General features: G+C 60.4%; 51 protein-coding genes, 1 other RNA gene, 2 pseudogenes and 1 riboswitch (1 of these 55 running past the window's edge). Of the genes and pseudogenes, 16 read left to right on the top strand and 38 right to left on the bottom strand.

Annotated elements, in window-relative coordinates:
• From PMI26_RS20995 to PMI26_RS21005, 4 genes are all read left to right on the top strand, one after another.
• On the top strand, positions 1–438 hold the 3' portion of the coding sequence (locus PMI26_RS20995; RefSeq protein ID WP_007972618.1) for a heavy metal response regulator transcription factor. The gene continues 240 nt to the left of window position 1, outside the view; the window shows 438 of its 678 coding nt (coding positions 241–678); the start codon falls outside the window, past its left edge; it ends in the stop codon at positions 436–438.
• Positions 428–1792 (top strand): heavy metal sensor histidine kinase, encoded by a 1365-nt coding sequence (locus tag PMI26_RS21000; protein WP_007972616.1) that lies wholly within the window; start codon positions 428–430, stop codon positions 1790–1792. The genes PMI26_RS20995 and PMI26_RS21000 overlap by 11 nt, the downstream gene beginning before the upstream one ends.
• 249 nt (positions 1793–2041) lie before the next feature.
• Positions 2042–2266, top strand: a complete 225-nt coding sequence (locus PMI26_RS0129455; protein ID WP_033047644.1) for a hypothetical protein — start codon at positions 2042–2044, stop codon at positions 2264–2266.
• 247 nt (positions 2267–2513) lie between these two features.
• Positions 2514–4016: a sensor domain-containing diguanylate cyclase gene (locus tag PMI26_RS21005; RefSeq protein ID WP_007972613.1), complete on the top strand. Its 1503-nt coding sequence runs from the start codon at positions 2514–2516 to the stop codon at positions 4014–4016.
• A gap of 173 nt (positions 4017–4189) precedes the next feature.
• Here PMI26_RS21005 and lpxC read toward each other — a convergent pair whose 3' ends face one another.
• The 18 genes from lpxC to rsmI all read right to left on the bottom strand — a co-directional run bounded on the left by lpxC (position 4190) and on the right by rsmI (position 23806).
• The gene (gene lpxC, locus PMI26_RS21010; protein ID WP_007939852.1) at positions 4190–5101 is read right to left on the bottom strand and encodes a UDP-3-O-acyl-N-acetylglucosamine deacetylase; all 912 of its coding nucleotides are present in this window, start codon (positions 5099–5101) and stop codon (positions 4190–4192) included.
• A gap of 112 nt (positions 5102–5213) precedes the next feature.
• Complete coding sequence (gene ftsZ, locus PMI26_RS21015; protein WP_007972612.1) at positions 5214–6407, bottom strand: cell division protein FtsZ; 1194 nt, start codon at positions 6405–6407, stop codon at positions 5214–5216.
• Positions 6408–6480: 73 nt separating this feature from the next.
• Complete coding sequence (gene ftsA, locus PMI26_RS21020; RefSeq protein WP_007972611.1) at positions 6481–7740, bottom strand: cell division protein FtsA; 1260 nt, start codon at positions 7738–7740, stop codon at positions 6481–6483.
• A gap of 15 nt (positions 7741–7755) precedes the next feature.
• Positions 7756–8625, bottom strand: a complete 870-nt coding sequence (locus PMI26_RS21025) for a cell division protein FtsQ/DivIB (RefSeq protein ID WP_007972610.1) — start codon at positions 8623–8625, stop codon at positions 7756–7758.
• 4 nt (positions 8626–8629) lie between these two features.
• The gene (locus PMI26_RS21030; protein WP_007972609.1) at positions 8630–9613 is read right to left on the bottom strand and encodes a D-alanine--D-alanine ligase; all 984 of its coding nucleotides are present in this window, start codon (positions 9611–9613) and stop codon (positions 8630–8632) included.
• Positions 9610–11070 carry a UDP-N-acetylmuramate--L-alanine ligase gene (gene murC, locus PMI26_RS21035; protein WP_007972608.1) on the bottom strand — a complete coding sequence of 487 codons (1461 nt, stop codon included), beginning with the start codon at positions 11068–11070 and terminating at the stop codon, positions 9610–9612. The genes PMI26_RS21030 and murC overlap by 4 nt, the downstream gene beginning before the upstream one ends.
• Entirely contained in the window at positions 11063–12133 is a 1071-nt protein-coding gene (gene murG, locus PMI26_RS21040) for an undecaprenyldiphospho-muramoylpentapeptide beta-N-acetylglucosaminyltransferase (RefSeq protein WP_007972606.1), read from the bottom strand. Before murG ends, murC begins: the two co-directional genes overlap by 8 nt.
• Positions 12123–13340 (bottom strand): putative lipid II flippase FtsW, encoded by a 1218-nt coding sequence (ftsW, locus tag PMI26_RS21045; protein WP_007972603.1) that lies wholly within the window; start codon positions 13338–13340, stop codon positions 12123–12125. The genes murG and ftsW overlap by 11 nt, the downstream gene beginning before the upstream one ends.
• On the bottom strand, positions 13337–14683 hold the full coding sequence (murD, locus tag PMI26_RS21050) for a UDP-N-acetylmuramoyl-L-alanine--D-glutamate ligase (RefSeq protein ID WP_007972601.1): 1347 nt from the start codon (positions 14681–14683) through the stop codon (positions 13337–13339). The genes ftsW and murD overlap by 4 nt, the downstream gene beginning before the upstream one ends.
• A 6-nt stretch (positions 14684–14689) precedes the next feature.
• Entirely contained in the window at positions 14690–15772 is a 1083-nt protein-coding gene (gene mraY / locus PMI26_RS21055) for a phospho-N-acetylmuramoyl-pentapeptide-transferase (RefSeq protein ID WP_007972599.1), read from the bottom strand.
• Positions 15772–17139, bottom strand: coding sequence for a UDP-N-acetylmuramoyl-tripeptide--D-alanyl-D-alanine ligase (locus PMI26_RS21060; RefSeq protein ID WP_007972597.1), 1368 nt, complete (start codon positions 17137–17139; stop codon positions 15772–15774). Before PMI26_RS21060 ends, mraY begins: the two co-directional genes overlap by 1 nt.
• Entirely contained in the window at positions 17132–18595 is a 1464-nt protein-coding gene (locus PMI26_RS21065; protein ID WP_007972595.1) for a UDP-N-acetylmuramoyl-L-alanyl-D-glutamate--2,6-diaminopimelate ligase, read from the bottom strand. Before PMI26_RS21065 ends, PMI26_RS21060 begins: the two co-directional genes overlap by 8 nt.
• Entirely contained in the window at positions 18595–20334 is a 1740-nt protein-coding gene (locus PMI26_RS21070; RefSeq protein WP_177323526.1) for a peptidoglycan D,D-transpeptidase FtsI family protein, read from the bottom strand. The genes PMI26_RS21065 and PMI26_RS21070 overlap by 1 nt, the downstream gene beginning before the upstream one ends.
• Positions 20334–20627: a cell division protein FtsL gene (gene ftsL / locus PMI26_RS21075; protein WP_033047641.1), complete on the bottom strand. Its 294-nt coding sequence runs from the start codon at positions 20625–20627 to the stop codon at positions 20334–20336. The genes PMI26_RS21070 and ftsL overlap by 1 nt, the downstream gene beginning before the upstream one ends.
• Positions 20624–21571 carry a 16S rRNA (cytosine(1402)-N(4))-methyltransferase RsmH gene (gene rsmH / locus PMI26_RS21080; RefSeq protein ID WP_007972589.1) on the bottom strand — a complete coding sequence of 316 codons (948 nt, stop codon included), beginning with the start codon at positions 21569–21571 and terminating at the stop codon, positions 20624–20626. The genes ftsL and rsmH overlap by 4 nt, the downstream gene beginning before the upstream one ends.
• Positions 21568–22023 (bottom strand): division/cell wall cluster transcriptional repressor MraZ, encoded by a 456-nt coding sequence (gene mraZ / locus PMI26_RS21085; protein ID WP_007917012.1) that lies wholly within the window; start codon positions 22021–22023, stop codon positions 21568–21570. Before mraZ ends, rsmH begins: the two co-directional genes overlap by 4 nt.
• A 448-nt stretch (positions 22024–22471) precedes the next feature.
• An RNA gene (gene rnpB, locus PMI26_RS30080) (RNase P RNA component class A) lies at positions 22472–22825 on the bottom strand.
• Between the two features lie 75 nt (positions 22826–22900).
• On the bottom strand, positions 22901–23806 hold the full coding sequence (rsmI, locus tag PMI26_RS21090) for a 16S rRNA (cytidine(1402)-2'-O)-methyltransferase (RefSeq protein ID WP_162130270.1): 906 nt from the start codon (positions 23804–23806) through the stop codon (positions 22901–22903).
• A 177-nt stretch (positions 23807–23983) separates the two neighbouring features.
• Between rsmI and PMI26_RS21095 the strand changes: the two genes are divergently transcribed.
• The 4 genes from PMI26_RS21095 to PMI26_RS21110 all read left to right on the top strand — a co-directional run bounded on the left by PMI26_RS21095 (position 23984) and on the right by PMI26_RS21110 (position 27430).
• A complete protein-coding gene (locus tag PMI26_RS21095; RefSeq protein WP_007972586.1) occupies positions 23984–25795 on the top strand; it encodes a penicillin-binding protein activator in 1812 nt (603 codons plus the stop codon).
• Positions 25795–26157, top strand: coding sequence for a YraN family protein (locus PMI26_RS21100; protein ID WP_007972585.1), 363 nt, complete (start codon positions 25795–25797; stop codon positions 26155–26157). The genes PMI26_RS21095 and PMI26_RS21100 overlap by 1 nt, the downstream gene beginning before the upstream one ends.
• A 104-nt stretch (positions 26158–26261) precedes the next feature.
• Complete coding sequence (locus PMI26_RS21105; RefSeq protein ID WP_007972584.1) at positions 26262–26855, top strand: phosphoheptose isomerase; 594 nt, start codon at positions 26262–26264, stop codon at positions 26853–26855.
• A complete protein-coding gene (locus tag PMI26_RS21110) occupies positions 26852–27430 on the top strand; it encodes a BON domain-containing protein (protein WP_007972583.1) in 579 nt (192 codons plus the stop codon). Before PMI26_RS21105 ends, PMI26_RS21110 begins: the two co-directional genes overlap by 4 nt.
• Before the next feature lie 164 nt (positions 27431–27594).
• Here PMI26_RS21110 and PMI26_RS21115 read toward each other — a convergent pair whose 3' ends face one another.
• From PMI26_RS21115 to rplM, 7 genes are all read right to left on the bottom strand, one after another.
• Positions 27595–28008, bottom strand: coding sequence for a ClpXP protease specificity-enhancing factor (locus tag PMI26_RS21115; RefSeq protein ID WP_007972582.1), 414 nt, complete (start codon positions 28006–28008; stop codon positions 27595–27597).
• Positions 28009–28024: 16 nt separating this feature from the next.
• Positions 28025–28642, bottom strand: a complete 618-nt coding sequence (locus tag PMI26_RS21120) for a glutathione S-transferase N-terminal domain-containing protein (protein ID WP_007972581.1) — start codon at positions 28640–28642, stop codon at positions 28025–28027.
• Between the two features lie 149 nt (positions 28643–28791).
• Positions 28792–29574: a cytochrome c1 gene (locus PMI26_RS21125; protein WP_007972579.1), complete on the bottom strand. Its 783-nt coding sequence runs from the start codon at positions 29572–29574 to the stop codon at positions 28792–28794.
• Positions 29574–30785 (bottom strand): cytochrome b, encoded by a 1212-nt coding sequence (locus PMI26_RS21130; protein WP_007972577.1) that lies wholly within the window; start codon positions 30783–30785, stop codon positions 29574–29576. Before PMI26_RS21130 ends, PMI26_RS21125 begins: the two co-directional genes overlap by 1 nt.
• The gene (petA, locus tag PMI26_RS21135) at positions 30785–31378 is read right to left on the bottom strand and encodes a ubiquinol-cytochrome c reductase iron-sulfur subunit (protein ID WP_007972576.1); all 594 of its coding nucleotides are present in this window, start codon (positions 31376–31378) and stop codon (positions 30785–30787) included. The genes PMI26_RS21130 and petA overlap by 1 nt, the downstream gene beginning before the upstream one ends.
• Before the next feature lie 268 nt (positions 31379–31646).
• Positions 31647–32039 (bottom strand): 30S ribosomal protein S9, encoded by a 393-nt coding sequence (gene rpsI / locus PMI26_RS21140; RefSeq protein WP_003228056.1) that lies wholly within the window; start codon positions 32037–32039, stop codon positions 31647–31649.
• A gap of 14 nt (positions 32040–32053) precedes the next feature.
• The gene (gene rplM / locus PMI26_RS21145; protein WP_003228062.1) at positions 32054–32482 is read right to left on the bottom strand and encodes a 50S ribosomal protein L13; all 429 of its coding nucleotides are present in this window, start codon (positions 32480–32482) and stop codon (positions 32054–32056) included.
• Positions 32483–32728: 246 nt separating this feature from the next.
• Between rplM and PMI26_RS21150 the strand changes: the two genes are divergently transcribed.
• The gene (locus PMI26_RS21150; protein ID WP_007972574.1) at positions 32729–33769 is read left to right on the top strand and encodes an NADP(H)-dependent aldo-keto reductase; all 1041 of its coding nucleotides are present in this window, start codon (positions 32729–32731) and stop codon (positions 33767–33769) included.
• 99 nt (positions 33770–33868) lie between these two features.
• On the opposite strand, the gene PMI26_RS21155 is transcribed toward PMI26_RS21150, so the two are convergent.
• Positions 33869–35005: an acyl-CoA dehydrogenase family protein gene (locus PMI26_RS21155; RefSeq protein ID WP_007972572.1), complete on the bottom strand. Its 1137-nt coding sequence runs from the start codon at positions 35003–35005 to the stop codon at positions 33869–33871.
• Positions 35006–35226: 221 nt separating this feature from the next.
• Between PMI26_RS21155 and PMI26_RS21160 the strand changes: the two genes are divergently transcribed.
• A complete protein-coding gene (locus tag PMI26_RS21160) occupies positions 35227–36147 on the top strand; it encodes a GlxA family transcriptional regulator (RefSeq protein WP_177323525.1) in 921 nt (306 codons plus the stop codon).
• Between the two features lie 167 nt (positions 36148–36314).
• Here PMI26_RS21160 and zapE read toward each other — a convergent pair whose 3' ends face one another.
• From zapE to PMI26_RS21175, 3 genes are all read right to left on the bottom strand, one after another.
• The gene (gene zapE, locus PMI26_RS21165) at positions 36315–37409 is read right to left on the bottom strand and encodes a cell division protein ZapE (protein ID WP_033047639.1); all 1095 of its coding nucleotides are present in this window, start codon (positions 37407–37409) and stop codon (positions 36315–36317) included.
• A 90-nt stretch (positions 37410–37499) separates the two neighbouring features.
• Complete coding sequence (locus tag PMI26_RS21170) at positions 37500–38855, bottom strand: tryptophan--tRNA ligase (protein WP_007972564.1); 1356 nt, start codon at positions 38853–38855, stop codon at positions 37500–37502.
• 24 nt (positions 38856–38879) lie between these two features.
• A complete protein-coding gene (locus tag PMI26_RS21175) occupies positions 38880–39509 on the bottom strand; it encodes an alpha/beta hydrolase (RefSeq protein ID WP_033047638.1) in 630 nt (209 codons plus the stop codon).
• 144 nt (positions 39510–39653) lie between these two features.
• On the opposite strand from PMI26_RS21175, the gene PMI26_RS21180 reads away from it, so the two are divergent.
• On the top strand, positions 39654–40088 hold the full coding sequence (locus PMI26_RS21180) for a YhcB family protein (protein ID WP_007972560.1): 435 nt from the start codon (positions 39654–39656) through the stop codon (positions 40086–40088).
• A 268-nt stretch (positions 40089–40356) separates the two neighbouring features.
• Here the strand turns inward: PMI26_RS21180 and PMI26_RS21185 are convergent, their stop codons facing one another.
• The 7 genes from PMI26_RS21185 to PMI26_RS21215 form a co-directional block, all read right to left on the bottom strand.
• A complete protein-coding gene (locus tag PMI26_RS21185; RefSeq protein ID WP_007972558.1) occupies positions 40357–41097 on the bottom strand; it encodes an OmpA family lipoprotein in 741 nt (246 codons plus the stop codon).
• A 102-nt stretch (positions 41098–41199) separates the two neighbouring features.
• On the bottom strand, positions 41200–41841 hold the full coding sequence (locus tag PMI26_RS21190) for an MBL fold metallo-hydrolase (protein ID WP_007972557.1): 642 nt from the start codon (positions 41839–41841) through the stop codon (positions 41200–41202).
• An 87-nt stretch (positions 41842–41928) separates the two neighbouring features.
• Complete coding sequence (locus tag PMI26_RS21195; protein ID WP_007972556.1) at positions 41929–44667, bottom strand: LuxR C-terminal-related transcriptional regulator; 2739 nt, start codon at positions 44665–44667, stop codon at positions 41929–41931.
• Between the two features lie 175 nt (positions 44668–44842).
• Positions 44843–46207: a DUF1329 domain-containing protein gene (locus PMI26_RS21200; protein ID WP_007972554.1), complete on the bottom strand. Its 1365-nt coding sequence runs from the start codon at positions 46205–46207 to the stop codon at positions 44843–44845.
• A 28-nt stretch (positions 46208–46235) separates the two neighbouring features.
• A complete protein-coding gene (locus PMI26_RS21205; protein ID WP_007972552.1) occupies positions 46236–48137 on the bottom strand; it encodes a DUF1302 domain-containing protein in 1902 nt (633 codons plus the stop codon).
• Positions 48138–48476: 339 nt separating this feature from the next.
• Positions 48477–50159: a fatty acid--CoA ligase gene (locus PMI26_RS21210; protein WP_007972550.1), complete on the bottom strand. Its 1683-nt coding sequence runs from the start codon at positions 50157–50159 to the stop codon at positions 48477–48479.
• 257 nt (positions 50160–50416) lie between these two features.
• Entirely contained in the window at positions 50417–51046 is a 630-nt protein-coding gene (locus PMI26_RS21215; protein WP_007972540.1) for a LysE family translocator, read from the bottom strand.
• Positions 51047–51138: 92 nt separating this feature from the next.
• Between PMI26_RS21215 and PMI26_RS21220 the strand changes: the two genes are divergently transcribed.
• The 3 genes from PMI26_RS21220 (at position 51139) to PMI26_RS21230 (ending at position 53984) form a co-directional block, all read left to right on the top strand.
• A complete protein-coding gene (locus tag PMI26_RS21220) occupies positions 51139–52104 on the top strand; it encodes a 2-hydroxyacid dehydrogenase (protein WP_007972539.1) in 966 nt (321 codons plus the stop codon).
• A gap of 32 nt (positions 52105–52136) precedes the next feature.
• On the top strand, positions 52137–53135 hold the full coding sequence (locus PMI26_RS21225) for a class I SAM-dependent methyltransferase (protein ID WP_007972538.1): 999 nt from the start codon (positions 52137–52139) through the stop codon (positions 53133–53135).
• A gap of 50 nt (positions 53136–53185) precedes the next feature.
• A riboswitch (yybP-ykoY riboswitch) is annotated at positions 53186–53310 on the top strand.
• An 89-nt stretch (positions 53311–53399) separates the two neighbouring features.
• Positions 53400–53984, top strand: a complete 585-nt coding sequence (locus PMI26_RS21230) for a TMEM165/GDT1 family protein (RefSeq protein WP_007972537.1) — start codon at positions 53400–53402, stop codon at positions 53982–53984.
• Between the two features lie 151 nt (positions 53985–54135).
• Here the strand turns inward: PMI26_RS21230 and PMI26_RS21235 are convergent, their stop codons facing one another.
• The gene (locus PMI26_RS21235; protein WP_007972535.1) at positions 54136–54954 is read right to left on the bottom strand and encodes a M48 family metallopeptidase; all 819 of its coding nucleotides are present in this window, start codon (positions 54952–54954) and stop codon (positions 54136–54138) included.
• Between the two features lie 272 nt (positions 54955–55226).
• Here PMI26_RS21235 and PMI26_RS32280 point away from each other — a divergent pair.
• Together PMI26_RS32280 and PMI26_RS32275 are read left to right on the top strand one after the other, a co-directional pair.
• Positions 55227–56513: pseudogene (locus tag PMI26_RS32280) on the top strand (HAMP domain-containing protein); the annotation flags it as partial.
• 12 nt (positions 56514–56525) lie between these two features.
• On the top strand, positions 56526–57368 hold the full coding sequence (locus tag PMI26_RS32275; RefSeq protein WP_443200837.1) for a methyl-accepting chemotaxis protein: 843 nt from the start codon (positions 56526–56528) through the stop codon (positions 57366–57368).
• A 114-nt stretch (positions 57369–57482) separates the two neighbouring features.
• Here PMI26_RS32275 and PMI26_RS21245 read toward each other — a convergent pair.
• A pseudogene (locus PMI26_RS21245) lies at positions 57483–57671 on the bottom strand (SOS response-associated peptidase); the annotation flags it as partial.

Genomic DNA, 57671 nt, shown 5'->3' with positions numbered 1-57671 from the left:
GAACGTGTGGAAGATCGCATCAGGGGCCTGCGTGACGGCGCCGATGATTACCTGGGCAAACCGTTTTCCTTCCTTGAACTGGTGGCACGCCTGCAAGCGTTGACCCGGCGCAGCGGTGGCCATGAACCGGTGCAAGTGAGCATCGCCGACCTGTGGATAGATTTGATCAGCCGTAAGGCGACCCGGGGTGGCACACGGCTGGACCTGACCGCCAAGGAGTTCTCGCTGCTCAGCGTATTGGCCCGGCGCCAGGGTGAAATCCTCTCGAAAACCGCCATTGCCGAGATGGTCTGGGACATCAATTTCGACAGCGACGCCAACGTCGTCGAAGTCGCGATCAAACGCCTGCGGGCCAAGCTCGACGGCCCCTTCGAAGAGAAACTGCTGCACACCATTCGCGGCATGGGTTATGTGCTGGAGAGCCGTGGTGTCCAGTAACAGCATCGCCTTGCGCCTGAGCGGGATGTTCACGCTGGTGGCGCTGCTGGTGTTCCTGTTGATCGGCTGGGCCTTGTACCAGCAGGTCGACAAAGGCCTGGGCCTGTTGCCCGAAGCCGAGCTGGACGCGCGCTACAGCGTGCTCGAATCCACGGTCGGCCGTTACGGCACGCCTGAGCATTGGGTGAAGATCAACAACAAGCTCAACCTGCTGAGCGAAGAAGACAAGCGCATCAGCTTCTGGATCATCAGCGGCGATCCGCACTACGAATACGGCAACCTGACCCCACAGGTCCGCGCCTTTGCCCAAGGGCCGCTGGGCACGCGGGACATGCAACTGGCGGATCACCCCTATCCGCTGAAAGTGCTGGTCAGCGAGTTCCCGGCCAAGGACCAGCGCCCACCGCTGCGCTTCATGATCGCCATCGACACCGAGACGTTTTTCCATACCCAGCATCAACTGCTGATCGCGCTGATCAGCCTGGCGATTGTCGGCGTGCTGCTGGCCTCGGCACTGGGTTATTGGGTGGCGCGGATCGGCCTCAAGCCGCTGATCAAACTGTCCCAGGAAGCCCGGCGCCTGGCTCCGCCGTTGCGCTCGGGACGCTTGCGATTGTCACCGTTGCCGCCGGAACTCGATCAGTTCGTCAGCTCGTTCAACTCGACTCTGGAACGGGTCGAGCAGGCCTACTCACGCCTTGAATCGTTCAATGCCGACGTCGCCCATGAACTGCGCTCGCCACTGACCAACCTGATCGGCCAGACCCAGGTCGCCTTGACCCGCGGACGCTCCGCCGAGCATTACTTCGAAGTGCTGCAATCGAATCTCGAAGAGCTTGAGCGACTGCGTTCGATCATCAACGACATGCTGTTCCTGGCCAGTGCCGATCAGGGCAGCAAGGCAACCAGACTGACGTCCACGTCGCTGGCCGATGAGGTGGCCACGACCCTGGAATACCTGGACTTCATTCTCGAGGACGCCCAGGTCCAGGTAGAGGTCAGTGGTGACGCGCAAGTGAGCATCGAGATCGCCCATCTGCGCCGGGCGTTGATCAATCTGCTGAACAACGCGGTGCAGCACACCGCGCCCGGTCAGGTGATTGAAGTGCACATTGAAACCGCAGAACATCAGGTCAGCATCGGCGTCGCCAACCCCGGCTCTCCGATTGCCCGTGAACACCTGCCACGACTGTTCGAGCGTTTCTACCGGGTCGATGCCTCGCGCAGCAACAGCGGCCACAACCATGGCCTTGGGCTGGCCATCGTCAAGGCGATTGCGTTGATGCATGGCGGCGATGTGTTCGTGCGCAGTGACCATGGGATGAATACGTTCGGGATTCATCTTCCTGTCTGACCCCCTCTTCCTTTGTGGGAGCGAGCTTGCTCGCGATGCAAGCGACTCGGTGCAACTTCTGAACCGAGATGATGCTATCGCGAGCAAGCTCGCTCCCACATTGGTTCCGGGTTGAACACAAGTGTGCGACCAACCAACTGTTGCCATAACAGCAACAGTCCTTTCATGAATCCGCTCTTTTTCCCCTCGCCCAAGATCCTTATCTTTGCCCGCACCAAACAGCACTTGCCAAGCAAGAAGGTTTTAAAGATGTCCAACAGTATGGGTATTGCCAGCGCTTTCGTTTTGTCCTCTTTGTTCCTGTCGCCATTGGCGATGGCGGAAGAATCGCAGACTTTCGTCGCACATAACGCCGCACGCGCTGCAGCGTTCCAAGAGCAGCAGATCGAGATGACGGCCAAGGCTGCGCAAGACGCCCAAGCCCCGCAAGCCTCGACCACTCAGGCCCTGCCACAGGTCGAGAAGGACAGCTGATCCGCACCGTTCACTGCCGTTTCCCTCGACACTTTTCCTCGGCTCTTCCCTTTGAAAAGTTGTCTGCAAAGCCGCTGCTTTCAGCGGCTTTTTTTATCGCGGCGAGTCAACTTTCATTGCAATTTTCGCAACGACAAGCCCTGATGCCCACGCCATTGATCAATCGCTAGAGCAACAGGCACGATTCACCCGGCTGCTACGTTAATGCAACTACGCTTACAGCGTCCCTTTAGCAGACGTCAGCCCTATGACCGCAAGCCGCACCCCACATTTTCAAGGCCCGTCCGGGCGACCCGAGATCATGGTGATCTTCGGCAGCACCCTGACGGTCATCTCGATCCTGTGCATCGTCACTTTTCTGCTGATCCGCGAACACGCCAACGCCCAGCAGACCGCCACACGCAGCGCGACCACCATTGCGCAACTGATCGATGCCGATGTCCTGCGTACGGTCGAGCTCTATGACCTGACCTTGCAGGGCCTGATCGCCGCCGCCCAACGGGACGACCTGAAACAGGTTTCGCCGCAGATTCGTCATCTGGCGCTGTTCGACCGCTCCACCACCGCGCGCTACAAGGGCGACATCCTCCTGCTGGACAAGCACGGCGACGTGCTGGCCGACTCATCGTTGATCGAACCGAAACCGGGTAACTTCGCTGACCGCGATTATTTCCTGGCCCATGTCTTCAATCGTGACACCGGCATGTTTATCAGCCGACCGTTCAAGCCTCGCTGTGACTGCGATGACAGCGACCAATGGCGCATCAGTTTCAGCCGGCGCATTTCCTCGCCCACGGGTGAGTTTCTGGGGGTCGCGGTCGCCTCGATGCGCATGAGCTACTTCGACCAGTTGTTCAACAGCCTCGACATCGGCACCGGCAGCACGCTGGGCATCATCGACAATGACGGGATCCTCCTGGCGCAGAAGCCGTACCGGGAACCCAACTCCATCGGCAAAAGCTTCTCCAGCCGCCCCAACGTCATACGCATGCTGCAGGAGCGCAATGGCACCTTCGAAAGCGTGTCGAGCGTCGACCATCAACGGCGCTTGTACACCTTTACCCGGGTTGGCAACCTGCCGCTGACTGTCATCGTGGCCCTTTCTCTGGATGAGGTGTTCGCCACCTGGAACCGTACGGCCTATGTGATCAGCGGTGCTACCGGGGTTTTGTGCATCGGATTGCTGTGGTTGACCTGGCTGCTCTGCCGCGAGTTGCGCCTGCGCCAGATCGCCGAGCAGGAATTGTCGCAACTGGCGGCCACCGATGCCTTGACCGGCGTGGCCAACCGCCGATCCCTTGATCAGACCCTGCGCCATGAATGGTTTCGCGCTCAGCGCAGTGGCAAGTCGTTGTCGTTGCTGATGATCGATGCCGATCACTTCAAGGCCTTCAATGACCGGCACGGACATCAGGCCGGCGACGAAGCGTTACGGGCATTGGCCGAAGTCATCAGCGCCAATGTCCACCGCCCCACAGACCTGGTGGCGCGCTACGGGGGCGAAGAGTTTTCGGTGGTCCTGGCTGAAACAGGCAATGACGGTGCACGGCAGATTGCCGAACATATTCGTGAGGCTGTGCAAAAACTGCCACTGGTCGACGCCGGTGAGCAACCGATGAGCGTGAGCATCGGTATTGCCACCTGGACGGCGGCCAGCGAAATCACTTTGGAACAGTTGCTGTTCAGCGCGGACAAGGCGCTGTATCAGGCCAAGGAGAGGGGGCGTAACCGGGTTGTTTGTGCCGAATAGGATTTTCATTGGATGGGAGGACGCCATCGCGAGCAAGCTCGCTCCCACAGGGGAATGCAATCAACTGTGGGAGCGAGCTTGCTCGCGATGAGGCCAGCCCAGGCACTACAAACTTCGGGCATAAAAAAAGGCCACCCGAAGGCAGCCTTTAAAAAACTAGAGAGGTTTTTTGCTCACACGGCCGCAACCGGGCGCATGTAAGAGATCGGTGCAGTGCTGGCGTCTTCGAACGTCACGACTTCCCAGGCATCTGTCTGCTCAATCAACTTGCGCAGCAGCTGGTTGTTCAGTGCGTGGCCGGACTTGAAGCCCTTGAACTCACCAATCAGGCTATTGCCCAGCAGGTAGAGGTCACCAATTGCATCGAGAATCTTGTGCTTCACGAATTCGTCTTCATAACGAAGGCCGTCTTCGTTCAGTACGCCATCGGCGTCGACCACAATAGCGTTTTCAACACTGCCGCCGAGTGCGAGGTTGTGCTTGCGCAGGTACTCGATGTCACTCATGAATCCAAAGGTACGGGCGCGGCTGACTTCTTTTACGAACGAAGTGCTGGAAAAATCCACGCTTGCACTTTGGGTGCGGTCACGGAAAACCGGGTGATCGAAATCGATCTCGAAGCTCACTTTGAACCCTTCGAAAGGGACGAAAGTAGCGCGCTTGTCGCCATCTTCCACTGTCACTTCACGCAGGATGCGGATGAACTTCTTGGCGGCGTCCTGTTCTTCCAGGCCAGCCGATTGAATCAGGAATACGAAAGGTCCGGCGCTACCATCCATGATCGGGACTTCGGACGCGGAGAGCTCGACGTAGGCGTTATCGATGCCCAGGCCTGCCATGGCCGAGAGCAAGTGCTCTACCGTGTCCACTTTGACGTCACCGTTAACGAGCGTGGTCGACATAGTGGTTTCACCGACGTTTTCCGCGCGGGCAGGAATCTGCACCACGGGATCGAGGTCGGCGCGACAAAACACAATGCCGGTGTCGACAGGCGCTGGCTTGAGGGTCAGATAGACCTTCTCCCCGGAGTGCAGGCCGACACCTGTGGCACGGATAATATTCTTCAGGGTGCGTTGTTTAATCATGGCATGGGCCGCTTCAGCGCAAATTGCGAACTGGTATCAACAAAGGCTGGCGATGATAGCAGACCACGCCTTTGCTGAACACCAATCACCTTCATAGCCCTGATACATTTCATCAATCGGCCTGACGACGCAGGAAAGCCGGGATGTCCAGGTAGTCCAGGTCATCTTGCGGATTCATCTTCGCGGCAGTCGCAGCACCGGCCTGGGCCTGGTTGCGCATGACGGTCGGACGGTCCAGGTCACGGTAGTTCACCGCTGGAGCTTCCTGACGAACAGGGGCCTGTTGTTGTGGCTGTGCAGCCATCGAAGTGTGAACGGTATTGTCGATGACCTTCACAGGCTTCTCGATTTTAGCGCCCAGGCCGGTTGCAACGACAGTCACGTGCAGCTCGTCGCGCATGTCCGGATCGATAACGGTACCGACCTTGACCATCGCGTGTTCGGAAGCGAATGCCTCGATGATGCTACCCACGTCGGAGTATTCGCCCAGGGACAGATCCGGACCGGCGGTGATGTTTACCAGGATGCCGCGAGCGCCTTGCAGGTTCACGTCTTCCAGCAGCGGGTTGCGAATGGCCGCTTCGGTGGCCTCGCGTGCACGGTTCGGACCGCTGGCGCAGCCAGTGCCCATCATCGCCATGCCCATTTCGCTCATCACGGTACGCACGTCGGCGAAGTCGACGTTGATCATGCCCGGACGCTTGATGATGTCGGAGATACCGCGAACGGCACCGGCCAGTACATCGTCAGCCTTGGCGAAAGCCGACAGCAGGCTGGCGTCTTTACCGAGGATGGTCAGCAGCTTCTCGTTGGGAATGGTGATCAACGAGTCGACGCTTTCGGAGAGCATGCGGATGCCCTCGTCGGCGATCTGCATACGCTTGCGGCCTTCGAACGGGAACGGACGGGTCACCACCGCAACGGTGAGGATGCCCATTTCCTTGGCCACTTCGGCGATGATCGGCGCAGCACCGGTACCGGTACCGCCGCCCATGCCAGTGGTGATGAACACCATGTTGGTGCCCTGCAGGACTTCGGCAATGCGCTCACGGTCTTCCAGAGCGGCTTGACGGCCGACTTCAGGGTTGGCGCCAGCGCCCAGGCCCTTGGTCACGCCGGTGCCCAGTTGCAGGATGGTACGCGCGCCGATGTTTTTCAGCGCTTGAGCATCGGTGTTGGCGCAGATGAACTCGACGCCTTCGATGTTGCTCTTGACCATGTGGTTGACAGCGTTGCCGCCGCCACCGCCGACACCGATAACTTTGATTACCGGGCTTGCGGGGATGTTGTCTACGAGTTCGAACATTTTCCCTCTCCTTTACATTCTCTAGTTTTTTCGCCTACTGCGTGCTTCGGTGTAACGGTGTTGCGGTAATTCTTCAGAAATTGCCCTGGACCCACTTCTTCAGGCGGTCCAGCAGCGGAGCCTGTGGCTCTTCGTTGCTGTAGCTGTCGCGGCTGCCGATGCCCGAGAACGAGATGCCGTCGGACTGCTTCTGCAGGCCGTACATCAACAGGCCGACGCCGGTGGAATAGATCGGGTTGCGGACCACGTCATCCAGACCTTTCACGCCATGCGGCACGCCCAGGCGTACCGGCATGTGGAAGATTTCCTCGGCCAGTTCAGTGGCACCTTCCATCTTCGCGGTACCGCCGGTCAGCACGATGCCGGCCGGGATCAGGTCTTCGTAGCCGCTGCGGCGCAGTTCGGCCTGGATCAGCGTGAACAGTTCGTCGTAGCGCGGCTCGACCACTTCGGCCAGGGCCTGGCGGGACAATTCGCGTGGCGGACGGTCGCCAACGCTTGGCACCTTGATGGTTTCACCGGCACCGGCCAGTTTGGCCAGGGCGCAGGCGTAGCGAATCTTGATTTCTTCGGCGTACTGGGTCGGAGTGCGCAACGCCATGGCGATGTCGTTGGTCACCTGGTCACCGGCAATCGGGATGACGGCGGTGTGACGGATCGCACCCTCGGTGAAGATCGCGATATCAGTGGTACCGCCACCGATGTCCACCAGGCACACGCCCAGCTCTTTCTCGTCATCGGTCAGTACCGAATACGCGGAAGCCAGTTGCTCGAGAATGATGTCGTCGATTTCCAGGCCGCAGCGACGCACGCATTTTTCAATGTTCTGTGCGGCATTGACGGCGCAGGTGACCACGTGGACCTTGGCTTCCAGACGCACGCCGGACATGCCCAGCGGCTCGCGGACGCCTTCCTGGTTATCGATCACGTAGTCTTGCGGCAAGGTGTGCAGCACGCGCTGGTCAGCCGGGATCGCCACGGCCTGGGCAGCGTCGAGCACGCGCTCGAGGTCGGCCGAGCTGACTTCGCGATCACGAATCGCCACGATGCCGTGGGAGTTCAGGCTGCGGATGTGATTGCCGGCCACGCCGACGAATGCCGAATGAATGCGGCAACCGGCCATCAGCTGCGCTTCTTCGATGGCGCGCTGGATCGATTGCACGGTGGATTCGATATTCACCACCACGCCTTTTTTCAGGCCACGGGACGGATGGGTACCGATCCCGACGATTTCCAGCGTGCCGTCGTCCGCGACCTCGCCTACCAGCGCCACCACCTTGGAGGTGCCGATATCGAGACCGACGATCATTTTGCCGCTTTGCACGTTTGCCATGGGTCCTGCCTCTTCTTAATTCTTCGCGACAGCGGGTTGGGCTGCCGTGGGCGCTACAGGTTCCCGCCAGCCAACAGCGAGGCCGTTGGCGTAGCGCAGATCGATGCGCGCAATGTTCGTAATCTGTTCTTTGAGCGTCTTGTCATAGATGGCGATGAAGCGGCGCATCTTTTCCACCAGGTTGCCGCGTCCGAGCAGCAGTTCGATCCCCGGGCCGGCACTGCCGGGTCCGGTGGTCAGGAACCAGCTGCCGCGTTCACGCAACTCCAGGCGTGCAATCGAGAAGCCCAGAGGCCGGAGCATCTGACTCAACACCTGGTACTGCTGCATCACCTGCTGCTGGGCCCGCTGTGGGCCGAACAGTTGAGGCAAGTGTTCGTAGTTCGCCAGCTCGCGCGGGGTGAAGGCCTGGCCCTGGTTGTTCAACAGCGACTCGTCGCCCCAACGGGCCACCGGCAGTTGTTCTTCCAGGCGGATCACCACTTGATCCGGCCACACCCTGCGCACTTCGGCGTGGGCAATCCATGGCATCGTTTCAAGCTCGGTGCGCATGCTCGCCAGGTCGATGGTGAAGAAGCTCGACGCCACGTACGGGGCGATCCGCTGCTGCACCGCTTGCTGGCTGATGTAACTCAGGTCGCCCTGCACGTTGATTTTGGTGATCGGCCGGTCGGCATACGGCAACAAGCGTGTCGCGCCTTCATAAGTACCGAACCCCAAGGCCACCAGCAGCACCGGCCAGAACAACGCTTTGAGAAAACCGAAGTTGGCTTTCGGCAGGCGCGCGGACATCGGCTCTTTGGCCACCATTCGGCTGGCACCCCGCGGTACCGGCTTGCGGCCGGTCGGTGCGGTGGGCTGATGTCTGAGCTGAGCGCCTTGCATGGCCTTAACCTCTCGTCGACTCTTGGTGACCGGCAGCATTGCCGGCAACGCTCTCGGCCAGAATGGCCAGGACCAGTTGCTGGAAATCCAGACCGGCGGCACGGGCCGCCATCGGCACCAGGCTGTGATCGGTCATGCCCGGTGCGGTGTTGACTTCCAGGAACCAGAACTGCCCTTCGGCGTCCTGCATCACGTCTGCCCTGCCCCAACCGGCGATACCCAGCGCTTCACAGGCTTTCGCCGTGAGTTCCATGAGTTCCTGTTCCTTGACGCTGTCCAGACCGCACGGAATGCGGTACTGGGTATCGTTGGCGATGTACTTGGCGTCGTAGTCGTAGAAGCTGTGCGTCGTGCCCAGGGCAATCGGAGGCAACACCTGGTCACGCAGGGTGGCGATGGTGAACTCCGGACCGTGAATCCATTGCTCGACCAACACTTGCGAATCGTAGGTACTGGCCGCTTTCCATGCGTCGATCAATTCGGACGCGGAACTCACTTTGGCCATACCGATACTTGAACCTTCATGGGCCGGTTTGACGATCAAAGGGAAGCCCAGTTCCGTCGCTGCCGAAATACAATCGGCCTCGCTGCAAAGGACTGCGTGACGTGGCGTCGGAATGCCCAGGCTGTGCCAGACCTGCTTGGTGCGCAGTTTGTCCATCGCCAGGGCCGACGCCAGGATGCCGCTGCCGGTGTACGGAATGCCCAGGCATTCGAGCAGGCCCTGCATGCTGCCGTCTTCACCGCCACGACCGTGAAGGATGATGAAGGCGCGGTCGATCTTTTCGCTCTGCAGACGCTGCAGCAGGTCATCGCCCACGTCGAGGCCGAACGCGTCGACACCGGCGCTAAGCAGCGCGTCGAGAACCGCGTTGCCCGACTTCAGGGACACCTCGCGCTCGGCACTCTTGCCGCCGAACAGCACGGCGACGCGGCCGAAGTCTTTCGGCGCGATCGTGGAGAACAGGTTGGCGTAGGCAGCAGTCATTTCAACTTCCCCTTCTCCGGTGCGGCAACGGCACCGGCGAACAACTCGCTTTTCAACAGTTTTGGTGCGAGACCGCCGATATCACCGGCGCCCTGGCACAGCAGGATGTCGCCGGCACGCAGCAGCGGCTTGACCACTGGCGCGAGGTCGACACCACGCTCGATGTAGATCGGGTCGAGCTGGCCACGCTGACGGATGCTGTTGCACAGTTTGCGGCTGTCGGCTCCCGGAATCGGCTCTTCGCCGGCCGGATAGACTTCCATCAGCAGCAGCACGTTGGCGTCGGCCAGTACATTGACGAAATCGTCGTACAGGTCACGGGTGCGGCTGTAGCGGTGCGGCTGGTAGACCATCACCAGGCGGCGCTCCGGCCAGCCACCGCGTACGGCCTTGATCACGGCCGCGACTTCGGTCGGGTGGTGACCGTAGTCGTCGACCAGCATCACGTTGCCGTCGTCCACCGGCAGTTCGCCGTAGACCTGGAACCGTCGGCCGACACCCTGGAAGCCGGACAGGCCCTGGACGATGGCTTCATCGCTGACGCCTTCGTCGGTGGCGATGCAGATGGTCGCCAGTGCATTCAATACGTTGTGGTTGCCCGGCATGTTCACCGACACATCCAGCGGCTCGCGGTCAGGGCGCAGCACGGTGAAGAAGGTCTGCATGCCTTGCTGGCGCACGTTGATGGCGCGCACGTCGCAGTCTTCGCCGAAGCCGTAGGTCACGGTCGGACGCTTGACCTGCGGGAGGATTTCACGCACCACCGGATCGTCCAGGCACACCACCGCGAGACCGTAGAACGGCAGGTTGTGCAGGAATTCGACGAAGGTTTTCTTCAGCTTGTTGAAGTCACCGTCGTAGGTCGCCATGTGATCGGCGTCGATGTTGGTGACCACAGCCACCAGCGGCTGCAAGTGCAGGAAGCTGGCATCGCTTTCGTCGGCCTCGGCGATCAGGTAGCGGCTGGTGCCAAGCTGGGCATTGGTGCCCGCGGCATTCAGGCGGCCACCGATCACGAACGTCGGGTCCAGGCCACCGGCCGCGAACACCGAGGCGATCAGGCTGGTGGTGGTGGTTTTGCCGTGGGTACCGGCAACGGCGATACCGTGGCGATAACGCATCAGCTCAGCCAGCATTTCGGCACGCGGCACCACTGGGATACGGCGTTCCAGCGCGGTAGCGACTTCCGGGTTGGACGTGTTCACGGCACTCGACACCACCAGTACGTCGGCAGCGGCGGCGTTCTCGGCGCGGTGGCCGATGAAGATCTGCGCGCCAAAGGACTCCAGACGCTCAGTCACCGGCGAAGCCTTCAGGTCGGAACCGGATACGGCATACCCCAGGTTCAGCAACACTTCGGCGATCCCGCACATGCCCACACCGCCGATTCCGACGAAGTGGATGCGACGGATGCGGCGCATTTCCGGTTGTGGCATGGCTTTCTGACTCTCAACCATGGGCCACCTCCAGGCAGCTATCGACGACGTTACGGGTGGCATCGGGTTTGGCGAGGCGGCGTGCCGCGGTAGCCATTTCGTTGAGTCGTTGTGGTTGCATCAGGACCTCTGTCAGGCGAGCGGCAAGATCCGCTGCACCAGTCGTTCTTTGTGGCATCAGGAAGGCTGCGCCTTCACGGGCCAAATATTCGGCGTTGCGGGTCTGGTGATCGTCGATGGCATGGGGCAAAGGCACCAGCATCGAGGGCAGACCGGCGGCGGCCAGTTCACTGATGGTCAGCGCGCCTGCGCGACAGACCACCAGGTCGGCCCAGCTGTAGGCTTGGGCCATGTCTTTGATGAAGGGCTGCACCTGCGCCTCGACGTCAGCCGCGCGATAGCGCTCTGCAGTCACTTCATCATGGTTTTTGCCGGCCTGATGGAACACTTCCGGACGCAAGTCGGCAGCGACTTGCGACAGGGCTTCAGGCAGCAACTTGTTCAACGGCTCTGCGCCAAGGCTTCCGCCCAGGATCAGCAAACGCGCCTTGCGACCGGCCAGGGCAGGTCGCGATGTATCGAGGAACAGCTCGGTGCGCACCGGGTTACCGGTGGTCCGGCGGCTGTCCGACAGGGTAAAGGTGTCGGGGAACGCTTCACAGACTCGGGCGGCCAACGGCACCAGCAACCGATTGGCGGTACCGGCTACGGCGTTCTGCTCGTGAACGATCACCGGCACACCGACCAGTTTGGCTGCGACCCCGCCAGGGCCGGTCACAAAGCCACCAAAGCCCACGACGCAGACTGGTTGCAGACGACGAATGATCGCCCGTGCCTGCCAGACCGACTTGAACAACATGAACGGTGCCTTGAGCAGGGACAATTTGCCCTTGCCCCGCAGACCGCTGGCGTTGATCCGGTGCAATTCGATGCCGGCTGCCGGCACCAGATCGTTCTCGATGCCACGCGGGGTACCAAGCCAGTGCACGGTATAGCCGCGCGCCTGGAATTCGCGGGCACAGGCCAGCGCCGGGAACACGTGGCCACCGGTGCCGCCAGCCATGATCATCACGTTAGCGCCCATGGTGCGGCTCCTCGGCGAAGTCGCTCTCATGGAACTCCATCTCCTCGCTGCCCAGGTGGGTACGACTCTCCCACTCGATGCGCAGCAACAAGCCGAGGCAGGCGCAGCAGATCACCAACGAACTGCCGCCGTAACTGAGGAACGGCAGGGTCAGACCCTTGGTCGGCAACAGGCCGACGTTCACGCCGATGTTGATCAGGAACTGGCCGATCCACAGGAACGACAGACCGTAGGCAACATAGGCGGCGAAGAACTGCTTGGCCTTCTCGGCCCACAATCCGATGTACATACCGCGAATACACACGAAGACGAACAGTGCCACGGTGCACAACGAGCCCACTGCGCCCAGCTCTTCGGCCAGGACCGAGAACACGAAGTCAGTGTGGGCTTCCGGCAGGTAGAACTGTTTCTGCACGCTGTTGCCCAGGCCAACGCCCAGCCATTCGCCGCGACCGAAAGCGATCAATGCCTGGGACAACTGATAACCGGCACCGAACTGGTCGGCCCACGGATCGGCGAAGTTGGTCAGACGCGCCATTCGATAGGGCTGCATTTGAATCAACAGCACCACCGCGCCGACAGCCAGCACCACCATCAGGGAAAAACGGAACAGCCCCACGCCGCCAAGGAACAGCATCGCCGCCGCGGCCCCCATCATCACGACGGTGGCACCGAAGTCCGGCTCCATCAGCAGCAGGCCTGCCATCGGCAGCAGCACGATGAACGGCTTGAAGAAGCCCATCCAGCTTTCACGCACTTCTTTCTGGCGACGCACCAGATATCCGGCGAGGTAGATCACCACGAACACCTTGGCGATCTCGGAAGGCTGGACGTTGAAGAAACTGAAACCGATCCAGCGCATCGAGCCGTTAACCTCGCGGCCGATCCCTGGAATGATCACCATCACCAGCAAGCCGAACGCCCCCAGCAGCATCAGCCAACCCAGGCGTTGCCAAGTGGCAATCGGGATCATCATGGTAACAATGCAGGCACCCAGGCCCAGCACCACGTAAATAAGGTGGCGGATCATGTAATACAGCGCGCTGCCCGACTGCACGGCCGCCACTTCGGTCGATGCCGAGGCAATCATGATCAGCCCCAGGCCGAGCAGCGTCAGGCAACCGGCGAGCATCGGGAAGTCGAGGTCGATACCGCGCCCGGTGATGAGCGGCGATGGATACGGCTTGATGATGCCTTTGAGGCTCATGCCAGATCCTCCACGGCTTGGACGAACTGGTGACCACGGTCTTCGTAGTTCTTGAACATGTCGAAGCTGGCGCAGGCTGGCGACAGCAGCACCACGTCGCCCGGCTGGGCGGCGGCGCGGCATTGTTCGACGGCTTCGACCAGGGAAGCGACACGGATCAGCGGAACGGCGTCGCCAATGGCCTCGCCGATCTTGTCGGAGTCGCGGCCCATCAACACCACGGCGCGGCAGTTGGCCGCCACCGGATCGCGCAGGTCCTTGAACTCGGCGCCCTTGCCGTCACCGCCGGCGATCAGCACGACCTTGCCGTCGATGTCCGCACCCAGGCCTTCGATGGCGGCCAGTGCAGCACCGACGTTGGTAGCCTTGGAGTCGTTGTAGTAGCCCACGCCATCGAGGTCGCGGACCCATTGGCAGCGATGCTCGAGACCGGCGAAGGTGCGCAGGCTCGACAGCATGGCGTCGAACGGCAAGCCGACCGCATGGCCCAAGGCCAGGGCCGCCAGGGCGTTGGACTGGTTGTGGGCACCACGAATCTTCAATTCGCGCACCGGCATCAGGTTCTGGAATTCGAAGGCCAGGTATTTCTCGCCGTCTTCTTCACGGATGCCGAAGGCTTTGAAATCCGGTTTGCTCAGGCCGAAGGTCCAGCACGGCTGGCCCTCGCCCATCAACGGACGGCTCAGGGCATCCTGGCGATTGACCACGAACTGTCTGGCACCACGGAAGATCCGGTGTTTGGCCAGGTGATAGGCCGGCAGACCGCTGTAACGGTCCATGTGGTCTTCGCTGACGTTGAGCACGGTCGCCACTTCGGCGTTGAGTTGATCGGTGGTTTCCAGCTGGAAACTCGACAACTCCATCACGTACAGCTCGACGTCGTCGTGCAGCAGATCCAGCGCCGGTGTGCCGAGGTTACCGCCGACGGCCACTCGCTTGCCCGCCGCCGCCGCCATTTCGCCGACCAGGGTGGTGACGGTGCTTTTCGCGTTGGAACCGCTGATGGCCACGATCGGCGCCTTCGCGTTACGCGCGAACAGCTCGATGTCACCGGACAATTTCACGCCACGTGCGGCGGCGGCCTGCAGGGCCGGGGTCGCCAGCGCCAGACCGGGGCTCACGTAGAGTTCGTCGGCGCGGCACAGGAATTCGACGTCCAGCTCGCCACAACGCACTTCCACGTGCGGATAGTCACGCTTGAGCGTGGCCAGTTCCGGTGGATATTCCCGCGTATCGGCCACGGCAAACGCCACGCCCCGGTTCGCCAGGAAGCGAACCAGGGACATGCCGCTCTTGCCGAGGCCGACAACGATGCGGAAGTGGTCAGAAGCGATCAGAGACACGAGTTTCTACCTCAGCTTCAGGGTGGCAAGGCCGATCAGCACGAGAATCACGGTGATGATCCAGAAACGAACGATCACACGTGGCTCGGGCCAACCCTTGAGTTCAAAGTGGTGGTGAATCGGCGCCATGCGGAATACGCGGCGACCGGTCAGCTTAAAGGAGGCAACCTGAATGACCACTGACAGGGTTTCCATCACGAACACGCCGCCCATGATGAACAGGACGATTTCCTGACGGACGATCACTGCGATGGTGCCCAAGGCCGCGCCCAGTGCCAGTGCGCCGACGTCGCCCATGAAGACTTGTGCCGGATAGGTGTTGAACCACAGGAAGCCCAGGCCGGCGCCGATCAGTGCGCCGCAGAACACGATCAGTTCGCCCGCGCCCGGTACATAAGGAATCAGCAGGTATTCGGCGAATTTCACGTTACCCGACAGGTAGCAGAAGATGCCCAGGCCGCCGCCCACCATCACAGTCGGCATGATCGCCAGGCCGTCGAGACCGTCGGTCAGGTTGACCGCGTTGCTCGAACCGACAATCACGAAATAGGTCAGCACGATGAAACCGGCACCCAGCGCAATGCTGTAGTCCTTGAGCATCGGCAGGATCAGTGTGGTTTCCACCGGCGTGGAGGCGGTCATATAAAGAAAGATCGCGGCGCCCAGGCCGAACACCGATTGCCAGAAATACTTCCAGCGGCTTGGCAAGCCACGGGAGTTTTTCTCGATCACCTTGCGGTAGTCGTCGACCCAGCCGATGGCGCCGAACAGCAGGGTCACCAGCAACACGACCCAGACGTAACGGTTGCTCAGGTCAGCCCACAGCAGGGTGCTGACACCGATGGACGACAGGATCAGCGCGCCGCCCATGGTCGGTGTGCCCGACTTGGACAGGTGCGACTGCGGGCCGTCGTTGCGAACGGACTGGCCGATCTGACGGTTCTGCAAAGTGCGGATCATCCACGGGCCGTAGCACAGGGACAAGACCAGCGCGGTCAGTACACCGAGAATCCCGCGCAGGGTCAGGTACTGGAAGACCGCGAAGCCTTTGTAGAACTGTTGCAGATACTCCGCTAGCAGCAGCAGCATTAATGTTTCTCCAGGCTGGACCCGCACAAGGCGGCGACGACGTTTTCCATCGCAGCGCTGCGCGACCCCTTGATCAAAATGGTGGTGTTTGTGTCTTGCTCGGAGCCCAGGGCATTGATCAGTTCAGCCTGCGTGCTGAAGTGAAAAGCCTCTGGACCGAATGCGTTCACGGCGTGAGCCATCATTGGCCCGACGGCGTACAGCGCAGAAACCTTGCCGCGGGCGTATTCGCCCACGTCGCGGTGCCCCTGCTCCGCCCATTCGCCCAACTCGCCGATATCCCCGAGCACCAGGACGGTGCGACCGGAAAAGCCGGCCAGTATATCAACGGCAGCGCACATGGAGGTGGGGTTGGCGTTGTAAGTGTCATCGATCACGCGCATGCCATTGCTGGCCAATTGCGCGACGGTACGACCCTTGACCGGTTGCACCGCGCCGAGACCGGTGGCGATACCGAACAGCGACACACCCAGGGCATGGGCGGCAGCGGCGGCGGCCATGGCATTGGCGACGTTATGGGTGCCGAGCAGGTTCAGTTGAACGCGCTCTACACCTTCAGGGCTGTGCAGATTGAATGCCGGGCAGCCACGGGCATCGGTGGTCAGATCACTGGCGTAGAAATCGGCGCTGGTGTTGCTCAACGCAAACGTCAGCACTTTGCGATCACCGGCACGCGTCTTCCAGATACCGAATGCCTTGTCGTCGAGATTGAGCACTGCGACACCATCGGCCTCCAGCCCTTCGATGATCTCGCCCTTGGCTTCGACGATTTTTTCCAGGCCACCGAACTCGCCGACGTGGGCGGTCCCGGCATTGTTGAGAATGGCCACGTGCGGTTTGGTCAGGCCAACGGTGTAAGCAATTTCGCCAAGGCGCGAAGCACCGAGTTCGATCACTGCCGCCGTATGCTCCGGCGCCAGTTCGAGCAGGGTCAGCGGCACGCCGAGATCGTTGTTCAGGTTGCCACGGGTCGCCAGTACCGGGCCACGGGTGCGCAGGATGCTCGCAAGCATTTCCTTGACCGTGGTCTTGCCGCTCGAACCGGTGACTGCCGCGACCGGATGGGTGTAGGCGGCGCGATTGAGCGCACCCAACTGCCCGAGGGCCTGGCGAGTATCGCTGACCAGCAACTGCGGCAATGTGCTGTCGGCGACTTCGCGTTCGACCAGCGCGGCCACGGCGCCCTTGGCAGCGACTTCATTCAGATAATCATGACCATCGAAGCGCGGACCGGTCAGGGCAATAAACAGCTGACCCGGCTTGATGGCGCGGCTGTCGATGCTGACGCCGTCGAAACTGGCATCGGTCGACACCAGGCGAGCATTCAGCGCGCCGGTCAGTTCGCTCAGTTGCAAGGCCTTAAGCATGGGCCACCTCCCATGCAGTCAAGGCATGATCGGCCTCGACCAGATCGGAAAAGGCATGACGCTCGCCATTGATTTCCTGATAGTCCTCGTGACCTTTACCGGCCAGGACAATCACGTCATCCACCGAGGCACTGGCGATCAAACGGGCAATCGCCTGACCGCGACCGGCAACGAACTCCACTTTATCCACAGCCGTGAAACCGGCGCGGATGTCATCGAAAATCACCGATGGATCTTCAGTGCGCGGGTTGTCGTCGGTCACCAGCACGCCATCGGCCAGGCGCTCGACCACTTCGGCCATCAACGGACGCTTGCCGCGATCGCGGTCACCGCCACAGCCGAACAGGCAGAGCAATCGGCCCTTGGCGTGTGGACGCAGGGCCGTCAGGACTTTTTCCAGGGCATCCGGGGTGTGGGCGTAATCGACCACCACCAGCGGTTGAGTGCCGCCGCCGAGGCGCTGCATGCGACCGGCCGGGCCTTCGAGTTTCGGCAGCACCTTGAGAATTTCGTCCAGTGCGTAATCCAGGCCAAGCAAGGCGCCAACCGCGGCGAGCACGTTGCTCAGGTTGAAACGGCCGAGCAAGGTACTGCGCAGATGGTGTTCACCCTGCGGCGTGACCAGCGTGGCGCGCACGCCTTCGTCGTCGAACTGCGCTTCACGGCAATAGAGGTAGGCACTGCTGTCGAGCAGGCTGTAGGTGATCAACCGCGATTCACGTTTTTCAGCAGCCAGTTGCCGACCAAAGTCGTCGTCGAGGTTAACCACCCGGCATTTCAGATCGTTCCAGGCGAACAGCCTGGCCTTGGCTTCGCCGTAGGCCTGCATGGTGCCGTGGTAATCCAGGTGATCGCGAGACAGGTTGGTCATCACCGCCACGTCGAAGGCCAGTGCCGTCACGCGGCCCTGGTCCAGACCATGGGAAGAGACTTCCATCGCCACGGCTTTGGCACCGGCCTTTTTCAGGTCGCCCAGCGTTGCTTGCATGGCAATCGGGTTCGGCGTGGTGTGCAGGCCGCTTTCCAGTGCGCCGTAGAAACCGCAACCCAGGGTGCCGACGATGCCGCAGTGCTGGCCAAGCAGATCCAGCGCCTGGGCAACCAGTTGAGTGACACTGGTCTTGCCGTTGGTGCCGGTCACGCCGATCAGGTTCAGATGATGGCTTGGCTCGCCATAAAAACGTCCGGCGATGTCCGACAGCTGAGCGGCCAGCCCTTTGACCGGAATCAAGGGAACCTCGGTGATGGGTAGCACAGTGGCGCCTTCCACCTCATAGGCCACTGCCGCCGCACCGCGTTGCAAGGCGTCGGCAATGTGCGCACGCCCATCGAACTTCCCGCCAGGCACGGCGAGGAACAGATCGCCCGCGCGCACGTTGCGGCTGTCCAGGGCGAGCTCGCGAATCAGTAGATCGTGGCCGGCGTGAGGGAAAATCTTGTTCAGGCTCAGAGACATCAGCCGCGCCCTCCATTGGCTTTCAGCGGAACGACCGGTGTTGCGTTCGCTTGTTGAGTAGGTGGCAGGTTGTCCGGCGTGATGTTCATCAGGCGCAGAGTGCCCGACATCACGCGGCTGAACACCGGCGCGGATACCAGGCCGCCGAAGTAACCGGCTTTGGTCGGTTCATCGATGACCACCACTATGGCGTAGCGTGGATCGCTCATCGGGCCGAAACCGGCGAACAGCGAACGGTAGGAGTTCTCGGCATAACCCTTGGTGCCGACCGAAGTTTTACGCGCAGTACCCGACTTGCCGCCCACGTGATACGCCGGCACCTGCGCGCGGAACACACCGCGCGGGGCCTCGATCACTTGCTGCAGCATGCCTTGCATGGTTTTCGCCACGGCCTCCGGCAGCACCTGGGTGGTTTGCGGTGCCTTGTCGGTCTTGATCAGGGTCAGCGGCGCGAGGCGGCCGTTGTTGGCCAGGGCCGAGAAGGCGTGAACCAACTGGATCGCGGTCACGGAAATACCGTAGCCATAGGACAGCGTGGCGGTTTCCGCCTTGCGCCATTCGCGGTAGTTCGGCAGGTTGCCGACGCGCTCGCCCGGGAAGCCCAGACCGGTGTCCTGGCCGAGGCCGACTTTCTGCGCCAGACGGAAAATGGTTTCGCCGCCGATATCGAACGCGACCTTGCTCATCCCCACGTTACTGGAGTTGATCAGGATGCCGGTCAGGTCGAGCACCGGGCCTTCGGTCTTGGATACGTCCTTGATGGTGTACTTGCCAATCTGCAAGGAGCCCGGATACACCTCGACGGTGTCGCTCGGTTTCCAGCGACCGGTTTCGATGGCGGCGCTCATCGAGATCGCTTTCATGGTCGAACCCGGCTCGAACACGTCGATCATCGCGCGGTTACGCATCATCGCCGGTTGCAGGTTGCGACGGTTGTTCGGGTTGTAGGTCGGCTGGTTGACCATCGCGAGAATCTCGCCGGTCTTCACGTCCATGATCACCAGGCTGCCGGCCTTGGCGCCGTTCTCGATGATCGCGTTGCGCAATTCGCGGTTGGCCAGGTATTGCAGGCGCAGGTCAATGGACAACGCCAAGGGCTTGCCGGCCTTGGCGTTTTTGGTGACCTGGACATCCTTGATCAGCCGGCCGCGCCGGTCCTTGATCACCTGACGCTTGCCGGGGACCCCGGCCAGCCATTCGTCGTAGGCCAGTTCGACGCCTTCACGACCGTGATCGTCGATGTCGGTAAACCCGACCATATGGGCGGTGACTTCGCCGGCAGGATAAAAGCGCCGGAACTCTTCGATGCCATAGACACCCGGCACTTTCAGATCGAGTACAGCCTGGCCCTGCTCCGGGGTCAGCCCGCGCACCAGATAAATGAATTCCTTGTTGGCCTGGGCTTCGAGTCGTTCGGCCAGGGCTTTCGGGTCCTGCCCCAAGGCAGCCGCCAGCGCCGGCCACTTTTCTTTGGCCGTTTGCATTTCCTTGGCATTGGCCCATAGGGTGGTGACCGGAGTACTCACGGCCAAAGGCTCGCCGTTACGGTCGGTGATCAGACCACGGTGAGCCGGAATCGGAATATGACGAACACTGCGGGCATCGCCCTGACCTTTAAGGAAGGCACGGTCGACCACTTGCAAATCGATGATGCGCCAGGCAATCGCAGCTACCATGATGCCGAGCAAGCCCAGCACCACACGGAACCGCCAAGGAAAGAGTGCACCTTCGAGTTTCATCATGGCGCCACCATCTTCACGTCAGCGGCACCGGGGATGTGCATTTTCAATTGTTCGGTGGCCAGCACTTCGATACGGCTGTGGGCGGTCCAGGTGCTCTGCTCCAGAATCAACCGCCCCCACTCCGCCTGCGCCTTGTCGCGCACGCTCAATTCGCTGTACAGCGAATTCAATAGCTGACGATTCCAGTGCGCGCTGTAAGACACGCCGATGGCCGAAACGAGCACGCCGACAAACAGCAGCAGCATGAAAAAGCTTCCGCCGGGCAATGGCTTGGCGAAAAGCTTGCTCACCGCAGCTTCTCCGCCACACGCATGACAGCGCTTCGCGAACGTGGGTTGGCTTTGAGTTCGGCGTCGGAGGCCGTCTGCGCTTTGCCATGGACTTTGATTTTCGGTTCGAAGGCGACATGCCGAACCGGCAGGTTGCGCGGCAGGTTGTCGGCTTCGCCTTTCACCAGCTTGCGCATGAACAGTTTGACGATACGGTCTTCCAGCGAATGGAAGCTGATCACCACCAGGCGACCGCCCACTTCCAGGCACTCCAGCGCGGCTTCGAGACCGGTTTCCAGATCACCCAGTTCGTTGTTGACGTGAATGCGCAGGCCCTGGAACGCGCGGGTGGCGGGGTTCTTGCCCTTTTCCCATGCCGGGTTGGCGACCTTCAGGACTTCTGCCAGGTCACCGGTGCGTTCGAATGGCTTGATGTCGCGGCGCTCGGCCACGGCACGGGCCATGCGGCCGGAGAAACGCTCTTCGCCGTATTCCTTGAATACTCGGGCGATCTCTTCCACGGGCGCGGTGTTGACGAATTCGGCAGCGCTGATGCCACGGGACGGATCCATGCGCATGTCCAGCGGGCCGTCGTTGAGGAAGCTGAAACCGCGCTCAGGATCGTCGAGCTGTGGCGAAGACACGCCCAGATCCAGCAGAACGCCGCTGACCTTGCCGGCCAGACCGCGCTCGGCGACTTCCGAACCGAGCTCGGCAAAGCTGCGCTGCACAACGACAAAGCGGCCGTCTTCGGCCGCTAGCGTCTGCCCGGTGGCAATCGCTTGTGGATCTTTGTCGAATCCGAGCAGGCGACCATCGGGACCGAGCTGGCTGAGGATCAACCGGCTGTGTCCGCCGCGCCCGAACGTACCGTCCAGATAGCAGCCATCAGGACGTACGGCGAGAGCCTCGACGGCTTCGTCAAGCAGTACGGTGATGTGGTTAAAGCCGCTATCAATAGTCACAGGATCAAATCACGCAGTTCATCAGGCATCGCGCCCGGTTGTTGAATAGCAGCCAGGTCAGCGGCAGAAACCGCGTTCCAGGCATCCTCGTCCCACAATTGGAACTTGTTCAGTTGGCCTACCAACATCGCGCGCTTATCCAACTTGGCATATTCACGAAGACGCGGTGGAACCAGAAAACGACCACTGCCATCGAGCTCGAGATCGACGGCATTACCAATCAGTAAACGTTGCAGGCGGCGGTTCTCTTCGCGAAGCGAAGGCAGTGCGCGCAGTTTGGTTTCAATAATTTCCCACTCATCGAGGGGGTAAACACACAAACAAGGATCAACGGCATCAATTGTTACGATCAATTGACCGGAACTACGCGAATCGAGCTCGTCACGGTACCGGCTCGGCATGGCGAGACGGCCCTTTGCATCGAGACTGATAGCGTTGGCTCCGCGAAACACGTCAGCGTTTCTCCAAATTCTAGCGTTTTGAGCTCAAAAAACCCACTTCATGCCACTTTCCGCCACTTGCGCACACTATAGGAATGCGCCCACCACACCGTCAAGGCGCGGATTAAAGGAAAACCCTTACAGAACTGAGATTTAGGAGCATTAACGGAGGGGCAACGAGAATCCGGCACATGAAACTGCCCGATAACTTGAATCAGCACAGGAGGCTGCGTTCGGAAGTTAATGTAATTTATTAAGAGTAAGATTTTTTTGGTATTACAAAAGAGGTTCTGCGGATGAATGTGCAAGGAGGGAAACCGGTGCTGCGTGGAGTTTATGCGATCCCTACAAGCGCGGGCTAATCGATATCACAAAACCGCTTCTCCCGACGTTTGTGCAAGGAGGGAAATTGCTATCACTATCCCCCTTGCTCAATGATTTAAGCAGAGGGGAGAAAAAGGTGGAGAGTCGATCTGTAAGCCGGGTTCTGTCTTGAACAGTCATTCGTCTACGATGGCCATCACTGGACATCTTTAGCAACCTACCCGGTCCCAGCGCGGGCCACGCCTTGGGACCCTATTTGGTCTTGCTCCAAGTGGGGTTTACCTAGCCACGAACTGTTGCCAGACGTGCGGTGCGCTCTTACCGCACCTTTTCACCCTTACCGGCGCCGAAGCGCTTAGGCGGTTATTTTCTGTGGCACTTTCCGTAGGCTCACGCCTCCCAGGCATTACCTGGCACTTCGCCCTATGGAGCCCGGACTTTCCTCCCCCCCCTAATTTTCATAGAGGGCAGCGACTGTCCGATCGACTCTCCGCCGCGAAGGTTACCGGCAGAGCGCCCGAAGAACAAGCGTTAAGCGCCGGTGCGCACGCCTGCGCGTCGGGTTTTACTCGCCCTTCTGCTGATCCAGCGCGATCTGATACAGCACATTCTTTCGTTCGCCGGTGATTTGCGCCGCCAAAGCCGCCGCACGCTTGAGCGGCATCTCTTCGAGCAACAGGTTGAGGATGCGCATCGCCTCACTGCTGACAGCACCCTCCTCCTCGGGGGCAGACCAGCCCGCCACCAACACGACGCACTCGCCGCGCTGCTGATTGCTGTCCGACTCGACGAACTCGCGCAGCTCGGCCAGAGGCAGCCCCTTGAGGGTTTCAAAGGTCTTGGTCAGCTCACGGGCAAGCAGTGCCGGGCGCTCGGGGCCGAACACCAGCTCCATGTCTTGCAGGCATTCGAGGATGCGATGCGGGGCCTCATAGAAGATCAATGTGCGAGGTTCTTCCTTTACCTGTTCGAGGCGCGCTCGCCGCCCCACCGCCTTGGCCGGCAAAAAACCCTCGAAAATGAAACGATCGGATGGCAGCCCCGCCGCCGACAATGCTGCAATCAAGGCGCAGGCACCCGGAACGGGCACCACGTTGATACCTGCCGCGCGAGCCTGTCTTACCAGGTGATAACCCGGATCGGAAATCAGTGGCGTCCCGGCGTCAGAGATCAATGCCACGTTGTCACCGGCCAGCAGACGCGTGATAAAGCGACTACCTTCATCCCGCTCGTTGTGTTCATGACAGGCGGCCAGTGGCGTCGAAATGCCGAAGTGTTGCATCAAGCGCTGGGAATGACGGGTGTCTTCCGCGGCGATCAAGGCCACTTCACGCAGAATCTTCAGCGCCCGCGCACTGATGTCATCCAGGTTGCCGATGGGCGTCGCCACCACATAAAGCGAGCCAGCAGCGGAATTCAAAGCACCTGGAGCAGTCAAAGCGCACACCTCATGATCGGTAAAAGTCGCCATTGTAGCGCGTAGCGAGACTCACGATACCCGCAAGCAAACGAGGTATCGGTGACCGTTTGTGCGCTGGCGCAACATTTACACCAGCTAAATTGATCGATTCACGCCAGTAACATCGCGCCCCGGCCAGTGCTTGGGTACAATTCCACGCTAATTTGATCGAGTATCAGGAACGCTTACATGATCGCTTGCCTGCGGCTGTTATCTGCCCTCTGCCTCGCTGCCTTGCTGGCGGCTTGCGCCAGCTCGCCCTCGTCCAGCCTTGGCGAACTACCACGGACACCGGACGCCAGTATCGAGCAACTGCTTGAGAAGGCCGCCCAAAGCAAATCACCGGAAGATGCCGCCCTGCTGCGCTTGAGCGCTGCCGACCTGGCCTATCGCCAGGGCAATGCCGGCCAGTCCGCGCAAATCCTGCAACAGGTCCCGGTCGAGCAGCTCAAGCCAGGGCCACAGATTTTCGCCAACACCCTGGCGGCCGAACTGGCCATGACCCGCAATCAGCCCAAGGCTGCACTGACTGCCCTGAGCCACCCAAGCATGCAATACCTGAGCGAGCTGCCCGTCGAGCAACAGGTCCGCACCGGCACAGTTCACGCCCGCGCCCTGGAAGCCGATGGCCAGACCCTTGCCGCCGCTCGCGAGCGCATTTTCATTGCCCCGATGCTTAAAGGTGAAGCCGCGAGCAAAAACCACGAAGCGATCTGGACCCTGATCGCTTCGCTGCCGACCGAGCAGTTGCAGCCGAGCGCCAGCGACGATCTCGGCGGCTGGATGGCCCTGGCCCTGGCCGTGAAATCCGCCGGCACCCTGGAGCAGCAACAGGCCGCCATCGACAACTGGCGCGCGCAGAACCCGAAACACCCGGCCGCCCTTCAATTGCCGCAGCCACTGACCCAACTCAAGGAACTGGCCAGCCAGCCCTTGAGCAAGATTGCCCTGCTGCTGCCTCAGGATGGCCAGTTGGCCTCGGTTGGCAAAGCATTGCGCGACGGTTTCATGGCTGCCCACTACCAGGCACAACAGGCCGGACAGAAACCACCCGCCATCGAGTTTTATGACAGCTCGCGCCTGACATCCATGGACGAGTTCTACCGCAAGGCCCAGGCCGATGGCGTGCAACTGGTCGTCGGCCCGCTGGAGAAACCACTGGTCAAACAGTTGAGCACTCGCCCGCAACTCCCGATCACCACCCTGGCGCTGAACTACAGCGAAGGCGATCAAGGCCCGGCGCAGTTGTTCCAGTTCGGCCTTGCGGCTGAAGACGAAGCCCGTGAAGTGTCGCGCCGCGCTCGTGCCGACGGCCTGCATCGCGCAGCCATCATGGTGCCGAAGGGCGAATGGGGCGATCGCGTGCTCAAGGCGTTCAGCCAGGATTGGCAGGCCAATGGCGGCACCATCGTCGCCACCGAACGCGTCGACCAACCGGTCCAGCTGGCCCAGCAGATTGCCGACATGTTCCAGCTGCGCCAGAGCGAAGGTCGCGCCAAGAGCCTGCAAAGCACTGTTGGCTCGCAAGTAGCAGCCCAGCCGTCGCGTCGCCAGGACATCGAGTTCATCTTCCTCGCCGCAACGCCGCAACAGGCCCAACAGATCAAACCGACCCTGAACTTCCAGTACGCAGGCGATGTACCGGTCTACGCCACCTCTCACGTGTTCAGCGCCAGCGGCGACGTCAACCAGTACAACGACATGAACGGCATTCGTTTCTGTGAAACACCCTGGCTGCTGGATGCCAACGATCCACTGCGCCGCCAGGTCACCGCCCAGTGGCCACAAGCCGCCGGTAGCCTGGGGCGTCTGTACGCCATGGGCGTGGACGCCTATCGACTGGCGCCGCGCCTGGGCCAGCTGAAGTCTCTGCCGGACAGCCGCATCGACGGTGAGTCGGGCAGCCTCGGCATGACTCAGAGCCAGCGGGTCGTGCGCCAGTTGCCATGGGCCCAGTTCGCCAATGGCCAGATCCAGCGCCTGCCGGACACCGCCCGCTGATGCCTGACAGGTCACGCCGGCAAAGCGGTATGGATGCCGAGCGCCACGCGCTCGAGCATCTTCAACAACAGGGTCTGCGCCTGCTGGCGCAGAACTGGTTGTGCAAACGCGGCGAGCTTGATCTGGTCATGCTAGATGGCGATACAGTAGTATTCGTTGAAGTCCGCTACCGAAAAGACACTCAATGGGGTGGCGCGCTCGATAGCATCGATGAGCGCAAACGGCAAAAGCTGATTTTCGCCGCGCAATATTTTCTTCAGCGCGAGTCGCGCTGGGCCAATTCCCCTTGCCGCTTCGACGTGATTGCCATCGACAGCCACCTCGATCAGCTGAACTGGCTACAGAATGCCTTCGACGGCTGATCACCGGCATCACGAACCGGACACTATCACCCAACACTTTTGCTCTTTGCTTTGCGGGCTGCACATTCACGTGCCGAACAGCCGCGCTAATTAAGGTCACACAGATGGACATGCAATCCCGAATTCGCCAGCTTTTTCAGGCCAGTATCGACACCAAGCAACAGGCGATGGAAGTTCTTGCACCGCACATCGAGCAAGCCAGCCAGGTCATGGTCAACGCCCTGCTCAACGAAGGTAAAATGCTTTCCTGTGGCAACGGCGGCTCAGCCGGCGACGCCCAGCACTTTTCGTCCGAGCTGCTCAATCGCTTTGAGCGCGAGCGCCCGAGCCTGCCGGCCATCGCCTTGACGACCGACAGCTCGACGATCACCTCGATCGCCAACGACTACAGCTATAACGAAATCTTCTCCAAGCAGATCCGCGCACTGGGCCAACCGGGCGATGTGTTGCTGGCTATCTCCACCAGCGGCAACTCGGCCAACATAATTCAAGCGATCCAGGCCGCACATGATCGCGAAATGATTGTCGTAGCATTGACGGGACGTGACGGCGGCGGAATGGCGTCGCTGCTGTTGCCCGAGGACGTGGAGATTCGCGTACCGGCCAACGTCACCGCTCGTATTCAAGAAGTCCACCTGCTGGCGATCCATTGCCTTTGCGACTTGATCGACAGCCAATTGTTCGGGAGTGAAGAATGACCCCTAATCGCCTTGGCCTACTGGCCTTGACTCTGTGCCTCGGCATCAGCGGTTGCACCTCGGTGGTGACCGCCAGCCGTGAAGCCCCCATTGAAGATGACCGCGGCACTCGCACACTGGGCAGCAAGATCGACGACTCCCTGATCGACACCAAGGTTGGCGTGAACATCGCCAAGGCCGACCCGGCCCTGGACAAGGACTCGCACATCGTCGTCACCAGCTACAACGGCGTCGTGCTGCTCGCCGGGCAAACGCCACGCGCAGACCTCAAGGCCAAGGCCGAACAGGCTGCCGCCGCGGTCCAGCGCGTGAAGCAGGTGCACAACGAGCTGCAAGTCATGGCCCCCTCCTCGCTGCTGGCGCGCCAGAATGACACCTGGCTGACCACCAAGATCAAGACCCAGATGCTCGCTGACGCGAACATCCCTGGCTCGCGCATCAAGGTCGTCACTGAAAACGGCATCGTCTACTTGCTGGGCCTGCTGACCAAACAGGAAGCTGCGCAGGCGACCAACCTGGTGCAAGGCGTTTCCGGCGTGCAGAAGATTGTGAAGCTGTTCGAGTACATCGACTGATCCACATCTTGTTGAGCTAGCTTGCTCGCGAAAAACGTCCGGTGAATGCGCTCATTCAGACAGCCCGCGTCATCGTTCACGCCCATCGCGAGCAGGCTCGCTCCTACATCGTTTGAAGGTGGTGAAATAAAAAAAAGGGTGATCCTTGCGGATCACCCTTTTTTTTATTTCACCACCTTCAAACTGGGGCGACCGCTTGGACGCGGTGGCTCGCTGTCCGGTGGCGGAAGGTCGTCATCCGGCTCGATGTCGTCGTCCTCGCCCATCGGCGATTCCAGGTCGAACACCATGCCCTGCCCGTTCTCCCGGGCGTAGATACCCAGGATCGATGCGATAGGCACGTACAAGGTGTGCGGCACGCCACCGAAGCGCCCCTCGAAACTGACCGCCTCGTTATCCATGTGCAAGTGGCGCACGGCTTGTGGCGATACGTTCAGGACGATCTGCCCGTCACTGGCAAAGCCTTGAGGCACCTGCACCGACGGATACTCGGAATTGACCAGCATATGCGGGGTGCAATCGTTGTCCACAATCCACTCATAGAGCGCGCGGACCAGATAAGGTCGACTGGAGTTCATAGCGGCTCCTTAAGCCTTAGCGCATGTCGCGTTCGACACCAGACAGACTCGCCTGGAAAGCCTCACGCGCAAACTGGCGCTCCATATAATCAAGCAGCGGCTTGGCCGGCCGCGGCAGTTCTATACCCAGAATCGGCAATCGCCAGAGTATTGGCAATAGGCAGCAGTCCACCAGGCTTTGTTCCTCGCTGAGGAAAAACGGCTTGTCGGCAAACAGTGGCGACACACCCGTCAGGCTTTCGCGCAACTCTTTGCGAGCCACGGCACGGGCCGCCTCCTTGGTCCGCGAATCCAGAATCAGGTCCACCAGACCACACCAGTCTCGCTGAATGCGGTGTATCAGCAGGCGACTGTTGGCACGCGCCACGGGATAAACCGGCAGTAGCGGCGGGTGCGGGTAACGCTCATCCAGATATTCCATCACCACAGTCGACTCCCACAACGCCAGGTCGCGATCGACCAGGGTGGGCAAGCTGCCGTAAGGGTTCACTTCAATCAGTTTAGGTGGCTGGCGTCCAGCTTCCACGTAAATGATCTCGGCGCTGACACCCTTCTCTGCCAGTACGATGCGCACTCGGTGGGAATAGTGGTCGGCGGGGTCGGAGTAACAGGCCAACCGATTGGTCACGCCCATGGCGATCCTCCTCGCTTGTAGAAATTATCGAAAGCGGAAAAACGAGCGCGCCCAGAGGGCGCCTCCCGTAACGACTGGATCACCAGTTCGCTACCTATTCAGAGGCGCCCTTGGGCGCGCGCGATTAACAGCAATAGCTTGAAGCTTTATCAGTGCACGTCTTTCCAGTATTCGCGCTTGAGCAGGTAAGCGAATACGAAGAAGAACGCCAGGTACAACAATACGTACGTACCGATGCGCTGATGCTGCAGCTTAACCGGGTTAGCCGAGTAAGCCAGGAAGGTTACCAGATTCTTGACCTTCTCATCGAACTGCTCTTCAGTCAGAGCACCGCTTTTCGGCACAATGGTCAACTGATCGCACGCTTCATGAGTCAACGGCGTGCCGGTCAGCGGATCGTATTGCTTCTTGCCGCCTTCGACGATCGGAACCTGTTTGCATCCCACGACCTGGCGACCTTGCAGGCCGGCCAGGACGTTAGGCATGCCCACGTTCGGGAAGACCTTGTTGTTCACACCCCATGGGCGCGCAGGATCTTCGTAGAACGACTTCAGGTAACTGTAGAGCCAGTCGGTGCCGCGAACACGGGCAACCAGGGTCAGGTCCGGAGGTGCGGCACCAAACCAGGCCTTGGCATCCGCAGGCTGCATGCCGATGCTCATGTGGTCGCCGATCTTGGCACCCGTGAAGACCAGCTTCTCCAGCATCAACTCATGGGGAATGCCCAGGTCGTCGGCAACACGCTCATAGCGCTGGAACTTGGCACTGTGGCAACCCATGCAGTAGTTGGCGAACGTACGTGCGCCGTCCTGCATGGCTGCCTTATCGGAAACGTCAATGTCGACTTTTTCCAGCTCAGGGCCACCGTGTTCGGCTGCGAAAGCAAAAACCGGCAGCGCAGCAAGCATCAATACAGCAAATAGTTTTTTCATCAGCCAGTCACCCTTTCCGGAACCGGTTTGGTCTTCTCGAGCCTGGTGTAGAACGGCATCAGAATGAAGTAGGCGAAGTACAGGAAGGTACATACCTGCGACAGCAACGTACGCTCAGGGGTTGGGGCCAGAACGCCCAGCACGCCCAGGATCACGAACGAGATGCAGAACACCCAGAGCCAGATCTTGCTCAGCCAGCCTTTGTAGCGCATCGACTTGACCGGGCTGCGGTCCAGCCACGGCAGGACGAACAGCACGGCAATGGCCGCGCCCATGGCTATGACACCAAAGAGCTTGTCTGGAACCGCACGCAAAATGGCGTAGAACGGGGTGAAGTACCAGACCGGAGCGATGTGCTCTGGGGTCTTGAAGGCGTTCGCCACTTCAAAGTTCGGCTTCTCGAGGAAGTAGCCACCCATTTCCGGGAAGAAGAACACGATCGAGCAGAAGATGAACAGGAACACCACCACGCCGACGATATCTTTCACGGTGTAGTACGGATGGAAGGCGATGCCGTCCAGCGGTATGCCGTTTTCGTCCTTGTGCTTCTTGATGTCCACGCCGTCCGGGTTGTTCGAACCGACTTCGTGCAACGCCAGGATGTGCAGCACCACCAGACCGAGGATGACGATCGGCAGGGCAACCACATGCAAGGCGAAGAAGCGGTTCAGGGTAATGCCGGAAATCAGGTAGTCACCACGAATCCACTGGGTCAGGTCGTTGCCGATGACCGGGATCGCACCGAACAGCGAGATGATCACCTGGGCACCCCAGTAGGACATCTGACCCCACGGCAGCAGGTAACCCATGAAGGCTTCGGCCATCAGCGCCAGGTAGATCAGCATGCCGAAGACCCACACCAGTTCGCGCGGCTTCTGGTACGAACCGTAGAGCAGGCCACGGAACATGTGCAGATAGACCACGATGAAGAACGCCGAAGCGCCGGTGGAGTGCAGCAGACGCAGGATCGAACCGTACTCGACGTCGCGCATGATGTACTCGACGGAAGCGAACGCTTCTTCCGCCGACGGGGTGTAGCTCATGGTCAGCCAGACACCGGTAACGATCTGGTTGACCAGAACGAGCAATGCCAGGGAGCCAAAGAAGTAGAAGAAGTTGAAGTTTTTCGGAGCGTAATACTTGCTGAGATGGTCTTCCCACATCTTGGTCGCGGGAAAGCGCGCATCAACCCAATCCATGAACTTGCTCATCACGCTTTCTCCGTATCGACGCCAATGACAATGATCTCATCGGTCTCATAGGAATGCGGGGGAACTGGCAGGTTCAAAGGCGCAGGTTGCGACTTGTAGACACGGCCAGCCAGATCGTAATGGGAGCCGTGGCAAGGGCAGAAATATCCACCTACCCATTTCGGACCAAGATCCGCAGGTGCCACTTCCGGACGGAAAGTAGGCGAACAACCCAAGTGCGTGCAAATGCCGATCAGCAGCAGAACTTCTGGCTTGATCGAACGTGTTTCCGGGTTGACATAGGCCGGTTGCGTCGATTGCTTGGAATCAGGATCGGCGAGATCGCCTTCGATCTTTTTCAGATTCCCCAGGATTTCCGGCGTACGGCGGACGATGAACACCGGCTGACCGCGCCACTCAGCAATCATCTGCTGACCTGGCTCGATTTTGCTGACATTCACTTTCACCGGTGCACCAGCGGCTTTCGCCTTGGCACTGGGAAACCATGACCCCACGAACGGGACCGCAGCCCCCACCGCTCCTGCAGCACCCACCACGGATGTGGCTGCCACCAAGAAGCGACGCCGGCCTGTATTCACGCCGTCATTGCTCATTCAGTCCTCTCCCATCAGCTTTGTGGCCTGTTAAATCAGGCATCTACTAAGTAAAACTATGTACTTATAAAAATTTTGCCGAATGGTAATGAAAAGCCCCAATTCTGACAAGGTAATTACCGGAGCCCACCACCCTCAAGCCTTGGAGTATAGGGCGTCTACGGATGTGGCAAGTTGTCACAGCGCAATTCTTTGATAAATCGCAGGCATAAAAAAACGCCCAGCTCCGTGAGGAGACTGGGCGTTCTTTTTTGAACGTGAAAGCGAATTAACGCTTCGAGTACTGCGGACGCTTACGCGCTTTACGCAGACCGACTTTCTTACGTTCAACTTCACGAGCATCGCGGGTTACGAAGCCGGCTTTACGCAGGGCGCTGCGCAGAGTCTCGTCGTAGTCCATCAGAGCGCGGGTGATGCCGTGGCGGATTGCGCCAGCTTGACCACTCACACCACCGCCGATCACGGTGACGTAGATGTCGAACTTCTCGACAGTCTCAGTCAATTCCAGCGGCTGACGAACTACCATGCGGGCAGTTTCGCGGCCGAAGAAATTATCCAGCGAACGGTTGTTGATGGAGATGTTACCAGTACCCGGACGCAGGAAAACGCGTGCGGTTGCGGTCTTGCGACGGCCAGTGCCGTAATTTTGAGTCGCCGACATAATGAACTATTCCGTTAAATCTTCAGTTCTTGGGGCTGCTGAGCAGTATGAGGGTGTGCAGCGCCCGCATAGACTTTCAGCTTACGGTACATGTCGCGACCCAGCGGGTTCTTAGGCAGCATGCCTTTGACCGCGGTCTCGATCACGCGCTCAGGGGCCTTGGCGATCAGCTTTTCAAAGTTGATCGACTTGATGCCGCCCGGGAAACCGGAGTGGGAGTAGTACATTTTGTCAGTGGTTTTAGCACCGGTAACACGGATCTGCTCAGCGTTGATTACGACGATGTAGTCGCCGGTGTCAACGTGAGGAGTGTACTCAGGCTTGTGCTTGCCACGCAGACGGCTCGCGATTTCGGTGGCCAGACGACCCAGGGTCTGACCAGCAGCGTCGACGACAAACCAGTCGCGCTTTACTGTTTCCGGTTTAGCAGTAAAAGTTTTCATTCTTTATAGCCTCAGGGGCCGCCCTGTAAATTAGACGGCGGATCTTACTGAATAGTGCGTACTTTGACAAGTCAAAGGCAGCCGGATACAGACGCTTTCGGGGGCTCGGGTCGGCGCGTCCGTTCAACGGCAAGATTCTTCGGCGGCGGCGCATCACTTCCACTGCAGAAAGAGGTGCGCAATTATGCAGATTGCGAAAAATAATTCAACCTGCTTTTATGATTGTTTTGCCCAAGGAGCACCCCGATGGACTATCGCCAGCTAGGCCGAACCAATCTGAACGTGAGTGCCCTCTGCCTCGGAACCATGACCTGGGGCGAGCAAAACAGCGAGGCAGACGCCTTCGCCCAGATTGAACGAGCCAAGAGCGCCGGGATCAACTTCATCGATACCGCCGAGATGTACCCGGTGCCGCCCAAGGCCGAAACCTACGCCACCACCGAACGCTACATCGGCAATTACTTCAAGAGCCGCGGCGATCGCGCCGACTGGATCCTGGCCAGCAAGATCGCCGGCCCCGGCAATACCATCGATTACATCCGCGACAAGAACCTTCGGCACAATCGGCAGCACATCACCGAAGCCGTGGACGCCAGCCTCAAGCGCCTGCAAACCGACTACATCGACCTGTACCAGCTGCACTGGCCGGAGCGCAGCACCAACTTCTTCGGGCAACTGGGCTACAAGCACCAGACCGAAGCCAACCTGACCCCGCTGGAGGACACCCTTGAAGCGCTGGACGAACAGGTCCGCGCCGGCAAGATCCGCCACATCGGCCTGTCCAACGAGACGCCGTGGGGCACCATGCGCTTCCTGGCCCTGGCCGAAGCCCGGGGCTGGCCGCGCGCCGTATCGATCCAGAACCCGTACAACCTGCTCAATCGCAGCTTCGAAGTCGGCCTGGCGGAAATCGCCATCCGCGAGCAGTGCGGCCTGCTCGCCTATTCGCCGCTGGCGTTCGGCTTCCTGTCAGGCAAGTACGAAGGTGGCGCCCGCCCACCGAAAGCTCGCCTGAGCCTCTACAGCCGCTTCAGCCGCTATTTCAACCCACAGTCGGAAGCGGCCTGCAGCCGGTACGTGGCCCTGGCTCGCGAACACGGCCTGGACCCGGCGCAAATGGCCCTGGCGTTCGTGACGCAGCAGCCGTTCGTGACCAGCAACATCATTGGCGCGACCACCATGGAGCAACTGGAAAGCAACATAGCCAGTTTCGACTTGAAGCTGTCGGAGGAAGTGCTGGAAGGGATCGAGGCGATTCACAAGGATCATCCGAACCCTGCGCCATAATTGAAAAAGATCGCAGCCTGCGGCAGCTCCTACATGGGATTGGCGTAAACCCTGTAGGAGCTGCCGCAGGCTGCGATCTTTTCAGCCATCAAAAATAAATCAAAGCGACCGCGCAATGATCTCCTTCATGATCTCGTTCGTCCCGGCATAGATCCGCTGCACGCGCGCATCCGCCCATGCCCGCGCGATCGGGTATTCCCACATGAACCCGTAGCCACCGTGCAACTGCACACACTCATCCAGCACCTTGCACTGCAGGTCGGTGCCCCAATACTTGGCCATCGCCGCCGTCGGCACGTCGAGCTTGCCTTGCAGGTGCAGTTCCAGACAGCGGTCGACGAAGACACGACCGATCTGGATTTCCGTGGCCATCTCCGCCAGTTTGAACCGGGTATTCTGAAAATCCGCGATCGACTTGCCGAACGCCTTGCGCTCGCGGGTGTAGTCCAGCGTCCATTGCAGCGCCGCTTCGGCTGAGGCCAGCCCGCCAATGGCCACCGTGAGGCGCTCCTGAGGCAACTCCTGCATCAGGTAGGCAAAGCCCATCCCGGCCTGGCCCAGCAGGTTTTCCTTGGGCACACGCACGTCCTGGAAGAACAGCTCCGAGGTGTCCTGGGCTTTCATCCCGACCTTCTCCAGGCGCTTGCCCTTGTCGAAGCCCGGCGTATCGGCTTCCACCAGAAACAGGCTGGTGCCTTTCGCGCCGGCCTTCGGATCGGTCTTGGCGACGACGATCACCAGATCGGCCAGGTAGCCGTTGGTGATGAAAGTCTTGGAGCCGTTGATCACGTACTCGTCACCATCAAGCACGGCCGTGGTTTTCACGCCCTGCAGATCGGAACCGGCGCCCGGTTCGGTCATGGCGATCGCGGTCACCATCTCGCCGGACACCAGTTTCGGCAGGTACTTCTGCTTCAGCGCCTCACTGCCGTAATGCAGGATGTAAGGCGCCACGATGTCCGAGTGCAGGGAGAAACCGATGCCGGTCAGGCCAAGCCGCCCCACCTCTTCGATCACCACCGCACTGTAGAGAAAGTCCGCCCCCAGGCCGCCGTACTCTTCCGGCAGGTGGGAGCAGAGCATCCCCGCCTCCCCTGCCTTGTTCCACAGTTTGCGGTCGATATAGCCTTGTTTTTCCCATTGCCCATGGAAGGGCACCGCCTCCTTTTCGAGAAACGTCCGCACGCTGTCGCGGAAAAGCTCGTGCTCGGAACTGAACAAGGTTCTGGGGATCATGCGGCACCTTTACTTTGTTTTTAGAAGGAGTTGACCTTCAGAGACTATGCCTCGCTTCCGATACAGGACACTGGACACATCCGACAAAAAATAAGACGATCCAGCCGTCTGGTGACCACTTCCCCCTATAAAAATAAAGTTGAATTATGTCTAACCAAGCCTCCACGCCCCTGCGGCGCGTCAGCATCCTGGCCATCGACCGGGTTTTCGCTTCCACCCTCATGCAAGCCAAGGATTTCTTCCACCTCGCCAGCCTGCGCTACGGCAAACAGCTGGGCCAGGGCCTGACACCGGCGTTCGAAACCCGCCTGGTCAGCCCCGATGGCAAACCGGTCAGCACCTTCAGCGATGTGATGATTCCGGTGGACGGCGGGCTGGAAAACGCCGACATCATCATTCTCCCCGCGTTCTGGGACGATTTTGAAAGCCTCTGCAAACGCTACCCGCAAGTCCTGCCCTGGTTGCGCCAACAGCATGCGCGCGGCGCCGTGTTGTGCGGCGAGGCCACCGGTGTGTTCTGGCTGGCCGAAGCCGGGCTGCTCAACGGCAAGGAAGCGACCACCTACTGGCGCTTCTTCAATGCCTTCGCCGAACGCTTCCCACAGGTCCAGCTCAATCAGGACAAACACCTTACCGACGCCGATAACCTGTACTGCGCCGGCGGCACCACCTCGGCGTGCGACCTGTACATTTACCTGATCGAGCGCTTCTGTGGCGCCAATGTGTCCCAGGCCGTAGCGCGGGACATTCTGTATGAGGTGCAGCGCAGCTACTCGCCGGGACGCATCGGTTTTGGAGGCCAGAAGCTGCACCAGGACGTGATCATCCTGCAGATCCAGCACTGGCTCGAAGAACACTTCGCCGACAAGTTCCGCTTCGAAGACGTCGCCCGCGAACACGGCATGAGCATCCGCAACTTCATGCGCCGCTTCCAGACCGCCACCGGCGACAAGCCACTGCATTACCTGCAACGCCTGCGCATCGAAACCGCCAAGGGCTTGTTGTCCGGCAGCCGCAAGAGCATCAAGACCATCAGTTATGAGGTGGGCTATGACGATGCGAGCTTCTTTGCGCGGCTGTTCCGCCAGCACACGGAGCTGTCGCCGAACCAGTATCGGCAGCAGTTTCAGCAGGCTGCCTGAGCCTCAAGGCATTCGCAAAACACTGTAGGAGCTGCCGAAGGCTGCGATCTTTTGATCTTGAAAAATCAAAATCAAAAGATCGCAGCCTTCGGCAGCTCCTACAGGGTGGATCTTCAGCGCATAAAAAAGGGCCTGCAAATGCAGGCCCTTTTATTTTACGAATCCTCTTACGGCTTGTGCGCCCGAGCCAGGAATTCATGGGATTGCATTTCCAACAGACGACTCAGGGTACGCTGGAATTCGAAGTTCAAGCGCCCGCCGGTGTACAGATCCTTGAGTTCGACTTCGGCAGAAATGATCAGCTTCACGTTACGGTCGTAAAACTCGTCGACCATGTTGATGAAGCGCCGGGCGATGTCGTCGGTGGTGACGCTCATCTGCTCGACATCGCTGAGCAGCACGGCGTGGAAGATTTTGCCCAGTTCGATGTAGTCGTTCTGGCTGCGCGGGCCGTCGCACAGTTCACGAAAGTTGAACCAGGCCACGTCATCGCAGGTGCGCAGGGCACGAATCTCACGATTTTCGATCATCAGCACGTCATTTTCGACCGCAGCCGTGCATTCCGGCGTCAGCGCACGGAAGCTCTTGCGCAGGCTTTCGTTGGCGGCTTCGTCGAGCGGATAGTGGAACAGCTCGGCTTGTTCGAGGTGACGCAGACGATAGTCGACGCCGCTGTCGACGTTGACGATCTCGGTATTCTGCTTGATCAGCGCAATGGCCGGCAGGAAGCGCGCGCGTTGCAGGCCGTCCTTGTACAGGCCGTCCGGCACGATGTTCGACGTCGCGACCAGGGTCACGCCGTTCTTGAACAGTTCTTCCATCAGGGTGCCGAGGATCATGGCGTCGGTGATGTCGGAAACGAAGAATTCATCGAAGCAGATGACCCGGGCTTCGGTGGCGAAGCGCTTGGCGATGATGGTCAGCGGGTTTTTTTCGCCGCCCAGGGTTTTCATCTCTTCGTGCACGCGCTTCATGAAGCGGTGGAAGTGCGTACGGGACTTTTCCTTGAAGGGCAGTGCTTCGAAGAAGGTGTCCACCAGGTAAGTCTTGCCGCGACCTACGCCGCCCCAGAAATACAGGCCCTTGACCGGGGTCTGATCCTTCTTGCCAAACAACTTGCCCAGCAGGCCCGGCTTGTTTTGCTCGGCCGCGACCAGATCGTCGTACAGGCGCTGCAAATGACGCACGGCAGTTTCCTGCGCGGCATCATGGAAGAATTCCGGGCGTTTCAGATCAGCTTGATATCGTTCTAGGGGCGTCATAATTCGTTAGCAAGGCAACAAAAACGGGCCGACACTGTAGCGACGGCCCGGAGGAATGGCAATCGGCCCTTGGTCGGGCCGGACCGTTGTTTAGTCCTGAACAGGCGTCAGGGCAATGCGCAAAGCCTCGACGGCAGCATCACGCGCAGCACTGCTGGCAAAGGCCGGGCTGTCGGCAACGCACTCGCCTTCCAGCCAGACGCTGAAGTTCAGGTCTTCATTTCGCACGTCCAGTGGCTGACCCGATTGCAGTTGCTTGGTCACCTGACCGGCGGTCTTGCCGTCGGCGAAGTTGCGCGACAGCAGCAGTTGCTCGCCATCGGCGGCCAGCAGACGGAAACGGAAGCTGCCGTCGTCTTCGCGGAAGCTGACAAAACGTGCGGCTTTCGCAGCCTTCTTCTTGGTGGTCGCCGCGACTTGGGTCTGGGCAACGAAGGAGCGCAGGCCCACCGCTTCACGCAGTTCATTGAGGAAGGGTGTCGCGACCGCACGGGCCTTTTTCGCACCGTGTTGCAGGATGTCTTCCAGATCCGCCGGGCGCTCGATCAGTTGGTTGTAGCGCTCACGAGATTCGCCCAGTTCACTGTCCAGCAGTTGGAACAGACGATTCTTCGCCTCGCCCCAACCCAGGCCCTGCAACAATTCGCTGCGGAACTCGTCGGCCTGCGCCGGGGTGGCGAATGCCTGGAACAGGGTGAACAGGTGCGAGTTATCAGGATCCTTGGCTTCACCCGGTGCGCGGGAGTCGGTGACGATCCGCGAAATCGCGTCCTTCATTTCCTTGGCGCTTGAGAACAGCGGAATGGTGTTGTCGTAGCTCTTCGACATCTTGCGGCCATCCAGGCCCGGCAACGTGGCGACGCTCTCTTCGATCAACGCCTCGGGCATGGTGAAGAACTCTTTGCCCTGGCCAAACAGGTGGTTGAAGCGCTGGCCGATGTCCCGCGCCATTTCCACGTGCTGGATCTGGTCGCGACCGACCGGCACCTTGTGCGCGTTGAACATCAGGATGTCCGCCGCCATCAGCACCGGGTAGCTGTACAGGCCCATGGTGATGCCGGCGTCCGGGTCTTCGCCGGTCTCGACGTTCTTGTCCACGGAAGCCTTGTAGGCGTGGGCGCGATTGAGCAGGCCCTTGGCGGCGACGCAGGTCAGCAGCCAGGTCAGCTCGGGGATTTCCGGGATGTCGGACTGGCGGTAGAAGGTCACGCGGTCGACATCCAGGCCACCGGCCAGCCAGGTCGCGGCGATTTCCAGACGCGAGCGCTGGATGCGCAGCGGGTCATCGCACTTGATCAGGGCGTGATAGTCGGCCAGGAAGTAGAACGAATCGGCATTGCTGTCACGGCTGGCGACGATCGCCGGGCGGATGGCGCCAGCGTAGTTGCCCAGGTGCGGCGTGCCGGTGGTGGTGATGCCGGTGAGGATACGGGTACGGGTCGTCATGGGTAATCGCTTGTCAGACTGCAATCAATTCGAGAGACGCGGCAGGATCAGATCCTTGAGATCGGTCAGCTTGCCATGAAAAAAGTGTCCGCATTCTGCCACTTTCAGCAGCTCATGGGGACGTTCGAGCTTGTCGGACCATTGGTAAACGACTTGTGGATCGATCACTTCGTCGGTTTCCGGCTGGATCAAGGTCAACTCGCCGTGCTGCGGCAGTTGATCCTGATCCCCCAGGCGCATGACCGCCGGCGCGACCATGAACAGATGCTTGAGCTGCTCGCCCTTGGCCTCAAGGCGTCCGCCGAGACTTGCTGCAACAAAACCGCCGAAGGAGAAACCGAACAGGGTCAGCGGCAACTCCGGGTGTTTGCTGCGAAACCATTCGGCGACAGCCTGGGCATCATCAACTTCACCGGTGCCCATGTCGTGGGAACCCTCGCTGGCACCGACGCCACGATAGTTGAAGCGCAGGGTCACCAGTCCGGCGTCGCGCGCGGTGCGCTGCAGGGTCGAAACCACTTTGTTGAGCATGGTGCCGCCCTGTACCGGGTTCGGATGGCAGATGAGTGCCAGGCCGCGAGGTTGCTCGTTGTCCAGGTAAAGGGCTTCCAGTTGACCCACCGGGCCATCAATCACTACAGGGGTTTCGCGCATAAGCAAGGAAGGAACTCCGTGACCTCGAATCGGGTCGACTCGTCTAGCAAATTGTCTGTGGCTGTCTATTGCGAGTGAATCGCGGTATACAGCGCAGGTTCGAGCCGTTAACGTAAAGCAAAGCCGTTTATAGAGGAAGGACTCGTGGAACACTCGCTCTTAGTTTGGTTGCTACCGACTCTTGCCCTGGTTGTGGGTGTCGCCATTGGGTTCCTGATCGCTCGCCTTGCGCCGAATGCCGCGCCTAGCAGCACGCAACGTCAGCTGGACGATATTCAGGAACGTTTCGACAGTTATCAGAACGAAGTGGTGACCCACTTCAACAGCACTGCGTCATTGGTCAAGAAACTGACTGCGAGCTATCAGGAAGTGCAGGACCATCTCGCGGAGGGCGCCAATCGCCTGGCCCTGGACGAACAGACTCGCCAACGCCTGCTGGCCTCCCTGCACGCCGATGCGGCGCAGGCACCCCGTGAACGCCTGACGCCACCGCGCGATCAGGAGCCGCCGCGCGACTACGCACCCAAAGCCCCGAACGCGCCCGGCATGCTCGATGAGCATTACGGCCTGAAGAAGTAATCAGGTTTCAGGTGTGAAAAAGCCCCCGGACGAGTGATTGTCCGGGGGCTTTTTATTACTGATCCGTTTTATCTGTTGCCCTCCCCGCCCCCTTCGCGGGCAAGCCCGCTCCCACAGTGGTCGATCTCGGACACAAAATCTGCATTCAACACTAACCTGTGGGAGCGGGCTTGCCCGCGAAGAGGCCAGAACTGACGATACAAAAAAGCCCGCCTGATCTACTTGGGATCGGGCGGGCATTTTTTATGCCTGGGGTTCAATCAGACGCTCAAGGGTACTGCTGAACCTGACCTTGCTGCTGACCACCATATTGCTGGCCCGGAATCGCCTTGAGGTTGACCTCTACACGGCGGTTCTGCGCCCGGCCATTGGCGTCGCCGTTGCTGGCAACCGGACTGTCCGGCCCTGCGCCACGAGCGCTCAGGTTGGCACCGCTGACACCTTGCGAGGTCAGGTAGGTGGCCACGCTTTGTGCACGACGCTGGGACAGATCCATGTTGTGCTGGCGGCTGCCAGTGCTGTCGGTATAGCCCACGATTTCGATCTGGTTCTGGTTGAACTCTTTCAGCGAGCCCGCCAGGTTGTTCAGCGGCTGATAGAAACTTGGGGCAATGTTTGCCGAGTCGGTAGCAAACGTGATGTTGCCCGGCATGATCAGCTTGATCTGGTCGCCCTGGCGCTGCACTTCAACACCGGTGTTGGCCATGCTGGCACGCAACTTTTTCTCTTGCTGGTCGGCGTAATAACCGTAACCGGCGGCCGAAGCACCGACCACTGCCGCACCGATCAGCGCGCCCTTGCCACGGTTATCGTGGTTGATCGCAGCACCCGCCAGCGCACCGGCCAGAGCGCCGAGACCACCATACTTCGCGGTCTTGCTCATGCCTTCGGAGCCGCTGTCCGCCTGCCCCTGAGCCTGGCCTTGACCGCCGTAAGGATTGGGCGAGGCACAACCGGACAAAACGGCCACAGCCGTAGCGACAATAATCAAACGACGCGTGGTGAACATGTATAGCTCCTACTTTTTTGCATTCTGTGGTGCAACGGACCAAGGCATAGCCATTGCGGGTGTTGGATCACTTCCGGGAACAAAAATTCCACTCGTTACAAATCAGGCCCGTACAAAGGGGTTTTCGCGCATTTCATCGCCCAGACGGGTGTCCGGACCATGCCCGGCGACCACCGTCGCCTCTTCGTCGAGGGTGTACAAACGCTGCTTGATCGAACGCACGATGGTGGCCTGGTCGCCACCCCACAAATCCGTGCGTCCTACCCCACGCTTGAACAACGTGTCACCGGCAATCAGCAGCTTGGCATCGGCAAACCAGAAACTCATCGACCCCGGTGTGTGCCCAGGCGTGTGAAGCGCCACGCCACAGCCGCAGGCCAGCTCTTCATCATCGGCCAGCCAGCGGTCCGGGGACGGCACCGGAGTGTAAGGGACACCGAACATCTGGCACTGCATTTCCAGGTTGTCCCAGAGGAACTGGTCTTCCTTGTGCAGATGCAGGGTCGCGCCGGTTTTCTCCTTGAGTTGACCGGAAGCCAGGAAGTGATCGAGGTGCGCGTGGGTGTGAATGATGCTGACCACTTTCAACCCCAGGGCATCGAGACGCGCCAGGATCAGCTCATGATTGCCACCCGGATCGACGACGATGGCCTTTTTCGTCACCGGATCGCCGATGATGGTGCAATTGCACTGCAAAGGGCCGACGGGGAAGGTTTCGCGGATAAGGGTGGGATGCTGGGACATCGGGGGCCTGCTCGATAAACGGGGAGGGGCGATTTTCGCACAATTGAGTATCCAGCCAATGGCCGCGATGTGTAACGTGAAAAATCCTTAACCCAGCACCCCCAATTCCTTCGCCCGCGCCACGGCCTGCGTACGCCGCTCGACCCCGAGTTTGCTGTTGATGTGGCTGGCGTGGGTCTTGACCGTGTGCAAGGAAATAAACAGCTGATCGCTGATTTCCTGGTTCGAACAGCCTTGGGCAATCAATCGCAGAACCGCCAGTTCCCGCGTGCTGAGTTGCTCCGCAGCCGCGCCGGATTCCGCTCCGGGGCGGGCTGTCAGCGCCGGCAGCTTTTCACTGAGGCTCAGGGAAACAGGGGTTGGCGAACACTGTTGAAGCTGCCCACGCAGCCAGTCCGGGTGCTCGGCCAGCAAGCCCTCGAAGGGTTGCAGCACGCCCCCACCAGCGGCGTCCAGCGCCTGAGCCAGTGCCTTGCGTGCTTCCGGCTCCCGTCCGCTTCCCAGCAATAACGCCACTTTCTGGGTCAGCGCCATGGCACTGAGCATCTGCCGACCGCTTTGCTGGCCATGTTCGAGCAGCGCATTCAATCGCCCCTCGGCCAGCATCGGCTGGCCCTGGATGAAGTCCAGCAACGCTTGTTGCAATTCGATATGCAGCGGCAATTGCGGATGGAACTCCGGCGGTGCCGCCCCGTTTTCGCCGTTGTAGGTCTGCCCCAGGCGCGCCAGCCAGGCTTCGGCCAGATCGGTACGCCCCTGGGCCAGCCAGAGCTCACATTTGACCAGGGTAATCATGGCCAGGTAGTAGATCGGCGGCACGTCCCAGATGTGCATGAGCCGCTCGGCTTCGGCCAATTCGGCAAAGGCCTTGGCGAACTCGCCGCTGCTGCCTTCCAGCCTGGCAATCACGCAGTGGCCAATAAGCACGCTGATGTCACGACAGGCGCGCGCCTCGCTCAGACCGGCCTGCAAGCGCACCCGCGCCAATTGCGGCTGCATGCGCAGGGCCAGCAAAAAGCCTTCGTACAGGGTCAGCCGGGCGCGAACCGCATACAGCCGTTGTGCAGACAAGCTCTGCAGGCGTTGCATGCCCTGACGGACCTCTTCCAGTGCCCGACAGATTTCTCCGCGGGCTTGCAGCACCCGTGCGCGGTCGTAGTGCGCCAGCGCTTCGAATAACGGGTTGCCGACACGTTGCGCCAGCTCCAGCGATTCGCGGTTCAGTCCCCGTGCCCGCCATAAGTCCCCATCGGCAATGGCCAGGTTGGACAAGGTCGAGAGGCACATCAGGCGCTGGCCGTAACGCTTGGCCGGAAGGCTTTCCAATGCCTCGCGGCAGTACCGCAGCGTGAGTTCGCGGTTGCCGCGCCCACGGGCAATGATGCCACTCAACGCCAGCCATTGAGCCAGCATGGATTTCTGGGCGGTGGCCGACGGCGCGGGCAGGAAGCGGCTCAAATGGCTGGCCAGCTCTTCGGCAGCATCCAGCTGGCAAGCCAGGCCCAGCGCCCAGCTATACAGCACAATCAGGCGCGGGGTGCTGATCAGCAAGCTGTCAGGCAAGTCCATTTTCCAGCGCAGCAACATGCCGACATTCTGCTCGGCCAGCAGTTGCTCTTCGGAGAGGTTCTGCACCAGGTTCGCCGCGACGTCCAGGTGACCGGCACGCAAGGCTTGCTCCACCGCCTCATCGAGCAGTCCCTGGGCATTGAACCAGCGGCAGGCACGCAGGTGCAGGCTCGCGGCCGGTACCATCGACTGGGACGTCGGCCGAGTGCGCAACAGATCGGAAAACAGATGGTGATAACGGTACCAATGACCATGTTCATCCAGCGGCACCAGGAACACTTGATGGGCAAGCAGGAAGCGCAGGATCTCTCCGCTGTCATGGGCGTCGCGAACGGCATCGCACAGTTCGCTGCAAAAACGCTCCTGGGGCGCCGTGTCATAAAGGAACGACTGGACCTCGGCGGGCAGGCAATCGATGACTTCTTCGAGCAGGTAATCGCGGATCAACCCCTCCCCGCCATGCAACGATTGCGGGAGCGTGCCATCGGTGCCCGCCTCCGAAGCCGCCAGCAGCCAGAAACGTAAACCCGCAACCCAGCCTTCGCTGCGCTGGATAAGGTTTTCCAGTGCCTCGCCGCGCAAGGAGCTGCTGTGCCGGTCAAGCAGGCTCAAGGCCTCGTCATGGGTCAGGCGCAGGTCCTGTTCATGCAACTCGAGCAGTTGCCGCGACAGCCGCAGCCGCGCCAGGTGCCAGTCGGGACGTTGGCGGCTGGTGACCATCACCAGCAAACCATCGGGAAGATGGTTGAGGAAAAACTGCAGGCAACGGTCCAGCACTGGCCCCTGAGCCAGATGGTAATCATCCAGCACCAGCAGCAAGGGCTTCGCCGTGGACAGGTGTACGGCCAGTTCGTCGAGCAAGCCGTCGAGCCATTCTTCGAATGCGAACGGCTGATGGCGCTGGCGCATTTTCAACAGCCCGAGGGATTGCCTGCCCAGGTGCGGGAAATAGTCCTGAAGGCCTTCCAGCAGCCGTTCGAGAAAGCGCCCCGGGTCACTGTCTCGCGGGCTCAACCCCAGCCAGAGGCTTTGCCAGTGCCCCGGCAAACCCTGACAAAACTCCACCGCCAGCGAACTCTTGCCGAACCCTGCCGGGGCACTGACCAGCAATAACCTGCCTGCAAGCCCGGCACTCAGACGCTCGCACAAACGTGGACGCAGCACATGGCCGTCGGGCAATGGCGGACGGAAAAACCGCCCGTCGAGTGTCGCGACGGCAACCGGTGCAGAACCTGGGGATGTGGACAAATCAGTCATAGCCGGCTCTTGTTTGAATTGCGGGTGGCGGCGTTGCAGATGTCCGCAGACTAGCCGTAAACGGATAGGGAATGAAGGTAATTGCTACAAATGGCTACAAAAAGTCTACAAGCAAAAAAAAACGCCCCGAACCAGTCGGGGCGTTTCAGAGGGTGCGGCCTCTACTCAGTTCACCTTAGCGAACACCGTCCTGACGCAAGGCGGCCGGGGTGAAGTCGCTGGTGGTCGCAGTGAAGCCGAAGTCGTAAGCCGACTTCTCTTCGTTCTTCATGCCCAGCGCCAGGTAACGACCCGACTGCAGGTCATACAGGGCCTCGAGGGCGTACCACGGCACTTGCTTGTCGTAGTAGTTCTCGGCATGGGCCTCACCTACACGCCACAGCTGGCCACGACCGTCGTAATGGTCGATGACCGCTGCCTGCCAGGTATCTTCGTCGATGTAGAAGTCACGCTTGGCGTAGATGTGACGCTGGCCTTCCTTCAAGGTGGCAACCACATGCCACACCCGACGCAGCTCGTAACGCGCCAGATCCTGGTTGATGTGACCGGCCTTGATGATGTCGGTGTACTTGAGGCTCGGGTCGTCGAGCTTGTAGCTGTCGGAGGCGATGTACATCTCTTTCTTGCCTTCGAGCTTCCAGTCGTAACGATCCGGCGCACCGTTGTACATGTCCAGGTTGTCGGAAGTACGCAGGCCGTCAGCCGCGGTGCCCGGGCCGTCATAGGACACTTGTGGCGCACGACGCACACGACGCTGGCCGGCGTTGTAGACCCAAGCCGAGCGCGGTTCCTTGACCTGGTCGAGGGTTTCGTGAACCAGCAGCACACCACCGGCCAGACGCGCCGGCGCGGTCACTTTCTGCTTGAAGTAGAACAGGATGTTGCCCGGGTTTTTCGGATCGTAATCCTTCATCTTGTCGCGGAACACGAACTGGTCCTGGAAGTACACCAGGCTGAACGAGCCGTTCGGCTGTGGCGTGGCCTGGGTTACCAGGCGAGTCACGCTACCACCGCGATAACGGGTGATGTGGTTCCAGATGACTTCAACGCCACTTTTCGGAATCGGGAACGGAATGGCGGTTTCAAAGTTCTCCAGGCCGTTGCCGCCGGACACCAGGTTGGTGTTGGTAGCGTTGCGCTTGATGGCGGCGAATACATCATCCGGCACGGTAGCACCGCGATGGGATGGATAGACCGGCATCTTGAAGGTTTCCGGGTAGCGCTTGAACATCGCGTACTGGCCCGGTGCGAGCTTGTCCTTGTACTGGTCGACGTTCTGCGCCGTGATGGTAAACAGCGGTTTTTCGCTGGCGAACGGATTGGACAGGAAACCTTTGCTGTCGACCGTACCGGCGTTCTTCGCCATCGGCTTCCAGGCCGGGATCGAACCGTCGGCGTTACCCGCCATTTCGGCACCCATCGGGGTCAGGCTCTTGCCCAGCTTGTCGGCCTCGGCCTGGGGAACCGCTGCGATGACGCTGGTCGCCAGCAGCGAAAGACCCAGAACACCGGCGTGGAACAGACTCTTTGTTATTTTCATATGTTTGTTCGTCCTGAAAATTCAGTGCTTAGAAGTTCACGCCGACGCTGAGCGCAACGAAGTCGCGGTCATCCACGGTGGTGTACTTGCCGTCGAAGAAGTTGGTGTAGGCCAGGCTCGCGGTGTAGGTGTTCTGGTACTCGGCATCGACACCGAGGCTCACCGCCTTGCGGCCTTCCTCGAAGTTGCCGCCAGGGCCTGGCGAGTAACCGCTCACGTCATGGGACCAGGCAACGTTCGGCTTGAGGTTCACACCGGCAAACACGTCGTTGTATTCCCAGATGGCACGACCGCGGTAGCCCCACGAAGTCGCAGTGGTGAAACCTTCGTCGGTGCAGTTGCGGCTGCGGTTGTTGGTAGGCGTACCCGGGCCGGCACCGTTGATGGTGCTGGTGTTGAGCGCCACGCAGGTATCGAGCGCGCCAGAGGCTGGCAACTCACCCGGGCCGTAGACCGGATCGCGGCCATAACGAACATCGGAAGTGCTTTCCAGGCCGCCGACGTGGGTCACGCCCACTTCACCCACCAGGGTCAGACGGCTGGCGCCCATGACTTGGTCGAAGAAGTGCGTCAGGGTGGTCTGGAACTGGGTGATCTCCTTGCGACGATACCCGTGCAGGTCCTGCCCCGGCACGCCGGTCAGCAGCGATGCGTTGGTCAACGGGTTGTTCGGGTTGTTGTTGCCCAAAGGACGTACACCGGCGAACAGGATGTCGGTGGAGTTGAGCTGCACCGGAGCGTTCGGACGGTAGCTGATCTCACCGCTCCACGCGGTACCGGTAGGCAGGGTGGTGGAGAAGCTCAAGCCATACAGGCGAATGTCCTCCGGGTATTCGATGAAGTACTGCGAATTACCCGCCACCAGCAATGGCGCCAGCGCGGCGAACGGCCCCGGGAGTCCCGCCGCTGTGTTGTAGACCGACTGCGGCGCACCGGTGGCACTGAAGATCGGCGCACGGCTGTGGTAGTTCATGAAATAGGCACCGAATTCGGTGTCCAGTGGATCGAACATGTACTTGAAGGACGCGCCCCACTGGCCGCCGTCGCGGGCATCACGATCGCCGCCACGACGTACCAGAACACCCTCATTGTTGACGTCGACGCCGTTGGCGGCCAAAGGCCCCAGGGCAATGGCCGGAATCTGCGAGCGCTTGGCCAGCACGCGCAGGTTGTCGTTACAGCCGTCGGCAACGATGTCCGGCTGGGAGAAGAACGTGCCGCAGTTATCGACGACGGTCTGGTCCCATTCAATTTGATAGAACGCTTCGGCCGAGAGGTTTTCGGTCAGGCTCTGGGACACATAGAACATGTTGACCGGGATCAGGCCTTCCTTGATCTCGGCACCCGGACGACGGAACGCGGACACGTCGATCGGGTTGATCGAGTTGATGCCACCACCGATGAAGGTACTTTCACCCCAGCTCACCACCTGCTTGCCCAGGCGCACGGAGCCTGGTTGATCGGCAATGGAGTAGTTGTGGTAGACGAAGGCGTCGAGGATCTGGCCGCCGGCGGACTTGGCGCCTTCCTTGCGGCCCGCGTCGCTGATGTCCTTGAACGGACGGCTTTCGTCCTTCAGTTCAAAGTCGTACCAGTACTTGCCACGGACGAAAACACCGGTATCGCCGTATTTGAGTTCAAGGTCATGGATGCCCTTGAAGATCTTCGAGAAGGTTTCCCCGCTCTTGAAGTTCAGGTGACCGTCATCAGAAGTCTGGGACAGACCCTTGCCGCCGTTGTTGACACCGATGAGGTTCTTGTTGGCACTTTCGGTAGACCAACTGGCACCGAGCGACAGGGATGAGTCGAACTGACCTTCGATTTCACCGACGTTGAAACTGACGCCGAATGCTGGCCCGGCGAGCGTAGAGGCAAGACTGACAGCCAGGGGCAGCTTCGCCCGGCGCCAGAACTGGTTTACTGATGTCATCGACGCTACTCCATGTGCATTTTATTTTTATGGCATTGAGCACTTCTAAAAACGCTGTGGATAACCGGGAGCCATGGCATCCCAAAGTCATTCCAAAGTTGCATCGCCCCGGTTCGTGCGGTTGCCCCGTTCTTAAAAATCCTTGAGCGGACTATAGCCAGCAGGTAGTAGTGCTTGATCCCTCTAAAGTGTGATTTGCAGTTGCCAGCCACTCTGGAACAGTCCTTTCGCCAGTCCGACACCCGTCGGCACGGCAAGGATGGCTGAAAATTTCGATTTGACAAGCCAAGCGCTTGCTTGGTGGGGCTGGCGTGCCCTTTCGGGCACGCCGGGAGGTGCTTAAAGCGTCGAGAGGAAGGTGCTGTTGGTGGCCTGCCATTCGCTGATGTCGACACGAATGCGCTTCTTGTCGAGTTTGCCGACGCTGGTCTTGGGAATTTCAGTAACAAGGGCGATCTGACTCGGAATCGCCCACTTGCTCAGGTGCCCCAACTCCACAAAAGGCTTGAGGTGTTCCTTGAGTTCCCGCGCCCCGATGACATGACCTTCACGCAGTACGAGCAGGGCAAACGGCCGCTCTCCCCACTGCGGATCAGGGATCCCCACCACTGCTACTTCACGTACCGCCACATGACGACTGATCAGGTCTTCCAGGTCCAGGGAGGAGATCCACTCGCCACCGGTCTTGATCACGTCCTTGATACGGTCACGAATGTCGATCACCCCCATGCTGTCCAGGGTCGCCACGTCGCCGGTGTGCAGCCAGCCTCCGGCCCAGAGCTCCGCGCCCTTCTGCGGTTCATTGAAATAACCCTCGGTCAGCCAGGGTGCGCGCAGCACCAGTTCGCCCTGGGTCTCGCCGTCGGCGGGCAGGAAGTTGCCCTCGGTGTCGACGATCGCCGCCTCCACCAGCGGCCCGGGCACGCCGGCCTTGATCCGGTAAGTGGTGCGTTCGTCTTCCGTGCCGGCCATCAACTCATCGTTCAAATGGGCGCATGACACCAGTGGCCCGGTTTCCGACATGCCGTAGGCGGCGGTCAACTGAATGCCCTTGGCCTTGGCCGCCTCGTACAGCGTGCGGTTCAAGGCGCTGCCGCCGATGACGATTTTCCAGCCGCCGAAGTCGACGTTCTGCGCAGCCTTGGCATTGAGGACCATCTGCAAAATGGTCGGTACGCAATGGGAGAACGTGACCTTCTCCTTGCGCCACAACTCCACCAGGTACTCCGGGTCATAGCGGCCGGGGTACACCTGCTTGAGTCCGAGCATGGTCGCCACATACGGCAGGCCCCAGGCGTGGACGTGGAACATCGGTGTGATCGGCATGTACACGTCGCTGGTACCCAGCAGGCGCACGCTGTCGATCGCGCCCATGATGGTCGACACGCCCATGGTGTGCAGCACCAGTTGCCGATGGGTGAAGTACACGCCCTTGGGATTGCCGGTGGTGCCGGTGGTATAGAACGTGGTCGCGACCGAGTTTTCGTCGAAATCCTGGAAATCGTACTGCGGGCTCGCCGCGGCCAGCAGTTGTTCGTATTCGCCGACAAGGTTCGGCAGGTCCGCGGTTGTTTCCGGCAGGTCAGTCAGCAACAGGGTTTTGTCGACCGTGGTCAGATGCCCTTCGATGGCTTTGTAGAGGCCGACGAACTCGCTGTTGACCAGCACAAAGCGGTCCTCGGCGTGGTTCATGGTGTAGAGGATCTGTTCCGGCGACAGGCGCACGTTGATGGTGTGGATCACCGCGCCGATCATCGGGATGGCGAACATGCATTCCAGGTAACGATGGCTGTCCCAGTCCATCACACCCACGGCATCCCCGGGCTTGACCCCGGCCGCTGTCAGCACGTTGGCCAGGCGGGCCACCCGCTCGATCAGGGTCGGGTAGCTGTAGCGCAACTTGTCGCGGTAGATGATCTCGCGGGTTTTCTCATAACGGGCACCGGACATCAGCAGCCGCTTGATCAGCAGCGGGTATTGGTAAGCGCCTTCGGCCGGGGGGATAACGCGAGTCTGCAACATAAGAATCCCTTTTTCTGACTGCACGGACGTGACTGAACGTAAGCACTGTAGTGCCCCAGATCGTCAGCCAAATCAGCCAAAGGAATGATTTGTAGAACTCCGCAAATGCTAGCATTGCGCCAGCACCGGCCATTTACCACGCACTGTAGGAGCTGCCGCAGGCTGCGATCTTTTGATCTTGATCTTCGGCAACTCCAGAATTGTCAAAGATCAAAAGATCGCAGCCTGCGGCAGCTCCTACAGGGAATCACGATTGATCAATGCATCTCGGTAAAAGCGAGTTTCACGCCAATCGCAATCAGCACCGCACCCATGGTCCGGTCGAACCAGTGCCCCATGCGCGCGAAACCGGCGCGTACGCGCTGCTGGCTGAACAACATCGCCACCAGGCAGAACCAGGTCGCTGTGGCGGCTGCCAGGTAAACCCCGTAACCGGCCTGCACGGCCAGTGGCGTGTGCGGGTTGATTACCACGGTGAACAGCGAGAGGAAGAACAGCGTGGCTTTCGGGTTGAGACCGTTGGTGACGAAACCCGAGGTGAAGGCGCCACGGGCAGTGCGCTCCCCCGCTTCCTTGTGCAGATCGTCCGCCACAGGCTTGGCCGGTTGCGCGCGCAGTGCCTTGTAACCGATGTAGAGCAGGTAAGCGGCGGCGGCCCATTTCAAGGCATTGAACAGCACGATCGACTGGGACACGATCAGGCCGATACCCAACAGCGAGTAACCCACATGCAGGAAAATCGCCGTCCCCACACCCAGCGCGGTCCAGGTGCCCGCACGGCGACCGTGGGTAACACTTTCACGTACCACCACGGCAAAGTCCGGGCCGGGGCTGGCCACGGCCAGCAAGTGAATCAGGGCAACGGTCAAGAACTCTGTCCAGTACATGTGGGGCTCCTTCAGGCCAAGCGTAACTATTTATTTCATCTGGTAGGCTCGGCAGATTACGCCTTCAGTTCAATGCACAAAAGGTACAGTTGATGACGAACACTCGCCGCGCCGTTTTCCTCGACCACCCGTCCCTGGACCTCGGCGACCTTGACCTCAGCCCGCTGCGCAGTTGTTTCAGCGAATTGCAGCTGTTCGCCCAGACCTTGCCCGATCAAGTCATCGAACACCTCAAGGGCGCCACCGTCGCCATCAGCAACAAGATCCTGATCGACGCCGCCGCCATGGCCGCCAGCCCTGACCTCAAGCTGATCCTGATCACCGCCACCGGCACCAACAACGTCGACCTCGCTGCCGCCCGCGCCCACGGGATCACCGTGTGCAACTGCCAGGGTTACGGCACGCCGTCGGTGGCGCAGCACACGATCATGCTGCTGCTCAACCTGGCCACGCGCCTGGCCGACTATCAGAAGGCCGTCGGTGCAGGCCGCTGGCAACAGGCCAAACAGTTCTGCTTGCTGGACTACCCGATTGTCGAACTCGAAGGCAAAACCCTTGGCCTGCTGGGTCACGGCGAACTGGGTGGCGCGGTCGCACGGCTGGCTGAAGCCTTCGGCATGCGCGTGCTGCTGGGGCAGATTCCCGGACGCCCTGCCCGTCCGGACCGCCTGCCACTCGATGAACTGCTGCCGCAAGTCGATGCCCTGACCCTGCACTGCCCGCTCAATGAACACACCCGCCACTTCATCGGTGCCCGCGAACTGGCCTCGATGAAACCCGAAGCGTTCCTGGTCAACACCGCCCGCGGCGGCCTGATCGACGAACAGGCTCTGGCCGATGCCTTGCGCAACGGTCATCTGGGAGGCGCCGCCACTGACGTGCTGAGCGTCGAGCCTCCCGCCAACGGCAATCCTCTGCTGGCCCAAGACATCCCGCGCCTGATCGTCACCCCGCACAACGCCTGGGGCAGCCGCGAAGCGCGCCAGCGAATCGTTGGCCAAGTGACCGAAAACGCACTGGGATACTTCAGCGGTAAGGCGCTGCGGGTCGTCAGTTGATAAACTGCGGCACTTTTTTCACGGGAGCAGTTATGGATCCGCGCAGTGAAGTACTGCTTCGCCAGGCCGAGTTATTCCAGGGTTCGGTGCTGTTGGCCGGTTTGCCCGCCGACGACCTGCTGGGCCGCCTGCCCGATGCCCATGGCTGGTGCTGGCACGCCGGCGATCAGGCCGCGCTGGACGCCCGCTTCGACGGGCGCAGCCACTTTGGCGTGAACGCACCGGAACGCGGGTTCGATAGCGCCGTGGTGTTTCTGCCCAAGGCCAAGGACCTGACCGACTACATCCTCAACGCCCTCGCCTCGCGGCTGGCCGGCCGCGAACTGTATCTGGTCGGCGAGAAAAAAAGCGGCATCGAAGGTGCCGCCAAACAACTCAACCCGTTCGGCAAGCCACGTAAACTCGACAGCGCGCGCCACTGCCAGCTCTGGCAGGTGACCGTGGCCAACGCACCTGAAGCCAAGCCGCTGGAAAGCCTGGCGCAGACCTATGAGCTGCCGCTGGCCGAAGGCCCGCTGAAGGTCATCAGCCTGCCGGGGGTATTCAGTCATGGTCGCCTCGATCGCGGCAGCGCGCTGCTGCTGGATCACCTGGACAAACTGCCCAGCGGACACTTGCTTGATTTCGGTTGCGGTGCCGGGGTTCTGGGCGCGGCAGTGAAACGTCGTTACCCGCACAACCAGGTCACGATGCTGGATGTGGACGCCTTTGCCGCTGCCAGCAGTCGCCTGACCCTGGCTGCCAATGGTCTGGAAGCCGAGGTGATTACCGGTGACGGAATCGACGCAGCGCCGATGGGTTTGAGTGCGATCCTGAGCAATCCTCCGTTCCATGTCGGCGTGCACACCGACTATTTCGCAACGGAGAACTTGCTGCGAAAAGCAGCCAAACATCTGAAAAACGGCGGAGAACTTCGCCTGGTAGCGAACAGCTTCCTGAAGTATCAACCGCTGATCGAAGAGCATCTTGGCGTGTGCGCGATCAAGGCCGAAGGACAGGGCTTTCGAATTTACCGGGCAAAACGCGGCTGAAACCTTTTTGAAAAAGAGGGCTTGCCGAATGGGTTTTGCGAAGGCAGAATCCGCTCCGTCCTAGGGGAGTAGTCTCCCACGAGCACCACGCTCGTCCGGCATGCGTCAACATACTTGGTCCTCAGACCATGGCGCATGCGACCCAAGCATCCACACCAGATGGATCGCAGGGTTTGACAAGACCTATGACACGCACACCTTACCCGGGGCGGGAAGGCTGTACGTGTCATAGCCGTGTCGACCCGCCCCTTAGGAAAACCCCTGATGCTGGATTCACTACTCGTTCCCACCGCAATCGTTGCCTTGGCCGAAATCGGCGACAAGACGCAACTGCTCGCGCTCATCCTCGCCGCTCGCTTCCGCAAGCCCTGGCCGATCATTGCCGGTATTGTTGCCGCGACCCTGGCCAACCACGCGGCCGCCGGTGCAGTCGGTGCCTGGGTCGGCAGTTTCTTCTCGGATACGATGCTGCACTGGATCCTAGCCGCGAGCTTCGCCGCGACCGCCCTGTGGACCCTTGTGCCAGACAAGATGGATGACGACGAGGCCAGCACCGCCCGCAAGTTCGGCCCGTTCCTGACCACACTGATCGCATTCTTCCTGGCGGAAATCGGCGACAAGACGCAGATCGCGACCGTGATGCTGGCTGCGCAATATCCGGAGTTGTGGCTGGTGATCATCGGCACCACCGCCGGCATGCTGATTGCCAACGTACCGGTGGTTCTGGCGGGTAACTTTGCCGCAGACAAGCTGCCATTGACCCTGATCCGTCGACTGGCGGCGTCGGCGTTCTTCATCCTGGCGATTGTCGCGGTGTACAAGGCGATGCAGAGCAGCGGGTGGGTTTGACCCGATAGGTCGTTAGATCGCGTTATCGTTCTTCGCGAGCAAGCCCGCTCCCACAATTGATCTTCGGTGAACACAAATTTTGTGTACGACCGATATCCAGTGTGGGAGCGGGCTTGCTCGCGAAGAGGCCAGCAGCCTTACCGCATGACTATCAGGACTTCTTGGCCTGCTCATACAACGGCATAACCTTCGGAATCGCCGCCTGCAACGCCGCAGTCCGGCTGCTCGAAGACGGGTGCGTGCTGAGGAACTCCGGCGGAGCACCTTCGCTGGCCTTGCTCATCTTGTTCCACAGGGTGATCGCGGCGTTCGGGTTGTAGCCGGCGCGGGCGGCCAATTCCAGACCGATCAGGTCCGCCTCGTTTTCATTGGCACGGCTGTTGGGCAAGGTCATGCCGTAGTTGGCTACAGCGTCCGCCAGGGCCAGGCTGTCCTGGCCCAACCCGAGCAACGCACCAGCACCCTGCTTGGCCATTTCGATACCGTATGCCTTGGACATCGCCTCACGACCGTGCTCGCGCAGGGCGTGGGCGATTTCATGGCCCATGACCGCGGCGAGTTCATCGTCAGTGAGTTGAAGGCTGTCGATCAGCCCGGTGTAGACAAAGATCTTGCCGCCAGGTCCACAGTTGGCATTGAGCTCGTCGCTCTTGATCAGGTTCACTTCCCATTTCCACTGGGCCGCGTCCGGACGAAAGTTCGGCGCCTGGGCAATCAGCCGGTCGGCAATGACCTGAACACGCTTGGCATCGCTGCTGGTCTTGTCCAGCACGCCTTTGCTGCTCGCTTCACCCACAGTCTTTGTATAGGACTGGGCGTACATCTGGTCGACCTCTTGCGAGGACAACATGCTGAACATGTACTGCTTGCGCTCAACGCCCACAGCACCACCACTGGTGGTATTGACCGACTGGCAGCCAGCGAGCAGCAGACTGGCGCTCAGCACACATAGAGCCAATGTCTTGTTCATCGAAAAACTCCCTGAAAACATGCCGGGTATCCTAGGCGTGGAATAGTATCGACGCCAGAGACAATAGACATAAGACGCGCAATTCAGGCAAAGCTCTCATCGATGCAGGAAAAAATTCACATTCCGGGGCGAGCCGCAGCCCGTCACGCCGCGCATTGATTCATTTGCGACATCCGCCACGCAAAAACAGCCATTTCAACGACCCGCGCTCATGCCCGCCCGACACCTTGCCGATACACCTGGGCAGACGTCCTTTCGCGTGCGGAGCCACCATGAAATTCAAGTCGATCCAGTTTTCCGTGGCGGCCCTTGCCGGCGCCATTGTCCTTAGTGTCGTGGCAGCGCTGGTGGTGTACGCGCTGTTTTCCGGGGCCCGGACGCAGGACATGGTCCAGGAACGGACCCAGGCCCAGTTCGAGCAAGTCATCGAACAACGCCTGACGTCCCTGGCGCAGACCCAGGTCAGCCAGATCCAGCGTGAGCTCGAAGCACCGCTGCTGATCGCCGGCGGACTGGTTCGGGTCAACGCCCTGATCGGCACACCCGGTGCCGATGGCCAGCCCGCCCTGAGCCTCAGCCGTGAGCAACTGATCGGCCTGATCAAGGAAAACGTGGTCAAGAACCCGAAGATCCTCGGCACCTACATCGGCTGGGAAAAAGACGCGCTGGACCACAACGATACGGCCTACGTCGGCACCCAGGTGGTCGGGATCGACGCCAGCAACGGGCGCTTCCTGCCCTGGTGGTTCCGCAACGACGACGGCACCCTGGGCCAGGACAAACTGGTGGACGTCGATGACCAGAAAACCCTGTCCACCGGCGTGCGTGCCAGCGAGTACTACCTGTGCTCGAAAGAAACCAAAAAATCCTGCGTGATCGATCCGGCGCCTTATAAGGTGGGCGACAAAATCGTCATGCTCGCCTCCTTTATTGAGCCGATCATGCTCAACGGTGCTTTCCAGGGCATCGTTGGCGCCGACCTGTCGGTGAACTTCATTCAGGAAATGCTCCTGGGTGCCAATCAGAAACTCTACAGCGGCGCCGGGGAAATGGCCCTGATCGGCGGCAATAGCCGCATCGTTGCCTACACCAAGGATCCAAGCAAGTTCGGCGAAAAGGTCAGCGATATCCTCGACAGCAAGCAGATTGCCAACATGGCCAATCTCAAGCGCGGCGAAGTCACCTACACCGTCGACAAAGCCCAGGGCCGGATCGAGTTGTACCTGCCGTTCGGCATCGGCCAGACCGAAGCCCGCTGGACCCTGATGCTGCAATTGCCGCTGAACGCGGTCATGGCCGACCTGCTAAAACTCCAGGCCGACCTGGATGCGCAGCGTAAATCCGACACCTTCGGCATGGCGATGGTCGGCCTGGTGATTGCCGGTATCGGTTTGCTGGTGATCTGGCTGGTGGGCCACGGCATCGCCCGTCCGCTCAAGCAGATGGTGGCCATGCTCGACGATATCGCCCAGGGTGAAGGCGACCTGACCCGGCGCCTGACCAGCGATCGCGCCGATGAGCTGGGTTCGATCGCCAAAGGCTTCAACACCTTCCTGGCCAAGTTGCAGGCGATGATCACCCAGGTGGTGACATCGGTGCAGAGCGTCAGCGATTCATCGGAACACACCGCCGACATCGCCATCCGCACCAACTCCGGCGTACACAAGCAAATGGCCGAGATCGATCAGGTGGCCACCGCCGTGCAGGAAATGACCGCCACCGCCCAGGACGTGGCACGCAATGCGACCCAGGCCGCACAGGCCGCCAGCCATGCCGATCAAGCTGCCAGCCAAGGCATGCAGATCGTGCGCGACACCTCGAACTCGATTGGCGCCCTCGCCGTGGAGATCGGCCGGGCCGTCGGCGTGGTGCAGACCCTGGCCAAGGACAGCGAAAACATCAACGCCATCCTCACCGCCATTCGCGGGATCGCCGAGCAGACCAACCTGCTGGCCCTGAACGCAGCCATCGAAGCGGCCCGCGCCGGTGAACAGGGCCGGGGTTTTGCCGTGGTGGCCGATGAGGTGCGCAACCTGGCGCAGAAGACGCAAAAGGCCACCGAAGAAATCCAGGCCATGATCCAGCAACTGCAGCAAGGCACGCGGGATGTGGTGCGAGTCATGGAGGACAGCCAGAACCGTACGGACGAAAGCGTACTGCACGCGTCGAAGGCCGCCGAAGCACTGGAGACCATTACTCAGGCGGTGTCGGTGATCAACGACATGAACACCCAGATCGCCAGCGCGGCCGAGGAGCAAAGTGCGGTGGCGGACGACATCAACCGCAATGTGATCAACATCGGCCAGGTGGCCAATGAAGTGGCCGGCGGTGCGGATGAGTCGAGTGCGGCCAGTGCGGATTTGACCAAGCTGGCGGAACAGCAGCGGCGGTTGATCAATCAGTTCAGGGTTTGACCTTCAGGCCCTCTTCGCGAGCAAGCCCGCTCCCACAGGGGATTTGTGTACGCCACAGATCCAGTGTGGGAGCGGGCTTGCTCGCGAAGGGGCCAGCACTGCCACCAAAAAAACTCAACCCGGCGTCAAACACTCCGGCCCATTGAGCTTCGGATCATTCACCATGTTGGCCAGTACCCGTTCGCGCAACGCGGCAGGTTCACTGGCCAGCAAGGCTTGCAAAGCATGCAACGGCGTCTCGGGATCGAGCCAAGCGGCCTGCCCCGCCTCATCAAGAATCAACGGCCGCCGCTGGCTCGCCGC

This window comes from Pseudomonas sp. GM33 (genome assembly GCF_000282295.1).
Taxonomy (GTDB): Bacteria; Pseudomonadota; Gammaproteobacteria; order Pseudomonadales; family Pseudomonadaceae; genus Aquipseudomonas; species Aquipseudomonas laurylsulfatiphila.
The sequence above is the reverse complement of the archived record's forward strand: the minus strand, read 5'-3'. Positions and strand labels throughout refer to the sequence as shown.

Bases quoted from the DNA above. Each gene is read 5' to 3' on its own strand.
- PMI26_RS21025 (WP_007972610.1), bottom strand. From the start codon at position 8,625: ATGCAAGGCGCTCAGCTCAGACATCAGCCCACCGCACCGACCGGCCGC.
- PMI26_RS21030 (WP_007972609.1), bottom strand. From the start codon at position 9,613: ATGACTGCTGCCTACGCCAACCTGTTCTCCACGATCGCGCCGAAAGAC.
- rplM (WP_003228062.1), bottom strand. From the start codon at position 32,482: ATGAAAACTTTTACTGCTAAACCGGAAACAGTAAAGCGCGACTGGTTT.
- PMI26_RS21175 (WP_033047638.1), bottom strand. From the start codon at position 39,509: ATGCGCGAAACCCCTGTAGTGATTGATGGCCCGGTGGGTCAACTGGAA.
- PMI26_RS21160 (WP_177323525.1), top strand. From the start codon at position 35,227: ATGCAAGCCAAGGATTTCTTCCACCTCGCCAGCCTGCGCTACGGCAAA.
- PMI26_RS21170 (WP_007972564.1), bottom strand. From the start codon at position 38,855: ATGACGACCCGTACCCGTATCCTCACCGGCATCACCACCACCGGCACG.
- ftsA (WP_007972611.1), bottom strand. From the start codon at position 7,740: ATGGCAAACGTGCAAAGCGGCAAAATGATCGTCGGTCTCGATATCGGC.
- PMI26_RS21065 (WP_007972595.1), bottom strand. From the start codon at position 18,595: ATGTCTCTGAGCCTGAACAAGATTTTCCCTCACGCCGGCCACGATCTA.
- PMI26_RS32275 (WP_443200837.1), top strand. From the start codon at position 56,526: ATGATCACCCAGGTGGTGACATCGGTGCAGAGCGTCAGCGATTCATCG.
- PMI26_RS21230 (WP_007972537.1), top strand. From the start codon at position 53,400: ATGCTGGATTCACTACTCGTTCCCACCGCAATCGTTGCCTTGGCCGAA.
- PMI26_RS21120 (WP_007972581.1), bottom strand. From the start codon at position 28,642: ATGGGCGTGACCAATCGGTTGGCCTGTTACTCCGACCCCGCCGACCAC.
- PMI26_RS21095 (WP_007972586.1), top strand. From the start codon at position 23,984: ATGATCGCTTGCCTGCGGCTGTTATCTGCCCTCTGCCTCGCTGCCTTG.
- PMI26_RS21060 (WP_007972597.1), bottom strand. From the start codon at position 17,139: ATGCTTAAGGCCTTGCAACTGAGCGAACTGACCGGCGCGCTGAATGCT.
- rsmI (WP_162130270.1), bottom strand. From the start codon at position 23,806: ATGGCGACTTTTACCGATCATGAGGTGTGCGCTTTGACTGCTCCAGGT.
- PMI26_RS21110 (WP_007972583.1), top strand. From the start codon at position 26,852: ATGACCCCTAATCGCCTTGGCCTACTGGCCTTGACTCTGTGCCTCGGC.
- ftsZ (WP_007972612.1), bottom strand. From the start codon at position 6,407: ATGTTCGAACTCGTAGACAACATCCCCGCAAGCCCGGTAATCAAAGTT.
- PMI26_RS21220 (WP_007972539.1), top strand. From the start codon at position 51,139: ATGACGAACACTCGCCGCGCCGTTTTCCTCGACCACCCGTCCCTGGAC.
- PMI26_RS21115 (WP_007972582.1), bottom strand. From the start codon at position 28,008: ATGAACTCCAGTCGACCTTATCTGGTCCGCGCGCTCTATGAGTGGATT.
- PMI26_RS21235 (WP_007972535.1), bottom strand. From the start codon at position 54,954: ATGAACAAGACATTGGCTCTATGTGTGCTGAGCGCCAGTCTGCTGCTC.
- ftsW (WP_007972603.1), bottom strand. From the start codon at position 13,340: ATGAGCCTCAAAGGCATCATCAAGCCGTATCCATCGCCGCTCATCACC.
- PMI26_RS21005 (WP_007972613.1), top strand. From the start codon at position 2,514: ATGACCGCAAGCCGCACCCCACATTTTCAAGGCCCGTCCGGGCGACCC.
- PMI26_RS21200 (WP_007972554.1), bottom strand. From the start codon at position 46,207: ATGAAAATAACAAAGAGTCTGTTCCACGCCGGTGTTCTGGGTCTTTCG.
- rpsI (WP_003228056.1), bottom strand. From the start codon at position 32,039: ATGTCGGCGACTCAAAATTACGGCACTGGCCGTCGCAAGACCGCAACC.
- PMI26_RS21100 (WP_007972585.1), top strand. From the start codon at position 25,795: ATGCCTGACAGGTCACGCCGGCAAAGCGGTATGGATGCCGAGCGCCAC.
- murC (WP_007972608.1), bottom strand. From the start codon at position 11,070: ATGGTTGAGAGTCAGAAAGCCATGCCACAACCGGAAATGCGCCGCATC.
- PMI26_RS21155 (WP_007972572.1), bottom strand. From the start codon at position 35,005: ATGATCCCCAGAACCTTGTTCAGTTCCGAGCACGAGCTTTTCCGCGAC.
- PMI26_RS21070 (WP_177323526.1), bottom strand. From the start codon at position 20,334: ATGAAACTCGAAGGTGCACTCTTTCCTTGGCGGTTCCGTGTGGTGCTG.
- mraY (WP_007972599.1), bottom strand. From the start codon at position 15,772: ATGCTGCTGCTGCTAGCGGAGTATCTGCAACAGTTCTACAAAGGCTTC.
- zapE (WP_033047639.1), bottom strand. From the start codon at position 37,409: ATGACGCCCCTAGAACGATATCAAGCTGATCTGAAACGCCCGGAATTC.
- PMI26_RS21195 (WP_007972556.1), bottom strand. From the start codon at position 44,667: ATGACTGATTTGTCCACATCCCCAGGTTCTGCACCGGTTGCCGTCGCG.
- PMI26_RS21130 (WP_007972577.1), bottom strand. From the start codon at position 30,785: ATGAGCAAGTTCATGGATTGGGTTGATGCGCGCTTTCCCGCGACCAAG.
- PMI26_RS21190 (WP_007972557.1), bottom strand. From the start codon at position 41,841: ATGTCCCAGCATCCCACCCTTATCCGCGAAACCTTCCCCGTCGGCCCT.
- PMI26_RS21105 (WP_007972584.1), top strand. From the start codon at position 26,262: ATGGACATGCAATCCCGAATTCGCCAGCTTTTTCAGGCCAGTATCGAC.
- PMI26_RS0129455 (WP_033047644.1), top strand. From the start codon at position 2,042: ATGTCCAACAGTATGGGTATTGCCAGCGCTTTCGTTTTGTCCTCTTTG.
- PMI26_RS21205 (WP_007972552.1), bottom strand. From the start codon at position 48,137: ATGACATCAGTAAACCAGTTCTGGCGCCGGGCGAAGCTGCCCCTGGCT.
- PMI26_RS21215 (WP_007972540.1), bottom strand. From the start codon at position 51,046: ATGTACTGGACAGAGTTCTTGACCGTTGCCCTGATTCACTTGCTGGCC.
- petA (WP_007972576.1), bottom strand. From the start codon at position 31,378: ATGAGCAATGACGGCGTGAATACAGGCCGGCGTCGCTTCTTGGTGGCA.
- lpxC (WP_007939852.1), bottom strand. From the start codon at position 5,101: ATGATTAAACAACGCACCCTGAAGAATATTATCCGTGCCACAGGTGTC.
- PMI26_RS21150 (WP_007972574.1), top strand. From the start codon at position 32,729: ATGGACTATCGCCAGCTAGGCCGAACCAATCTGAACGTGAGTGCCCTC.
- murG (WP_007972606.1), bottom strand. From the start codon at position 12,133: ATGGGCGCTAACGTGATGATCATGGCTGGCGGCACCGGTGGCCACGTG.
- PMI26_RS21185 (WP_007972558.1), bottom strand. From the start codon at position 41,097: ATGTTCACCACGCGTCGTTTGATTATTGTCGCTACGGCTGTGGCCGTT.
- PMI26_RS21225 (WP_007972538.1), top strand. From the start codon at position 52,137: ATGGATCCGCGCAGTGAAGTACTGCTTCGCCAGGCCGAGTTATTCCAG.
- PMI26_RS21125 (WP_007972579.1), bottom strand. From the start codon at position 29,574: ATGAAAAAACTATTTGCTGTATTGATGCTTGCTGCGCTGCCGGTTTTT.
- PMI26_RS21210 (WP_007972550.1), bottom strand. From the start codon at position 50,159: ATGTTGCAGACTCGCGTTATCCCCCCGGCCGAAGGCGCTTACCAATAC.